Genomic DNA, 57,190 nt, shown 5'->3' with positions numbered 1-57,190 from the left:
ATCGACGACATCGTCGCCGCCTTCGACGGCATCATGGTCGCCCGCGGCGACCTGGGCGTGGAGATGCCGCTGGAACAGGTCCCCATCGTCCAGAAACGCGCCGTCAAGCTCGCCAAGCGCAACGCCAAGCCGGTGATCGTGGCGACGCAGATGCTCGACTCGATGATCGACAACTCACGCCCGACGCGCGCGGAGGCATCGGACGTCGCGAACGCCGTCATCGACGGCACGGACGCCGTGATGCTGTCCGGCGAGACGAGCGTCGGCAAGTACCCGATCGAGACGGTCCGGACGATGGCGAAGATCGTCGAGGCCGCCGAGGAGGACATCCTCGCGAAGGGCCTCCCGCCCCTGACGGAACGCAACAAGCCCCGCACCCAGGCCGGCGCGGTGGCCCGTGCGGCCGCCGAGATCGGCGACTTCCTGGGCGCCAAGTTCCTGGTCGCCTTCACCCAGTCCGGCGACACCGCCCGCCGCCTGTCCCGCTACCGCTCGCCGATCCCGCTGCTGGCGTTCACGCCGGAACCGGCGACGCGTTCGCAGCTGAATCTGACGTGGGGAGTGGAGACGTTTCTGGGCCCGCACGTGGAGTCGACGGATGCGATGGTCGACCAGGTGGATGAGCTGTTGCTGAAGTACGGCCGCTGCAAGAAGGGTGACACGGTGGTCATCACGGCGGGATCGCCTCCTGGGGTGTCGGGCTCGACGAACATGGTGCGGGTGCATCACATCGGGGAGGACGACAGTCCGAAGTAGCAGGCGAGGGCCCCTCTTGAGGAGGGGCCCTTTGCTGTGTGGGTCAGTGCTTGGGGCCTACGTGGGTGTCCATGAGGGCTACGGAGGCTTTGCGGGCGACGGAGATGTTGTACGGGTTGCCGTTCCGGGTGCAGTGCTTCCATTCGATGCCGAGCTTGTCGAGGGTGTCGGTGTAGAGGCGGCGGATGTCGTCGGACACGTTGGTGAAGAAGTAGCGCGGGTATTCGTAGCGCTTGCGCTCACCGCCGACCATGCGAGTCGTCCAGTTGGTGATGCGGCAGCCGTCGGAGTGGATGAGGCCGCGGATGAATTCCCAGGGGTGGGCATCGACGATGGCTTGCTGCCAGGGTTCGAGGACGATCGATCGTTCGTGCTTCTTGCCGGGGCCATGCTGGGGGAACAGGCAGTGGAGGTGCTTCGAGTACACCTTCACGTTGCGGCAGCCGATCTTGCGGACGCGGCAGACGGAGTTCTCGGGGAAAACCGCCCGCATGGCCTGCTCGCAGTCGTCCATAAGGCCGGGCCATGATTCGGTGCAGGTGATCATTAGGTTGGGTACGCGGTGCGCGGAGTAGTGACTGATGTGGCCGTCCCCGAGATAGAGCCCGAGCAGGTAGCTGTACGCCGCTTCGTCGAGGTCCCGGCCATCGCACCGTGGGCACTTCGGGTCGTGTTTCCCTGGACACTCGCCGCGTTTCGCCCGGTCCGTGTGCTTCCAGTAACCGATCGTGCCGAGCGGGATATTGAACTGGCGAGCCACGTCAGCGTTCCGTGCTCCGTCGCGCAAGAGTGTGAGCACCCTCTGTCGAACCTCAGTACCGTGAAAATTCATACGGATACTCTGAGTGAGTGATCGCGACGATGCGTAGCAAAAAGCGGATGTTCACGAGAACGTGGACATCCGCTTCCTGATCAAGCAGTGCCGGGTGCGGGACTCGAACCCGCAAGCCCTCTCGGGCAGATGTGTTTGAGACATCCGTGTATGCCATTCCACCAACCCGGCAGGACTGGCTGATCGGAAGCATACCGGGTCACCGTAGTTCCCCGCCTCTGGGTAGGCTGCATAGGCAGCAGCACCTGCCCGGCCCGCAACAAGGAGCCCCCGTGACCGCCCCCGAGTCGCCCCAGCCCGTAGACGCGCCCGACGACGACAAGTCGCACGTGCCTCCGCTGACGACCCGTGTCGTCATTGCCGAGGACGAGGCGTTGATCCGGCTCGATCTCAAAGAGATGCTCGAAGAAGAGGGGTACACCGTCGTCGGTGAGGCCGGTGATGGTGAGCAGGCCGTTGAGCTGGCCCGTGAGCACCGGCCCGACCTTGTCATCCTCGACGTCAAGATGCCGAAGTTGGACGGTATTTCGGCGGCTGAGAAGATCGCCGAGGAGAGCATCGCCCCGGTGCTGATGTTGACGGCGTTCTCGCAGCGCGACCTCGTGGAGCGGGCCCGGGACGCCGGTGCGATGGCGTACCTGGTGAAGCCGTTCAGCAAGAGTGACGTCGTGCCGGCGATCGAGATGGCCGTGTCGCGGTTCACGGAGCTGAAGGAGTTGGAGAAGGAGGTCGCGGACCTCACTCTGCGTCTGGAGACGCGGAAGCTGGTGGACCGGGCGAAGTCCGTCCTGCAGACCGAGTACGGGCTGACCGAGCCTGCCGCGTTCCGTTGGATCCAGAAGACGTCCATGGATCGTCGGATGTCCATGCAGCAGGTTGCCGAGGCCGTCATTCAGGATGCCGAGGAGAAGAAGTCCGCCAAGGGCTGACTCCGGGCCCGTGAAGGGCTGACGTCGAGCGTATGAGCGAGGCCCGCGCCCCCAGTCGGGGACGCGGGCCTCGTCGTATGCACCGTAGGGGCGGTCAGTCCTCGCCCAGGTACGCCTTCCGCACGGACTCGTCGTGCAGGAGGTCCTGTCCGCTGCCGGAGAGGACGATCTTGCCGACCTCCATGACGTGGCCGTGGTCGGCCAGGGAGAGCGCGGCCTGGGCGTTCTGCTCGATGAGCAGGATGGTGGTGCCCTGGGACTTGAGCTCCTGGATGGTGGACATGATCTTCTGCATCATGATCGGGGAGAGGCCCATGCTGGGCTCGTCGAGCATGAGCAGTTTCGGCCGGGACATCAGCGCCCTGCCCATGGCGAGCATCTGCTGCTCACCGCCGGAGAGGGTGCCCGCGGCTTGCTTGCGGCGTTCTCCGAGGATGGGGAAGAGGTCGTAGGCGCGCTGGATGTCCTTCTCGATGCCTTCCTTGTCGTTGCGGAGGAAGGCGCCGAGGCGGAGGTTGTCCTCGATCGTCATGCGGGGGAAGATGTGCCGCCCCTCGGGGGAGTGGGCGAGTCCCAGTGAGACGACCTTGTGGGCGGGGATCTTCTTCAGCGATTTGCCGTCGAACCGGATGTCGCCGGACAGTGGCTGGAGGAGGCCCGACAGGGTGCGCAGGGTCGTGGTCTTGCCGGCGCCGTTGGTGCCGATGAGGGTGACGACTTCGCCCGCGTTCACCTTGAACGAGATGCCCTTGACGGCTTCGATCTTGCCGTAGGCGACCCTGAGGTCCTCGACCTCGAGCAGTGCGGTCACTTGTCGTCTCCTTCCGTGCTGCTCTGCGCGTCGGCCTCCGCAGCCTCGACTTCGGCGGCTTCGGCCTCGCCCGGGGCGCCCTCGAAGGGCGTGCCCAGGTAGGCGGCGATGACGCGTTCGTCGGCCTGGACGACCTCGGCGGGGCCCTCGACGATCTTCTCGCCCTGGACCAGCACGGCGACCCGGTCGCAGAGGTTCATGATGAACCGGATGTCGTGTTCGATGACGAGGACGGCGATGCCCTTGTCCCGGATGGCGAAGATGAGTTCCTCGGCCGCCCGGGTCTCCTGCGGGTTCATGCCTGCGGTGGGCTCGTCGAGGAGGAGCAGACCGGGCTCGCTCGCGAGCGCCCGGGCGATTTCCAGCTTGCGCTGTTCGCCGTAGGGCAGGTTGCGGGCGAGGTGGTCGGCCTTGGCGGCGAGGCCGGTGAACTCGAGGAGTTCCATGGCTCGGGCGCGGGACTCCTCTTCGGCCTTCTTGAAGCCGGGGAGGCGCAGGAGGGCGGACCAGAGGCCTTCCTTGGTGCGGGTGTGCCGTCCGACCAGTACGTTTTCCAGAACGGTCATGTTGGCGAAGAGCCGGATGTTCTGGAATGTACGGGCGATGCCGGCCTGGGTGACCAGGTGGGGCTTGGGCGGCAGGACGGTGCCCTTGTAGGCGACCTTGCCCTCGGTCGGCACGTACAGGCCGGTGAGGCAGTTGAAGAAGGTCGTCTTGCCGGCGCCGTTGGGGCCGATGAGGCCGACGATCTCGCCGGTGTTCACGGTGAGGTCGACGTCGCGGACGGCGGTCAGGCCGCCGAAGCGCATCGTGACACCGCTCGCGTCGAGCACCGTCGTGGCGGTGGGTGCGGTCGTGGTGGTGGTCATGGCGGTCACGCCCCTGCCTTCGCGACGCCGGTCGCGCCTTCGGGCAATGGCTTGTCCTCCGGTACGTCGAGCTGTCCGGTCTCGTGGAATTCGAGCTGCTTCCTGCGGTCGGCGACCAGGCCTTCGGGGCGGAAGCGCATCAGCAGCATCAGCGCGATGCCGAAGAGCAGCAGCTGGTACTCCGCCATGAACTGGAGCTTGGCCGGGATCAGGTAGAGCAGTGCGGCGCCGATCAGCGGGCCGCTGATGGTGCCCATGCCGCCGAGGATGACGGCGGCGAGCAGGAAGGCCGAGTTCGGCGGCACGGAGCCGGCGAACTGGTACTGCTCGGGGGTGACGCTGTAGGAGACGTGTGCCTGGACGGTGCCCGCGAGACCGGCGAGGGCGGCGCCGAGGGCGAATGCGAGGAGCTTGAGGCGGAAGCCGTTGATGCCCATCGCGGTGGCGGCGGTCTCGTCCTCGCGGATGGCGACCCAGGCGCGGCCGATGCGGGACTCCGCCGAGCGGCGGAAGACCAGGACGACGATGGCCGTGCACAGCAGCATCAGCAGGTAGTAGTTGCCGGAGCGGGTGAGCTCGGTGCCCAGGACGTCGTGCGGCAGCCCGAGGTTGAACCCGAAGATCTCCAGGTCCGGGATGTTGGGGATGCCGTTGGAGCCGTTGGTGACGTCCGGTCCGCTGTTGCCGTTGAGGTTGTTCATGGTGATGCGGAAGATCTCACCGAAGCCGAGCGTCACGATGGCGAGGTAGTCGCCGCGCAGTCGCAGGGTCGGGGCTCCGATCACCACGCCGAAGATCAGCGAGGCGGCGGCGCCGGTGAGGACGGCCGCCCAGAACGGGAATTCGACGCCGATGCTCGACTGCGGGGAGCCGGAGACCAGGGCGGCGGCGTAGGCGCCGACGCCGAGGAAGGCGACGTATCCGAGGTCGAGGAGGCCGGCGAGGCCGACGACGACGTTGAGGCCCAGGGCGACCGTGGCGAAGATGAGGATGTTCGCGCCGATGAGGGCGAACTGGTCGTTGGTCTGGGTGAACGGGAAGCAGATCGCCGCGACGAACGCGGCTGCCATGGTCACGTTGCGGTGCTTGGCGGTGAGTGCCGAGAGCCGCTTGAGGAGGCCTGCGCGGGTGATGGCGGTGAAGCCGAAGGCCGTGATGATGAGGAATCCGATGAACAGCTCGGAGTACTCGGTGCCGATGCCGTACGCGAAGACGTACAGGCCGAGGCCGAAGCCAGCGGCGATGATCAGGATCTCCGCCCAGGAGGGCAGGTCCTTGGCGCGGCTGGGCTCGGGTGCGGTGAGTGAGTGGCGTACTCGGCCCCAGAGGTTCGGGGTCGGGTCTCCCGCGTCGTAGGGCTGGTCGACCGGGAGGCCGAGGGCGCCGATCACGGCGACGAGCGCGCCGATGCCGGAGACCCAGGCGCCGGGCTCCAGGTTGACGAGGCCGCCGAGCTCCTGGCTGATCGCGCCCATGGCGTAGCCCGTGGTGCCGAACACGCCGAGGGCGGCGAGCAGGACGGGGCTGTTCTTGCCGCCGGGGGTGAGCCAGCCGAGGCCGCGGATGCCGTAGCCGGAGAGGGCGAACAGCAGGGTCAGCACGGAGCCGACGAGGGTGAGGACCTGGAGGCCGCCGGGGTAGCCGGTGACGGTGAGGTTGCCTGGGAACTCATCGGTCCAGGTCCAGGCGAGGAAGGTGCCTATGAGGGCGATGGCGGAGCCGGCGACGGTCAGCGCGCGTGCCGCGGCGTGCGGCAGCGGGATGATCGGGGTGGCCGGGGCCGTGGACACCTTGGTGGTGTCGGTGCTCTTGTCCATGGGGGTCTCGGAGGTCATGGGTATCACGCCCGATCCGCGACGCGTTCGCCGAGCAGGCCCTGTGGCCTGAACAGGAGGACGAGGATGAGCAGTGCGAACGCCCATACGTCCTTCCAGGCGCCGCCGCCGAAGAGTTCCATGCCGGGGATGTCGCCGATGTAGCCGGTGGCCAGGGACTCGGCCACGCCGAGGACGACGCCGCCGAGCATGGCGCCGTAGATGTTGCCGATGCCGCCGAGGACGGCTGCGGTGAAGGCCTTGAGGCCCATCAGGAAGCCCATGCGGAAGCCGACCTGGCCGTTCTTGAGGCCGTAGGCGACGGCGGCGATGGCGGCGAACGCGGCACCGATGGCGAACGCCATGACGATGATGCGGTCGGTGTTGATGCCCATCAGCTTGGCGGTGTCGGGGTCCTGGGCGGTGGCCTGCATGCCGCGGCCGGAGCGCGTCTTGGTGACGAAGAGGCCGAGGGCGAGCATGCACAGCGGGGCGGCGATCAGGACGAAGAGGTCACCGCGCTGGATGTTGGCGCCGAGGACGTCGATGGGGCCGCCTTCGAACTGCGGGAAGGGCTGGTCCTTCTTCGCGTCGGGGTACCACATCCACACGGCCTGCTGGAGGACGATGGACAGGCCGATGGCGGTGATGAGGGGGGCCAGCCGTGGCGCTGTGCGCAGTGGCCGGTAGGCGAAGCGTTCCGCCGCGGTGGCGACGGCGACCGAGACGAGGATGCCGCCGATGATCATGAGCGGGACGGCGGCTGCGAGGCCGAAGCCTTCGGGGAGAACCAACCAGACGGTCAGGGCGCCGAAGCCCCCGACCATGAATATCTCGCCGTGGGCGAAGTTGATGAGCTGGACGATGCCGTAGACCATCGTGTAGCCGATCGCGATGAGTCCGTACATCGCGCCGAGGATGAGTCCATTGGCCAGCTGTTGCGGCAGTTCGTTCACCGCAGGGCCTCCGTGGAGTGGTTCGGATATGGCGCCGCGCGGGAGCGCTGGTGGGCGTTCCCGCGCGGCCTGGATCAATGTGTGATGGGGGAGGGTTCTTTACTCGTCCTCTGCTCAGCCAAGCTTGGGTTCGCCGCTGAACTCCGGCGCCCAGGCGTTGCTCTTGACCTTGTACGCGGTCATGGTGTGGTTGGTGGTGTCACCGAACTCGTCGAAGGAGATGGCGCCGGTGACGCCGTCGAACTTGACCTTCGCCATGGCGTCCAGGACCGCCTTGCGGCCGTCGGACGGGACCTTGCCGTCGTTGCCCTCGACCGCCAGCTTGACGGCCTCGATGATGGCCCAGGTGGCGTCGTAGGTGAGGCCGCCGTAGGCCTCGTAGGCGTCCTCGTAGCCCGCGGCCTCGTAGTTCTTGATGAACGTCTTGGCGGAGTCGAGCTTCTCGACGGGCTCGCCCACGGAGGTGGCGAGGTCGCCCTCGGCCTTCTTGTTCAGCTTCGGGAACTCGCCGGAGTAGATGCCGTCGCCGCCCATGAGCGGGATGTTCTGGCCGCTGTCCTTGAGCTGCTGGCTCAGCGGGGCCGCGGCCGGGTACTCGCCGCCGTAGTACAGCGCCTCGGCGCCGGTCTTCTTGATCTTGGCGACCACGGCGTTGAAGTCACGGTCGTCGGGGTTGATGTGGTCGCTGCCGACGATCTGGCCGCCGAACTTGGTGAAGTTCGTCTTGAAGGAGGCGGCGAGGCCTGCACCGTAGGTCTTCTGGTCGTCGATCAGGTAGACCTTCTTGATCTTCGCCTGGTTGTACAGGTAGTCGGCGGCGAAGGCACCCTGGATCTCGTCCGTGGTGGCGGTGCGGAAGAACGTCTTGAACTGGCGGACCGAGTCGCCGGTCTTCCAGCCGTCGCCCTGGGTGAGCTCGGTGCCGGTGTTGGCCGGGGAGATCTGGGTCAGGCCGGCGTCGTTGAACGGCTTCTGCATCTGCTGCGAGACGCTGGAGTTCAGCGGGCCGACGACGCCGAGGACGTCCTTGTTGCTGATGAACTTCTGGGCGTTCTGCTGGCCGACGGAGGGCTGAGCCTGGTCGTCGAGAGACTCGATCTTGAACTCGACGCCCTTGACGAACTCTTCCTTGTTGGCCGTCTTGGCGGCGAGGTCGGCGGAGTTCTTCATGCCGAGGCCGAGTGCGGACAGGTCGCCGGTCAGCGGGGCGTCGAGGCCGATCACCACAGTGGTCTTGTCGCCGTTGCTGCTGTTGCCGCCCTCGTCACGCGACCCACAAGCCGTGAGTGTCAGCGATCCCGCCGCGAGCACGGCGGTTATTGCGATGATCGAACGTTGACGCACGAATCAGGTCCTTTCCCTGGCACGGCGGCTCCCCGTGGAACGCGCCGAGTCGAGCGCTGGGCCGAAGTGGCTTCGAATCCGGTGGCTCGGTGACTGGCGGTGACTCTAAGCGCGTGTGGGGAACATGGAGGAGGCTCTGACCAAGGCTGTGACGCTCTTGTTATGACACGGGGTAACACAGAGCGGTACTCCGTGGGGGGAAGAGTGGATTTCCAGCCGATTCGCCCTGTCCGCATAGTGAGAACTCGCAGCGTTCGCGCGTAGCGTCTTCACGAGTGTTCACATGTTTTGGTGATTACCGGGGTCGTTGCTGAAGGCTACCTGACGGGCTCCGTGGGCTTGTGGGAAGGTGGCTCCCTACGGGAGATCCATGGGCCTGTATTGCAGCCGTATTACGCAGAGTTACAGCTGGGAAAGTTTTCAGGTGTTCTCCGGCGCTTTTCGTGTATGGGGCACGAAAAACGGAATCGGTATTGCCTCGCTCAGCCCCATGGTCCTCCGGTCGGCTCGCCGTTTCGGTACCGCTCCTCGCACAGCTCGCGCGCCCGGCGGTCGATCAGCCGGTCGGCCGCGGTCGCGTCCGCGTGCCCGCGCTCGGCCCGGGCGGCGTCCACGACCTGGCGGAGGATCTCGTACTGGCCGTCGGACAGGCCCATCGACTGGTAGTCGCCGTACGTGTCACCGGTCATCGCCCGGCGCGACCAGTATCCGATGAGCCGCGTGCACAGCTGCGCGGGCGAAGTCGCCGACGGGGAGGGCGAGTTGGCGCTCGCCCGGGTCTCGCTCGCATCGTCCCCAGCGCCCGACTGGCCGCCGCATCCGGCCGTCAGGGCGGCGGTCAGCAGCGCCGGTCCGAGCAGTGCCCCCTTCAGGCGCGCTCCTCCCGTGGTCATGGCACGACGGTATGCCGCCGGGTGCTCGGGTTCAACGGCAGGGAAATGTATGGGGGTTGACCGCGCGGTGCCGGATGCCCGGGAGCAACGGCGCTATGGGCATCCGGCGGAGGGTCGACCGGCGTGGAGCTGTCGACTGCCGTGGAGCTACGGCAGTTTCGCGAAGGGCGACAGGAAGGCGCGGGCGCTCGGGGTGTCCAGGCGGTACACGACGTTCGTCGCGTAGCAGGGGCCGTCGCCGGTGATGGTGGTGGCCGCGAGGACGTTCCTGCCGCCGATCACCGCGAAGTTGGGGCCACCGGAGTCGCCGTAGCAGGCGCCGCCGTTGCCCTGCGGTGCGGTCATCCCCAGGCGGACCCAGGTCCCGTTGAGGGCGTTGTAGGTGACGGGCGCCTTCATGCGGACGCCGCCGCCGGGGTGGGTGTGACCGCCGGGGCCGCGCTGCGCCTCCTGGGTGCCGTATCCGGCGACGGTCCAGTCGGTCGAGTTCAGCGCCTGCGGGCCGAGCGCGCCGAGCTGGTTCGCGGTGGGCAGGGTGGCCGGGGTGAAGGTCCAGCGGGCCTTGACCGACGCGCCCGGCAGTTCGATCACCGAGATGTCGTGGGTGTCGGACGCGGGGCCCGGGTAGTCGGGGTGACTGTGTGCGACGCCCTGGACGGCGACGGCGTTCGCCTGGGCGGCCGGGTCGCCGGGGTACTTCTTCGCGGCGGCGTCGAGGCCGGCCTGCACGTCCTGGTCGAGGGACACGTAGAACTTCACGTTGTCGGGCCAGTCGGTGGTGCAGTGCGCGGCGGTCAGGAAGGTGTCCGCGTCGATCATGGTGCCGGAGCAGACCCAGTCGACCCGGTCGGGGGTCGCGGGGTCTGCGTCGTTGTCCCAGGTGGCGACCAGTGCGCCTACTTCGGTGCGCTCGGGGGCGGGCGTCGCGTTGTACGAGTTGATCGCCGAGGACGGCAGTGCGGTGGCGAGCACGGCCGCACAGGACGCCGCGGTGACGGCGGTGGCGCGTATGGCTGACAAAAGAACGGCCCTTCTGCAGGTGAGCGTGGGTGTTCTCCTGTGGGGGGGGGGTGGGGCAAGTGAAGCGCCCGGAGGGCGGCGGCGACAAGGGCGCGACCGCCTCCCCAGGGTTTTCCCTATGTGCGGGCTGTGGACGGCTGTACGGGTGGTGTACGACGCCTGTGACCTGGCGCGTTCAGCTCGCCCCGCGGACGTGCTCCCCGTCGCCCGGGCGCACGTCCCGCAGCAGGCAGGTCAGCCGGGCGGTGCACACCCGCCGGTCCTGCTCGTCACTGATCACGATCTCGTACGTCGCCGTGGAGCGCCCCCGGTGCACCGGCGTGGCCACGCCGGTCACCAGCCCGGAGCGCACGCCCCGGTGATGCGTGCAGTTCAGGTCCACGCCCACGGCGATCTTGGAGCTGCCACCGTGCATCATGGAGCCGACCGAGCCGAGCGTCTCGGCGAGCACCGCGGACGCGCCGCCGTGCAGCAGCCCGTACGGCTGGGTGTTCCCCTCCACCGGCATGGTCCCGACGACGCGCTCGGCAGAGGCTTCCAGTATCTGGACACCCATGCGCGTGCCGAGGTGTCCGGCGGAGAACAGGGCCGGCAGGTCGACGCCGAGCGCGGCGTACTCGTCGATGACCTCCTGCGGGAACTTCACGTGCTGCTGCTCGCCCATGGGTCCGGCTCCGTTCGTCGTGCTCAGTCGGCAAAGGTCGACTGAGCAAACGCTCAGTCGGTGGCCGATTGTTCCAGACGGACGACGACGGACTTGCTGGCCGGGGTGTTGCTGGTGTCCGCGGTGGCGTCCAACGGCACGAGGACGTTGGTCTCGGGGTAGTACGCCGCCGCGCAGCCCCGGGCCGTCGGATAGTGCACGACCCGGAAGCCGGGCGCCCGCCGCTCGATCCCGTCCTTCCACTCGCCGACCAGGTCGACGTACGAGCCGTCCGCGATGTTCAGCCGCTGTGCGTCCTCGGGGTTGATCATGACGACCCGGCGGCCGTTCCTGATGCCCCGGTAGCGGTCGTCCAGGCCGTAGATCGTGGTGTTGTACTGGTCGTGCGAGCGCAGGGTCTGCAGCAGCAGCCGCCCCTCGGGAACCTCCGGGTACTCGACGGGGGCCGCCGTGAAGTTGGCCTTGCCCGTCGCCGTCGGGAAGCGCCGCTCGTCGCGCGGGGCGTGGGGGAGGGTGAAGCCGCCGGGGCGGGCCACGCGCGCGTTGAAGTCCTCGAAGCCGGGGACCACCCGGGCGATACGGTCCCGGATCGTCGCGTAGTCCTTCTCGAACTCCTCCCAGGGCGTGCGGCTGCCCTCGCCCAGCACGCGGCGTGCCAGCCGGCAGACGATCGCCGGCTCCGACAGCAGATGCGTGCTCGCGGGCTCCAGGCGGCCCCGGGAGGCGTGCACCATGCCCATGGAGTCCTCGACCGTCACGAACTGCTCGCCGCTGCCCTGGAGGTCGCGCTCGGTGCGGCCCAGCGTCGGCAGGATCAGCGCGCGGGCGCCGGTGACGGCGTGGCTGCGGTTGAGCTTCGTCGACACGTGCACGGTCAGCCGCGCACGCCGCATCGCCGCCTCGGTGACGTCGGTGTCCGGCGTCGCGGACACGAAGTTGCCGCCCATCGCGAAGAAGACCTTCGCCTCGCCGTCACGCAGGGCGCGGATGGCCCGTACGACGTCGTAGCCGTGCTCGCGCGGGGGCGCGAAGCCGAACTCCTTCTCCAGGGCGTCCAGGAACGCCGGGGCGGGCCGTTCGAAGATGCCCATCGTGCGGTCGCCCTGCACGTTCGAGTGACCGCGCACCGGGCACACCCCCGCGCCCGGGCGGCCGATGTTGCCGCGCAGCAGAAGGAAGTTGACGACCTCGCGGATGGTCGGCACGGAGTGCTTGTGCTGGGTGAGACCCATCGCCCAGCACACGATGGTGCGCCGTGAGGCGAGGATCATCGCCATGGCCTGCTCGATGTCCGCGCGCGTGAGGCCGGTCGCCGTCAGCGTCTCGTCCCAGTCGGCGGCGCGGGCGGCCGCGGCGAACTCCTCGTAGCCGTGGGTGTGTTCGCCGACGAACTCCTCGTCGACGGCACCCTCGGTCTCGAGGATCAGCTTGTTGAGGAGACGGAACAGGGCCTGGTCGCCGCCGATGCGGATCTGCAGGAACAGATCGGTGAGCGCGGCGCCCTTGAGCATGCCCTGCGGGGTCTGCGGGTTCTTGAACTTCTCCAGGCCGGCCTCGGGCAGCGGGTTGACGCTGATGATCTTCGCGCCGTTGGCCTTGGCCTTCTCCAGGGCGGAGAGCATGCGCGGGTGGTTCGTGCCGGGGTTCTGGCCGGCGACGATGATCAGGTCGGCCTTGTAGAGGTCCTCCAGCAGGACGCTGCCCTTGCCGATGCCGATGGTCTCGCTCAGCGCCGACCCGGACGACTCGTGGCACATGTTCGAGCAGTCCGGCAGGTTGTTGGTGCCGAGTTCGCGCGCGAAGAGCTGGTAGAGGAACGCGGCCTCGTTGCTGGTGCGCCCGGAGGTGTAGAAGACGGCCTCGTCGGGGGAGCCGAGGGCGGTGATCTCCTCGCCGATGATGTCGAAGGCACGCTCCCAGGTGACGGGCTCGTAGTGCGTGCCCCCTTCGGCGAGGAACATGGGGTGGGTGAGCCGCCCCTGCTGCCCCAGCCAGTAACCGCTCCTGGTCGCGAGGTCGGCGACGGAGTGCGCGGCGAAGAACTCCGGGGTGACCCGGCGCAGGGTCGCCTCCTCGGCCACCGCCTTCGCGCCGTTCTCGCAGAACTCCGCCTTGTGCCTGTGCTCCGGCTCCGGCCAGGCGCAGCCCGGGCAGTCGAAGCCGTTCTTCTGGTTGACGCTCAGCAGCGTCAGCATGGTCCGCTTCACGCCCATCTGCTGCTGCGCGATACGCAGGGTGTGGCCGATGGCAGGCAGCCCCGCCGCCGCGTGCTGCGGCTCGGCGACCTGCGGCGCGTCCTGAACCGGATCACCCTTGGGCGGCTTGGTGGCCATCGCGCATTCCCCTTCGTGTACACGTGTGAGGTACATCTCCGATCCTCGCACGCGGGACCGACAACGGGGGTGGGGGCCCGGCACCCGCCCGCCCCTCTGCGCCCCGTCGCGAACCCCCTTCCCGGAGCCGTACCCCCGATGGGGACCGAGTGTCAGTGGGGCGTGGCAGGATCGGGGGCGTGGCAGAGACAGCATCGAAGCAGACCGAAAACCACCCCGGCGGCAGCCGGCCCCGCCTGATGCTCATGGACGGGCACTCGCTGGCCTACCGTGCGTTCTTCGCGCTGCCCGCGGAGAACTTCACGACCGCGACGGGCCAGCCGACGAACGCCATCTACGGCTTCGCGTCGATGCTGGCCAACACCCTGCGAGACGAGGCGCCCACCCACTTCGCGGTGGCCTTCGACGTGTCCCGCAAGACCTGGCGCTCCGCGGAGTTCACCGAGTACAAGGCGAACCGCTCCAAGACCCCGGACGAGTTCAAGGGCCAGGTCGAGCTGATCGGCGAGCTGCTCGACGCGATGCACGTCTCGCGGTTCGCGGTCGACGGCTTCGAGGCCGACGACGTGATCGCCACGCTCGCCACCCAGGCCGAGGCCGAAGGCTTCGACGTGCTGATCGTCACCGGCGACCGCGACTCCTTCCAGCTGGTCAGCGAGCACACGACGGTCCTGTACCCGACCAAGGGCGTCTCCGAGCTGACCCGCTTCACCCCGGAGAAGGTCTTCGAGAAGTACGGACTGACGCCCGCCCAGTACCCCGACTTCGCGGCCCTGCGCGGCGACCCGTCCGACAACCTGCCGGGCATCCCGGGCGTCGGCGAGAAGACCGCCGCGAAGTGGATCAACCAGTTCGGCTCGTTCGCGGAGCTGGTCGAGCGCGTCGAGGAGGTCAAGGGCAAGGCCGGCCAGAACCTCCGCGAGCACCTGGAGTCGGTCAAGCTCAACCGCCGGCTGACCGAGCTGGAGCGGCGCGTCGAGCTGCCCAGGACCGTCCCCGACCTCGCGCGCGTGCCGTACGACCGCAAGGCCGTCGCGATGGTCCTGGACACGCTGGAGATCCGTAACCCGTCCCTGCGTGAGCGGCTCTTCGGCGTCGACCCCGGAGCCGAGGAGGCCGAGGCCACCCCGGTCGTCACCGAGGGCGTGGAGCTGGACGGCTCGGTGCTCGGCACGGGCGAGCTGGCCCCCTGGCTGACCGAGCACGGCGGCGAGCTCCTCGGCGTGGCCACCGTCGACACCTGGGCGCTGGGCACCGGCTCGGTCGCCGAGGTCGCCCTGGCCGCGGCCGACGGCGCGGCCGGCTGGTTCGACCCGTCGCAGCTGGACGAAACCGACGAGAAGGCGTTCGCGGCCTGGCTGGCCGACGCCGCCAAGCCGAAGGTGTTCCACAACGCCAAGGGCGCGATGCGGGTCTTCGCCGAGCACGGCTGGAGCATCGAGGGCGTCCGCATGGACACCGCGCTCGCGGCCTACCTGGTCAAGCCGGGCCGCCGCTCCTTCGACCTGGACGCGCTGTCCCTGGAGTACCTGCACCGCGAGCTGGCCCCCGCCGCCGCGGCCGACGGCCAGCTGGCCTTCGGTGCGGACGACGGCGCCGAGGCCGAGGCCCTGATGATCCAGGCCCGCGCGGTCCTCGACCTGGGCGAGGCCTTCGAAAGCCGCCTCGAAGAGGTCGGCGCCGCGGACCTGCTCCGTGACATGGAGCTGCCGACCTCCGCCCTGCTGGCCCGTATGGAGCGGCACGGCATCGCGGCCGACCGGGCCCATCTGGAGGCCATGGAGCAGATGTTCGCGGGCGCCGTCCAGCAGGCGGTGAAGGAGGCGCACGCGGCGGCCGGCCGCGAGTTCAACCTGGGCTCGCCCAAGCAGCTCCAGGAGGTCCTCTTCGGCGAACTGGCCCTGCCCAAGACGAAGAAGACGAAGACCGGCTACACCACGGACGCCGACGCCCTGGCCTGGCTCGCCACCCAGACCGACAACGAACTGCCGGTCATCATGCTCCGCCACCGCGAGCAGGCGAAGCTGCGCGTCACCGTCGAGGGCTTGATCAAGACGATCGCGACGGACGGCCGGATCCACACGACGTTCAACCAGACGGTCGCCGCGACGGGCCGCCTGTCCTCCACGGACCCGAACCTGCAGAACATCCCGGTCCGCACCGACGAGGGCCGGGCGATCCGCCGGGGCTTCGTGGTCGGCGAGGGCTTCGAGTCCCTGATGACCGCGGACTACAGCCAGATCGAACTGCGCGTGATGGCCCACCTCTCCGAGGACGAGGGCCTGATCGAGGCGTTCACCTCGGGCGAGGACCTGCACACAACGGCCGCCTCCCAGGTGTTCGCGGTGGAACCCGACGCGGTGGACGCGGAGATGCGCCGCAAGATCAAGGCGATGTCGTACGGCCTGGCGTACGGCCTCTCGGCCTTCGGCCTCTCACAGCAGCTGAACATCGACGCGGGGGAGGCCCGCGCCCTGATGGACGCCTACTTCGAGCGCTTCGGCGGCGTACGGGACTACCTGCGCCGCGCCGTCGACGAGGCACGGGCGACGGGCTACACGGCGACCCTCTTCGGCCGCCGCCGCTACCTCCCCGACCTCAACAGCGACAACCGCCAGCGCCGCGAGGCGGCCGAGCGCATGGCCCTCAACGCCCCCATCCAGGGCACGGCGGCGGACATCGTCAAGATCGCCATGCTCAACGTCGACCGGGCCCTGCGCGAGGCGAACCTCACCTCCCGCATGCTCCTGCAGGTCCACGACGAAATCGTCCTGGAAATCGCCCCCGGCGAACGCGCGGCCACGGAAGAACTGGTCCGCCGGGAAATGTCCGACGCGGTCCACCTCAGCGTCCCCCTGGGCGTCTCGGTGGGCGCAGGGCCGGACTGGGAGTCGGCAGCCCACTAGCCGCCGGCGCCGGAGCCACATGGCGATGCCGGGCCGGTTCCCCAACCGGTCCGGCATTTCCGTGCGCTTCTGGGGGAGCGGGACTGCAGCGCCCCCAGGGGCGCGGGGCTGTATCGGTATGCGGCTCCGCCGCGTGGGCGCGACCGGCCACAACGAACCCGCAGCCCCGAATTTCACCGCACCCGGCAAACGCAGGGGCCCCGGCCGAACCCCCGGAGGGCCCGTCACTCTCGTGGCCCCCGCAAAAGCGCCCCCCACCACCGCCGCCCGTAAGGATGCGGTCATGGGTATACGCACGCTCAACCGCCGGACGGCCCCGGCACCGGCGAACGCGAACACCGCAGGCGACGCCCCCACCACGGCCCACCCGTCGGCCCCACCCTTCGCCGCCGGCGCAAGCACCGCCCGCATCCCGGCCGACCTGATGAGCACCTTGCGGCACAAGGCGGCAACCTTCCGGCATCGCCTCCCTCATCGGGCGCAGGATTGGGCCGAGCTCGCCCACAGCTACCTGGCGCTGGCCCGCACCCTGCTCCCGCGGTCCCGTCCCGTCCGCACGGTCACCGTGTTCATCGCGACCGCCGCCACCCTCAGCGAGCCCCAGGACGGCTCGGCTCCCGACCGGCCCCATCCGAACCCGAATCCGCATCCGTACCCGCGTCACCAGGGCCCCGGACCGGACGCCACACCCTGACGCCCACGGCGTACAGCAGCAGCCCCAGCACGAGCCCCGCGCCCGCCCCGAAGCACAGCGTCGGAATCAGCTCCCAGTACTCGGCGGTCGACCCCCAGTACTCCCACCAGCGCACCGCCCGCTGCACCGCCGCCACCACGGCCGGCCCGCCGATCACCGCACCGGCCAGCCACCGGTCCCGTACGGAAAGGACCGGCACTCCGAGCGGCGCGGCCGCGGGAGTCCGCCGTAGCGCCACGACCACGAACGCGGCGATGACGGCCGCGGCGACCGCCGAACCGCCGTACTGCAGATACCAGTACAGCGGCGACCCCGCGATCTCCTCGCCCAGGACGGGAAACACCCGCATCCCCCAGCGGTCGAGATGCGTGAACGCGTCCCACACGACATGCGTCAGCGAACCGAGCGCGGCCGAGACGTACCACCGCACCGCGAGCGACGGACGTACACGCGCGCGTGGCGCCCCGCAGCGCAGCAGCGTCGCCACCCGAGCCTGACGCCGCACCGGCAGCAGCGCCACCAGCGGCTCACGCAGCAGCAGCCACAGGCCCACCAGCGCCCAGGCGATCACCACGTCGACCGTGAACACGCCCGCGAACGAGTGCGTGACATCGCCGAACTCCATCGCCTCGGGCAGGACACTCGCCGCGTAATAGGTCATGTCGGGAGAGAAGGAACCCGCCACCAGTACGGCAGGTACCAGTGCGCCTCGGCCGGTTCCGTCGGTGCGTACGGCGGGCAGTACGGCCGCCGCATGGCTGAGCGTGAACGGCAACGGGGCTCCTCGCGCGGGGTGTTGACGGGGCCGGTCTGCCCCGCTCGTCGGCGAAGCCAGTATGCGGGACGGTCGCCCTCGGCCCGGACCCATGGCTCACACATGGCCAACCGGTAAAAATCGGGCACGAACGGGTGCCCCCGCAAAGGAAGTTGTCGTAGGGTCGCCTGGGTCGCCGTGCCGAGGGAACGCGGCCGAACAGATGAACAGCGAAGGAATGAGTGCCGCGAGGGCAACTGTCGCGGCGAGTCGATCGTCACTACAGGGGCGAGCACGACACGGCGAGCCCGGCAGACAGAGGCGGGCGCTCGGGCGTCCACGGGAGGGGTCCATTTCATGGCGGCGCAATTCGGCAGGCTCCGCAAGGGCGCGGTGAACACCACGGTGGCCGCGGTCGTGGTCGCGGCACTGGCCGCGTCCCAGGCTCCGGGCGTGACGACCGACGACGCCGGCAGAAAGATCACCACCGGAACCCAGCCCTCCGCGGACACGCCCGCCGAGGACAGCGCGACCGGCAACTCGCCCTACTACACCGACCTGCCGCCGCTCAACAGCCCCAACCCCTCGCCGACCACCAGCACCCCCGTCACCCCGGGCGCCAGCGAGGCGGGCATCCCCGCGACCGTCCTCGACGCGTACAAGAAGGCCGAGGCCTCGCTCAAGGAGTCCAAGCCCGGCTGCAACCTGGAGTGGCAACTCCTCGCCGCCATCGGCAAGGTCGAGTCCGGCCAGGCCCGCGGCGGCCGCGTCGACGCAAACGGCAACACGCTCTCCCCGATCCTCGGCCCGCAGCTCAACGGCAACGGCTTCGCGAACATCAGCGACACCGACAACGGCGCCTACGACGGGGACAGCTCCTACGACCGCGCCGTCGGGCCCATGCAGTTCATCCCCTCCACCTGGGCATGGGCCGGCCGCGACGGCAACGGCGACGGCGAGAAGAACCCCAACAACATCTACGACGCCGCGCTCGCCGCCGGCCACTACCTGTGCCGCTTCGGCTGGGACCTGTCCACCCAGGGCGACCTCGACCGCGCGATCCTCAGCTACAACAACTCGCGGGACTACCTCAACCTCGTCCTGTCGTGGCTGGAGTACTACCGCAAGGGCACCCACGAGATCCCGGACGGCACCGGCACCCTCCCGTCCGACCGCAGCGACGACACGGCGGGCGCGAGCCCGACGCCGACGTCGCCCGGCACTCCGACGACCCCTTCGACCCCGTCGGCGCCGAGCAGCCCCAAGCCCGGCGACAACGGCGGCTCCACCGACCCCAAGCCGCCGACCACGACCCCGCCGAGCACCACCCCGCCTCCCACCCCCACCGACTTGGTGGACCACCTGGAGGACGCGGGCACCGCCAGGCTCACCGCGATGGCGGGCGACACCTTCACCGAGAAGGTCAGCACCCGCGCCGAGACCGAAGCCGGCAAGGGCATCGCGAAGGTCCGGGTCCGCTTCACCATCATCGGCGCCACCGACGCCACCTTCAGCACCGGCGAGAAGTACGCCACGACCCTCACCGGCAGCACCGGCGAGGCGGTGGCGCCGGCGCTGAAGGCGGGCGAGAACACGGGCGAGTTCGTCGTCCGCGCCACCGTCGTCGGCCGCATGATCGCCGGCCTCGACTACACGGCCACGGTCACCGAGCGTGCCGCCGACACCCTGACCCGCACCAGCGACACCGCGCTGACCTGCACCCCGGGCGGCGAATTCGCCGACCAGGTCGAGCTGAAGGCGACCTACAAGGGTGCCGTCGCGGACAAGGTCGCGGCCACCGCCACCCTCATCAAGTCGGCGGACGACCCGACCGAGAACGACAAGGGCCCCTACTTCAAGGACGCCGACGGCAAGGTCGTACGCACCCTCACCGACCTGAAGACGGACGCTGACGGCCTGCTCAAGCTGCCCAAGCTCTACGCCGACGACACCACCGGCACGTTCCTGCTCCGCATCAACACCGCGGGCGGCGCGACGCTGACCGTCGAGCTGAAGGTGGCGGCGGCCGAGACGTCGCCCAGCCCGACCCCGTCGGAGTCGGCGTCCGGCTCGGAGTCGGCGAGCCCGAGCGCGTAGCCACCGGGGAATAGGACCGAGGGCGCCCTTCCGCTACGGCGGACAGGGCGCCCTTTGTTCATGTGCGCAACCTGTTCTCATCTCGCCCGCCCGTTGCTACGGTGCCGAACCTGACGATGTATCAGATTCCTGGGATGTGTTCGCTCCGGGATTCCGGGAGGCCCGTATGCGCGCCCTGATCGCTGCCGCGACCGGTCTCGCCCTCGCGCTCGCGCTGGTCCTCGCGATCACGGCCATGGGTGCACCGACCGGCAAGACGTCGCCCAAACCGCTGCTCACGACGGTGCCCGCACACCCGTAACCGCCCGTCCGGGAGGGAGGCCGAGATGCGCCGCAAGGCCAGCCTGATCCTGCTCGCCCTCGCCGTGTTCTTCGCGGCACTGTCCCCGCTGCTGCGCTGGTACGCCTTCCCGCGGCTGGCCAAGATCCCGCCCGGCCAGTACCAGGACATGGTCCTGGAGGCGAAGGACGCGACCCTCCTCGACTACGGCACGATGCAGGCCCGCAAGGTCCCCAAGGTCACCATCGTGCAGACACTGAAAGGCAACGTCGAAGAGTCGGAGAAGATCGAGAGGACGGCGGGGAAGGACGTCGTCGTCTGGGACGGCCTCTCCTACGTGGTCGGCCCCGACGGCAAGATGGTCTCCAAGATCCCCGAGCGCTACATCTTCGACGCCCACACCCAGGAACCCGTCCACGCCACCGGCGAGACGGTCGACGGCGACCCGGTGAAGCGGCAGGGCATCGAGTTCAAGTGGCCCTTCCTCACCGAGAAACGCGACTACGAGTACTTCGACGCCCAGACCCGCACCAGCGCCCCCATCCACTACAAGGGCACCCAGGACTTCCGCGGCGTCGAGGTCTACTACTTCGAACAGACCATCCCCTGGACCAAGGTGAGGTTCCCCAAGGCGATGCCGGTCGAGGGCATAACCCCGGAGTCGGTGGCCAAGACCGGCACGACCCGCTGGTACACCACCGTCCGCAAGTTCTGGGTCGAACCCCTCACCGGCGCGCCCGTATACGGCGAGGAGATCCACAAGGAGGAACTGCGCGGCGGCACCCTGCTCGGCGACCGCGACAAGGTGACGGCGTTCGCCGGCCACGTGAAGATGCGCGAGGACTACATCGCCTACACCGTGGACCTGGTCAAGTCCAACCGCACCCTGGTGCTGCTGATGACGTCGTACCTGCCGTGGGGCTTCCTGGTCATGGGCGTAATTCTGCTGTCCCTCTCCCTCTACCTGGAGGCACGCGGCCGCCGCCCCGGCGACCCGAAGCCCGCGCAGGACACCGAACCGGAACCGGTCACCGCCTGAGCCGTGCGCTGGTGTGCCGGGTCGGCTCGGCGGTCGCGGGGTCCTCGGGCCACGGGTGCTTGGGATAGCGGCCACGCAGCTCCGCCCGTACGCCCTTGTAGCCGTCCCGCCAGAAGGAGGCGAGGTCGGCGGTGACGGCGGCGGGGCGCCCGGCGGGGGAGAGCAGATGGACGAGCAGCGGCACCCCGGCGACGCGGGGCGACTCGTGCAGCCCGAACATCTCCTGCAACTTCACGGCGAGGACGGGCTGCTCGGGATCGCCGTAGTCGATCCGGATCCGGGACCCACTCGGTACGGCGATCCGCTCCGGGGCGAGCTCGTCCAGCCGCCCGGCGTCCCCCGAGGCCCACGGGAGCAGCCGGGCCAGCGCCTGCCCGGCATCGATCCGCGCCAGGTCGGCCCGCCGCCGGGCCCGGCTCAGCTCGGGCTCCAGCCACTCGTCCGCGCGCGCGTGGAGCGCGTCGTCGGACACGTCGGGCCAGGGCTCGCCCAGGTGCAGTCGCAAGAACGCCAGCCGCTGCCGCAGGACGCCGGCGTCCGGGGACCAGCGCAACAGGCCCAGCCCTTCCTGCCGTAGCCCTTCGAGGAGCGCATCGCGTACGAGTACGGGGTCGGCGTCCCGCAACGGCCGCACCGCGAGCTCGATCGCCCCGAGCCGCTCGACGCGCCGGGCGACGACGTCCCCCTCGGCCCAGTGCACCTCCTGGCCCTCGGAGTACAGCGAGGCCGCAGCCGACCGGGCCATGTCCTCGTCCACCACGGCGGCGAGCTGCACGCGCGCGTGCCCCTTGCCGACGGGCCGGTCCGCGACGGCCACGGCGAGCCACGGGGCGCCGCGCAGGGGGCTGCCGTCACCGAGTTCGGCGCGCGTGCCGGACGCCATGAGGTAGGAACCGCCGTCGGCTCTGGCGACACGCTCGGGGAAGGCGAGGGCGGCGACGAGGCCCGCGGTGCGTTCGTCCACGCCGGACGCGGACGCCTGCTCGCCACTGGCCCGCAACCGCCGCACCTCCGCACGCCAACGCCCCGCATAGGCGTCACCGCCACGCCGAGCCGCCCGTAGAGCGGCGGCCAGATCGTCCCCGTACTCCCTCGGGGCCTCCTCGCTGAGCAGCGCGACCACCTCGGCACCCGCGCCGGACGTGTCCAGCAGCGCCCGCCCCAACCGGGGATGCAACCCCAGCCGGGCCAGCGCGGTGCCCCGCTCCGTGGCCCGCCCGCCGGAGTCCACCGCCCCGATGGCCGTCAGCACGCTCCTGGCCGCCGCCATCGCCCCGCCCGGCGGCGGATCCAGCAACGCCAGCCCAGTGGCCTCCGGGTCGCCCCAGCAGGCCGCCTGCAGTGCGAACGCCGTCAGGTCGGCCACCTTGATCTCCGGCGACGGGAACCGTGGCAGCCGCGTGTCCTCGGCCTCCGCCCAGCAGCGGTACACCGCCCCCGGCGCCTCACGCCCGGCCCGTCCCGCCCGCTGCCGCCCGGCCGCCTGCGAGGCCCGTACCGTCGTCAGGGCGCTCAACCCGCGCGCGTGATCGACACGAGGCTCCCGCGCCAGCCCCGAGTCCACGACGACCCGCACACCGGGAACCGTCAGCGACGACTCGGCCACGGACGTCGCCAGCACCACCCGGCGCCGCTCCCCGCCCGCCAGCACCGCGTCCTGCACGGCCGCCGGCGCCCGCCCGTGCACCTGGAGCACCTCGACGTCGCCCAGGCCCCCCAGCTGCCCGGCGACCCGCCCGATCTCGCCCACACCCGGCAGGAAACACAGCACGTCCCCCGCCCGCTCGGCCAGCGCCCGCCGCACCGTCGACGCCACATGCGTCAGCAGCGCCGGATCGACCCGCATGCCGTGCGGCGGCCGTACGGGGCGCGTCGGCGGCGCCCACACCACGTCCACGGGGTGGGACGCGCCCTCCGCCTCGACCACCGGGGCGTCCCCCAGCAGCCGCGCCCACCCCTGCGCGTCCGTCGTCGCCGACGCGGCCACGAGCCGCAGCTCCGGCCGCAGCGTCTGCCGTACGTCCCACAGGAACGCCGCCACCGTGTCGGCGTCCAGATGCCGCTCGTGGCACTCGTCGAGCACCACCGCGTCCACGCCGGCCAGCTCCTGGTCGCGCTGCAGCCGCTGGAGCAGCACACCGGTCGTGACGACCTCCATGCGCGCGTGGCGCCCGACGACCCGCTCCCCGCGCACGGTGTAGCCGACGCTCTCGCCGACCTTCTCGCCCAGCAGCCACGCCATCCGCCGCGCGGCGGCCCGGGCCGCGATCCGCCGGGGCTCGGCGACGACGACCCGCCGGGCCGGCCCCTCGCCGACCAGCCCCGCCAGTACCAGCGGCACGAGGGTGGTCTTGCCGGTGCCGGGCGGCGCGACCAGCACCGCGGTGCCGTGCGTGTCCAGGGCGTCGTTCAGACCGGGCAGGGCGCCGCGTACGGGCAGCGCGTCCAGGGCGTCGTAACGGATCACGCTCTCAGTCTCGTACGCACACGAAGATCGCCGACCCCGGGATCAGATTCCCGCGCAGCGGCGACCAGCCGCCCCACTCCGAGGTGTTCCAGGCCGGCCACTCCGGCTCCACCAGGTCCACCAGCCGGAAGTCCGCCGCCACGATGTCCCGGACGCGGTCGCCGAGCGTCCGGTGATGCTCGACGTAGACCGCGCTTCCCTCCTCGTCCTGCTCCACGTACGGCGTGCGGTCGAAGTACGAGGCCGAGACGGACAGGCCCTCCGGGCCCGGCTCGTCCGGGAACGCCCAGCGGATCGGGTGGGTCACGGAGAAGACGAAGCGTCCGCCCGGCCGCAGCACCCGCCGCACCTCCCGCAGCACCAGCACCGGATCGGCGACGAACGGCAGCGCGCCGTACGCCGAGCACGCCAGGTCGAAGGAGGCGTCGGCGAAGGGGAGGGCGCCGGCGTCGGCGCAGACCAGGGGAAACGCGCCGCCGATGCGCAGGGCGTGCTGGAGCTGGCGGTGGGAGATGTCCAGGGCGACCGGGCTCGCCCCCTGCGCGGCCAGCCAGCGCGAGCACTGGGCGGCGCCGGCGCCGATCTCCAGCACCTGCTTGCCCTTGAGGTCCTCCGGCGCGCCGAGCAGCTCGGCCTCCACCTCGTCCAGGCCCTCGGGGCCCCATACGAAGCGGTCGTCGCCGAGGAACGTGCCGTGTTCGATCTGGTACTCGTCCGCATTGCGGTCCCACCAGCCCCGGTTGGCGCGGGAACTCTCCGCGACTCCGGACTCACGGCGGGTGGCCTCCGGCTCGAAACCGGACTCGGACGATGCGGGCTCTTGGATGATCGGCTCCCTCGTCGTACTCTTCCGTCACCTCCATGGCATCACCCACATGGCGGTGTCACGAAAGGGACGCCTTACGGCCAGCGTGGCCTCAGGAGACAGGTTTTGTGCCGGGTATGGGGCGATCCGCCCCGGGTGTGCGCCTTCGCGCATTGACCCTGTCCGGCTGCCCCCGTATGCTACAAGTTGCGCTGCGGGCCTGCGCACCTCAGACGTAGCAGGCTGCGCTCGCATCTGTTGTATGTCCCCTCGGTTTTCGAGGCGCCACCGGTTTGATGGTGTGGTGCTTCCTTGGCTGTCCGGCTTCTTCAGAGCGATACGGGCTCCCGGCGTAGCAGTACCTACGACTTCAATGTCCGTACCGGAGCCCTTTCCCACATGACGAGCAGCACCGAGACCACCGCCACCACCCCGCAGGTAGCGGTCAACGACATCGGTAACGAGGAAGCCTTCCTCGCCGCGATCGACGAGACGATCAAGTACTTCAACGACGGCGACATCGTCGACGGCGTCATCGTGAAGGTCGACCGGGACGAGGTCCTGCTCGACATCGGTTACAAGACCGAAGGCGTTATCCCGAGCCGCGAACTCTCCATCAAGCACGACGTCGACCCGAACGAGGTCGTCGCCGTGGGCGATGAGATCGAGGCCCTGGTCCTCCAGAAGGAGGACAAGGAAGGCCGCCTCATCCTGTCCAAGAAGCGCGCTCAGTACGAGCGTGCCTGGGGCACGATCGAGAAGATCAAGGAAGAGGACGGGATCGTCACCGGTACCGTCATCGAGGTCGTCAAGGGTGGTCTCATCCTTGACATCGGCCTCCGCGGCTTCCTCCCGGCCTCCCTGGTCGAGATGCGCCGTGTTCGCGACCTCCAGCCCTACGTGGGCAAGGAGCTCGAGGCGAAGATCATCGAGCTGGACAAGAACCGCAACAACGTGGTCCTGTCCCGCCGTGCCTGGCTGGAGCAGACCCAGTCCGAGGTCCGCCAGACGTTCCTCACCACCCTCCAGAAGGGTCAGGTCCGTTCCGGCGTCGTCTCCTCGATCGTCAACTTCGGTGCCTTCGTGGACCTGGGTGGCGTCGACGGTCTGGTCCACGTCTCCGAGCTGTCCTGGAAGCACATCGACCACCCGTCCGAGGTTGTCGAGGTCGGCCAGGAAGTCACCGTCGAGGTCCTCGACGTCGACATGGACCGCGAGCGTGTCTCCCTGTCGCTGAAGGCGACCCAGGAAGACCCGTGGCAGCAGTTCGCCCGGACCCACCAGATCGGTCAGGTCGTCCCGGGTAAGGTCACCAAGCTGGTTCCGTTCGGTGCGTTCGTCCGCGTGGACGAGGGCATCGAGGGTCTGGTCCACATCTCCGAGCTGGCCGAGCGCCACGTGGAGATCCCGGAGCAGGTCGTCCAGGTCAACGACGAGATCTTCGTCAAGGTCATCGACATCGACCTCGAGCGCCGTCGCATCAGCCTCTCGCTGAAGCAGGCCAACGAGGCCTTCGGTGCCGACCCGGCCACGGTCGAGTTCGACCCGACCCTGTACGGCATGGCTGCCTCGTACGACGACCAGGGCAACTACATCTACCCCGAGGGCTTCGACCCCGAGACCAACGACTGGCTCGAGGGCTACGAGACCCAGCGCGAGGCGTGGGAGCACCAGTACGCCGAGGCGCAGCAGCGCTTCGAGCAGCACCAGCAGCAGGTCATCAAGAGCCGCGAGGCCGACGCTGCCGCTGCCGCCGAGGGTGGCGACGCCGCGGGTGCGGCTCCGGCCGCTTCCGGTGGCTCGTACTCCTCCGAGGGCCCGGACAACTCCGGCGCGCTGGCCTCGGACGAGGCGCTTGCCGCTCTCCGCGAGAAGCTCGCGGGTGGCCAGAGCTGAACGCTGGCTCGCTGAGGCTTAGCCGGTAACTGAGGGGCCGTACCTTTCGAGGTGCGGCCCCTCGGTGTTGCCCTGGGCCGGGTTGCGTTTCGGCGCGCGGCCGGCGGGGGCTTGTCGCGCCCACGCGGCGGAGCCGCATATTCATACAGCCCCGCGCCCCCAAAAAAAGGGCGTCGCCCAACCCGGCAAGATCAATGAGCTCCTTCCTCGGGAATGCCCCCGCCTGTAAGGGCGTTGTGACGTACGGACACGAGGAGGAGCGGTCACAGTGCTTGATCCGCAGGGTTTGTACGCATGGGAGCCGAAGGGGCTGGCTGTCGTCGACATGGCGCTTGCCCAGGAGTCGGCCGGGTTGGTCATGCTCTACCACTTCGACGGATACATCGACGCGGGCGAGACCGGCGACCAGATCGTCGACCGGCTCCTCGACTCGCTGCCCCACCAGGTCGTCGCCCGCTTCGACCACGACCGGCTGGTGGACTACCGGGCCCGCCGACCGCTGCTGACGTTCAAGCGCGACCGCTGGAGCGACTACGAGGACCCCGCCATCGAGGTGCGGCTCGTGCAGGACGCCACCGGCGCGCCCTTCCTGCTGCTCTCCGGGCCCGAGCCGGACGTGGAGTGGGAGCGCTTCGCCGCGGCGGTCAAGGAGATCGTCGAGCGGCTCGGGGTGCGTCTGTCGGTGAACTTCCACGGCATCCCCATGGGCGTCCCGCACACCCGCCCGGTCGGCCTCACCCCGCACGGCAACCGCACCGACCTCGTCCCGGGCCACCGCAGCCCCTTCGAAGAGGCGCAGGTGCCCGGCAGCGCCGAGTCCCTGATCGAGTACCGGCTGATGGAGGCCGGGCACGACGTCCTGGGCATCGCCGCGCACGTCCCGCACTACATCGCCCGCTCCTCGTACCCGGACGCGGCGCTGACCATCCTGGAGGCCCTCACCGCGGCCACCGGACTCGTCCTGCCCGGCATCGCGCACTCCCTGCGCACGGAGGCCCACCGCACGCAGAACGAGATCGACCGGCAGATCCGTGAGGGCGACGACGAGCTCACCAACCTCGTCGAGGGCCTGGAGCACCAGTACGACGCCGTCGCCGGCGCCGAGACCCGCGGCAACATGCTCGCCGAGCCGGTGGACATCCCGTCGGCGGACGAGATCGGCCAGGAGTTCGAGCGGTTCCTGGCAGAGCGCGAGGGCGACAACTGAGGGCCGACGGGGCCTGCCGGGTGTTGATGTCGGCGGCAGGCCCTAAGCTGCCGGTCATGTTGAAGGTGGGCCTGACCGGCGGCATCGGTGCCGGTAAGAGCGAGGTGTCGCGGCTGCTCGTCGAGTGCGGGGCCGTGCTGATCGACGCGGACCGTATCGCGCGCGAGGTGGTCGCGCCCGGTACCCCCGGTCTCGCCGCCGTCGTCGAGGCCTTCGGCGAGGAGGTGCTCGCCGGGGACGGCGGCCTGGACCGGCCCAAGCTGGGCTCGATCGTCTTCGCCGACCCGGACAGGCTCGCCGTACTGAACTCGATCGTGCACCCCCTCGTCGGCGCCCGCTCGCGCGAACTCGAAGAGGGCGCGGCCGAGGACTCCGTCGTCGTCCACGACGTGCCGCTCCTCGCGGAGAACGGCCTCGCGCCGCTGTACGACGTCGTGGTCGTCGTCGACGCCAGCCCCGAGACCCAGCTCGACCGGCTGGTCCGGCTGCGCGGCATGACCGAGGAGGACGCACGCGCGCGTATGGCCGCGCAGGCGACACGTGAGAAGCGGCTGGAGATCGCGGACGTCGTCATCGACAACGACGTACCGCTGGAGGTGCTTCAGCGGCGTGTGAAGGACGTGTGGGACGAGCTCGTGCGCCGGGCCCACGGGGACCTGCGAGGGTCCCAGGAGTCACAGGGGAGTCCGCAGCCCCGGTCGCCGCAGGAATAGCGGTGCGCGCGTCGGGCGTTGAACCCCTCCAGCGAGGGAAGGACTCTGCCGTGCCCGAGACCAGCGGTTCGACCGGACGTACTCCGGAGACGCATGTCATCGACTTCCGCGCCGCCGAGCAACTGCTCGCCGCGCGGGACCCGCGGGGCGCGGTGAAGCTGCTCGACGAGGTCATCGCCGTGCACCCGGAGAACACCGCCGCCCGGTTGCTGCGTGCGCGCGCCTTCTTCGCCGCAGCCCAACTCCGGCCCGCCGAGCTGGAGTTCACGATCGTCCTGGAGCGCGAGCCGGACAACGCGTTCGCGCACTTCGCGCTCGCCCGCACCTACGAGCGCCAGGGCAGAGCCGACCAGGCCAAGCGGCACTTCCGGCTGGCCGCCGCGCTCGATCCGAACCCGGAGTACCTCAAGGCGGCACGGTTCGACGGGTGAGCGGCAACGCGACCGAGCGGGGGTGACGGCTCTCCGGTGCGGCTATGGACAGCGGTTCGGCGGTGGCCGGTGCGGGCGGTCCTCTCGCGGGCGGTACGGGCGGTCCTCGGGTGGGCGATACGGCGGTACGTCGCGGCCCGGCTGGTAGTGCGGGCCCTGGCGGATGTGTCTGAGGACCATGGCCATGTCGATGGTGATCACCAGCCACAGCGCCCCGCAGGCCACCGCCCAGCCGGGTCGGCCCGCGAGCGAGAACGCGACGGTGCCGAAGACCGCCCAGACCACGCCCCACACGCACAGCCAGAAGCGGGCCCGCAGTGCACTGCGCGCTGTCGTCGGCTCACTGCCCGTACGCATCGGGATCACCACTCCTCCTTGAAACGTACTCCTCGTTCTCCTCACAGGGGGCTCCGTGCTGCCGGACACCGACGAACTGGCCGAGGTGCTGCTCGACCTCCAGGTACCCCACGAGGACATCAACGACCTCGTGCGGATGGCCCGACGGGTGACGGACGACCCGGAGCTGCTGCAGTTCCTGGCACGGTCCGTCGACGAGCTCGTCCGGACCGTGGGGGAGGTCGGCTGCCCGGTCGACCTGCCCGACCTGGACTGGCCCTCGGGCCCTCTGCAGCGCTGCTTCCCCGTGTACGTGTTCGTCGCCGCGCTGCCCTCCACGCGCGCGTACCACCGCGAGCGCGGCATCCCGGCCGACGTCTCCCGGCGCACCCTCGCCGATCTCGGGCGGAACATGGCCGTGCACCGTCGGCGGTACGGGCGGGTTGGAGTGCAGGCTCCCTGGTGGCTCGTCCACCACTTCCGCGGCGAGCTGTACCAGTTGGGGCGGCTGCAGTTCGAGCGGGCGCGGCTCGGGGCGCGGACGGGGGCCGGGCTTGCGGCGGCCGGGGTCGGCGTGGGTCCGGACTCGCCCTGTCTCAACCTGCACATCCCCGACTTCCACGGGCCGCTGACGCCGGCCGCCGTCGACCGGTCCCTGGCGCTCGCCCGGGAGTTCTTCCCGGTGCACTTTCCCGAGGCGCGCTACCGGGTGGTGACCTGCCACTCCTGGCTGCTGGACGCGCAGCTCAGGAAGTACCTGCCCGAGGACTCCAACATCGTCCGGTTCCAGGAGCGCTTCCGCATCGCCCGCGCGGAGCCGGAGCCGTCCGACACCGAGCCGGTCCAGTTCGTCTTCGGCGACCCGGAGTTGCCGGTAGAGGGCCTGCCGCGCCGCACGGCGGTGGAGCGGGCGGTCGGGGACCATCTGCGGGCGGGTGGTCACTGGTATGTCGGGCACGGATGGCTGCCGTTCGACGGGAGCGCCTGAAAATCCCTCGTAAGGTCGTTGGTACGGCGATGAGTTCCGCCGCGAACCCCGGTCTACCTCTGTGACAGCACCACGGACCACCGCTTCACACAGGAGAACCCATGTCCGAGACCGCCGCTTCCGCATCCTCCGTCCCCACCGCCGCCTCGGCCACCTCCGGCACGGTCATCGCCGAGTCCGCGACGCCGCGCGGCCGCCGGGCCCGCATCGCCCTGCGCGGCCTGCAGATACTGCTCGCCCTCTTCTTCGCGATCGCGAGCGCGCTGCCCAAGCTGATCGCGCACCCCTCGGCCGCCGAGGTCTTCGACGAGCTCGGCTGGGGAAGCGCGGGGATGTACACCATCGGCGCACTCGAACTGGCCGGTGCCGTCGCGCTGTTGATCCCGGTGCTGCAGTCGGTGGCGGCGATGGCGCTCAGCGCGCTGATGGTGGGCGCGTTCGTCGTGACGATCACCGCGTTCGACGGCGAGAACGCGGCGACACCGCTCATCCTGATCGTGCCGCTGGCCCTGATCGCCTGGGCCCGACGGAACTCCAACGCGGATCTGCTGCGGCTGGTGCGACGACGCGCGTGACCCGACGGTGTCGGTGGCGTCCGGCCCGGGCCTTCTCGGCCTGCCGGACGCCACCGCCGTATGTCACTGTCCGCGCGGCTGTCCCGCTGCTCCGCCCATGAGCCCGCGCAGCCGTTCCAGCTCGCGGCGGTCCCGCTTGGTCGGTCGGCCCGTGCCGCGGTCGCGGATGCCGGCCGGGGCGACGGCCTCGCGCGGCGGGGGAGGGGGCGAGTTGTCGACGAAGCACTGTGCTGCCACCGGTGCGCCGACCCGCTTGCGGATGAGCCGCTTGACCACGACGACCCGTTCCCGGTTCTCCTGGCGCAGGCGCACCTCGTCGCCGACGCGCACGGAGTGGGAGGGCTTCACGTTCTGGCCGTTCACACGCACGTGCCCGCCCTTGCAGGCGGTGGCGCCCATGGAACGGGTCTTGACCAGGCGTACGGCCCAGATCCAGCTGTCGATCCGCACGCTCTCGCCGTTCTGCGGACCGGCGGCCTCGGCGGCGGCCACAGCGGCGGCGATCTTCGGGTCGCCGGCCTGCTCGGCCTTCCCCCCGTCCGACCGCTGATCCACGTCCGGCCGCTGTCCGTCGTCCGGCCGCTGTCCCTCGACCGTGTCGCCGGTCTTCGCCTCGTCATCCTCGGAAGCCATGCCTCGACCTTAGTCCCCGCACGGACGTTCCTGTACGGGGCCGAGGCGGCCGTACGGTGGAGTCGTGGACGCCCTCGCTGATCTCGACCGTCGGATCGCGGGCTGCCGGGCCTGCCCGCGACTGGTCGACTGGCGTGCGGAGGTGGCCCGCACCAAGCGTGCCGCCTTCGCCGACCAGACGTACTGGGGCCGGCCGGTACCGGGCTTCGGGCCGCCCGACGCCCGGCTGCTGATCGTGGGGCTCGCCCCGGCCGCGCACGGGGGTAACCGCACCGGCCGGATGTTCACCGGGGACCGCTCCGGGGACGTGCTGTACCAGGCGCTGTACGACGTGGGCCTCGCCTCGCAGCCCACGTCGGTGGCCGTCGACGACGGGCTGGAGCTGTACGGCGTCCGCGTCACCGCCCCCGTGCACTGCGCCCCGCCCGCCAACAAGCCCACACCAGGTGAGCGGGAGACCTGTCGGCCCTGGCTGGTGCAGGAGCTGCGGCTGCTGCGGCCGACACTGCGGGCGGTCGTCGTCCTGGGCGCCTTCGGCTGGCAGGCGACGCTGCCCGCCCTGGTGGAGGCGGGGTGGGAGGTGCGCCGGCCGCGGCCCGCGTTCGGACACGGGGCGCGGTTCGCGGTGGACGGGCACGGCGACGTCGGCGGGCTCGAACTCTTCGGGTGCTTCCATGTCAGCCAGCGCAACACCTTCACCGGCAGGCTCACGCCCGCGATGCTGCGGGAGGTGCTGGGCGCGGCGGCGGAGGTGGCCGGGCTCGGCGGCGGCGGTCGGCCGTAAATGAGGCGACCGGGCGGTCGTACGACGTTACGGTGCCCGGATGGGCCTCTATCCGGAGATCGAACCGTACGACCACGGCATGCTCGACGTCGGCGACGGCAACCGCGTGTACTGGGAGACCTGCGGAAACCCTCACGGCAAGCCCGCGCTGGTGCTGCACGGCGGGCCGGGCAGCGGCAGCAACCCCTGGTTCCGGCGGCTGTTCGACCCCGAGGCGTACCGTGTCGTGCTGCTCGACCAGCGCGGATGCGCACGTTCGACGCCGCACGCGAGCGTGTACGAGACGGACATGAGCGTCAACACCACGGCGCATATGATGGCCGACCTGGAGCTGCTGCGGCGACACCTCGGGATCGAGCGGTGGCTGGTGTGGGGCGTCTCGTGGGGGTCCGTGCTGGGGCTGAGGTACGCCCAGACCCATCCGAGGGCCGTGTCCGAACTCGTCCTCACGGGGGTGGCCACGGGCTCCGACGCCGAAGTCGCCCTGCTGACCAGGGGGCTCGGTCAGTACTTCCCCGAGGCGTTCGAGCGGTTCCTCGCCGAGGTGCCCGAGGACGAGCGCGCGGGGAACCTCGCGGCCGCGTACAACCGGCTGATCGAGTCACCCGATCCTGAGACACGGGCGCGGGCGGCGCGGGCGTGGACCGACTGGGAGACCGCCATCGCCGCCGCCCCGCCGCGTTCCGTCCCGCGCTACGAGGACCCGGTGTTCCGCATGGGCTTCGCCCGTACCGTGACGCACTACTGGGGCAACGACCACTTCCTCGGGGACGGCGACGAAGAGGGCGTCGTCCTGCGGGACGCGCCCCTGCTCGAGGGCATCCCGGGCACACTCGTCCAGGGCAGCCTCGACCCCGGCAACCTCCTCGGTGTCGTCTGGCGCCTCCACCACGCCTGGCCCGGCAGCGAGTTGGTCGTCATCGACGACGTGGGGCACAACGCCGGGGCGCCGGGCATGGCGGAGGCGCTGGTGGCGGCGACGGACAAGTACGCGCGCGTTCAGGAAGACGTTTAGGGAGACCCTCGGATGGCTGTCATTCACCGCACCACCCTCAAGCCGACCAAGCTGGAACTGCTCGCCTCCTGGCTGCCCACCCGCCCTTGGTACGAAGGCGGCCCGGGCGAACCGGAGTTGACCAAGGCGGGCGGCTTCCGGCTGGACGACCCGGAGGGCGAGGTGGGGATCGAGTTCATGGTGGCCACCGATGCCTCCGGCGCCGTCCCCACCGCCTACCTGGTGCCGCTCAGCTATCGCGGGGCACCGCTCGACGGGGCGGAGCACGCCCTCGTCGGCACCATGGAACATGGAGTGCTGGGCAAGCGCTGGGCCTACGACGGCTGCCACGACCCGGTACTGACCGCCCAGTTGCTGGCCCTGGTGGCGGGGCGGGTTCAGGCCCAGGCCCAGAGCATCAGCGACACACCCGACCGGGAGGTCGCCAGGTCCTACACCGGTGGCGGTCTCCCCGTCGCCTTCGTCCCCACGGCCACCGACGATCAGGACGGCACCGAGCTCCCCCTCCCGGACGGCACCACCCTCCGCCTCCACCGGGTCCTGCGTCCCGCGACTCCGGACGCCCCGCCCGTCCCTCCCGAGGGCGCGACCGGTCACGTCGCGGGTGCCTGGGACGTGCCGGACGGCAGCCGGGCCCGGGCGCTGTTCGTCACCCTGCACCCCGGGCCGCGGTCCTGACAGCCGTCCTCTCGGTCGCCGACGTCCCCGTACGGCGTCGTCGGTAGTAACCGCGGGCGCGCCCGGAGAGGTGTCGGCGGCGTGCCCCAGGCGTACGGCGGCTCTCCCTCGGCCGACCTCTACGGCCCTTCCTCGGCCGCGGCCTCCCCGAAGAGCTGCCGTACCGTCGACCGGTAGTTGGTCTGCACGTGCGCGAGGGCGTGCGCGCGGGCCCGGGCCGGGTCGCCGGAGGCGATCGCCTCGTACAACTCACGGTGTTCCACCAGGAGTTGGGGCCACTCCTCGTTGCGTCGTGTCATCCAGCGCAGGCGGCCCGCGACCGGCTCCAGCGCCTCCAGCAGCAGGCTGTTGCCCGCCATGGCCACGATGCGGTCGTGCAGCCGGCTGTTGACGTCCGTGATCGCTTCCGCGTCCCCGGCCTCGGTGGCGGTGGCCGCCTGGTCGAGGAGCCGCTCGACCTCGGCCAGGTCCTCCGGCGTGGCCCGTGCCGCGGCGAGCCCGGCCGCGTACACCTCCAAGGCCTCGCGCAGCTCGAAGAGCTCCTTGACGTCGGCCGGGGTCAGCCTGCGCACGACCGTACGGCGTGCCGACTCGAAGTGGACGAAGCCCTCGACGACCAGCGCCCGGATCGCCTCGCGGACCGGCACGCGCGAGACCCCGAGGCGCTCGGCCAGCTCCCGCTCGACGAGCCGGTCACCCGGCCGGAGGCGGCCCGCGATGATGTCCTGCCGCAGGGTCGCCAGGACGCGTTCCCGTACCGCGCCCAGGGGTTCGATCTTCGTCGTCGAGCTCATGGGGCCATCTTCGCCGACTCCGGGTGTGATTTACGGAGCGTTAACAAGAGCGACATCGGTCAGAACTGTTGACGGGAGGACTATGTGCGCAGTTTGGTATACCAAACGCCCTCCACAAGCAGTCCCCGTCCCCCGGCTCCTGGAGGCCCCGTGTCCCTCGCCGACCGTGCCGAAGTCACCGGCACACCAGCGTTCGTCCCCGATCCCCGGCTTACCAACGAAGACCTCGCGCCCGCGGGCAAGCGCAACTGGAAGGTCTTCGACCTCTTCGCCATGTGGATGTCCGACGTCCACAACCTCGGCAACTACACGTTCGCGGCCGGTCTGCTGGTCCTCGGCATGAACGTGTGGCAGGTCTTCACGTCCCTGCTCGTCGGCTTCGTGATCATCTACATCGGCATGAACTGGATGGGGAAGATCGGCCAGCGCCACGGCGTCCCGTTCCCCGTGGTCAGCCGCATCAGCTTCGGCGTCTGGGGCGCCAACATCCCGGCGCTGATCAGGGCCGTCATCGCCATCATGTGGTACGGCATCCAGACCTATCTGGCCTCCGTCGCCGTCAACATCATGCTGCTGGCCGCCTGGCCGGGCCTGGAGTCCTGGACGCACAACTCCTTCCTGGGCCTGCACCAGCTCGGCTGGTGCACCTTCATCGCCCTGTGGCTGATCCAGGCGGCGATCATCAGCCAGGGCATGGAGTCGGTGCGCAAGTTCCAGGACTTCTGCGGCCCGGCGATCTGGATCGTGATGATCGCCCTCGCGGTCTGGATCCTCGCCAAGGCCGGCTGGACGATCTCGCTCACCTCGACCCCGAACCCGGTCTCGGTCGGCGAGCAGTGGCGGCAGTGGTTCGGCGCGATCGGGCTGATCCTGGCCACGTACGGCACGCTGATGCTCAACTTCTGCGACTTCTCCCGCTTTTCGCCCGACTACAAGACCGTCAAGCGCGGCAACTTCTGGGGCCTGCCCATCAACTCGACGGCGTTCGTGGTCGTCTCGGTCATCGTCACGGCGGGCTCGATCGAGGTGTTCGGCAAGGCCATCACCGAACCGGCCTACCTGGTCGCCGAGATCGGCAACACCTGGGTGCTGGTGGTCGGTGCGCTGACCTTCGCCATCGCCACCATGGGCGTCAACATCGTCGCCAACTTCGTCTCACCGGCGTACGACCTGGCCAATGTCTGGCCGCAGAAGATCACCTTCAAGGTCGGCGGCATGATCAGCACCGTGGCCGCGCTGGTCGTGACCCCGTGGAACCTCTTCTCGAACCCGACGGTCGTGAACTACTTCCTGGGCGGTCTGGGCGCCTTCCTGGGCCCGCTGTTCGGTGTGATCATGGTCGACTACTACCTGATCAAGCGCGGCCGCGTGGACGTGAACGAACTGTTCGACGCCACCCCCGGTTCCCGCTACTACTACCGCAAGGGCGTCAACCCCAAGGCGCTGTGGGCGTTCCTGCCGGCCGCCGGGGTCTCGGCGGTGCTGGCACTGGTCGGCACGTTCAGCGACGTGGCGCCGTACTCGTGGTTCATCGGCACGGCGATGGGCGCGGGCCTGTACCTCGTGCTGTGCCGCGGTGAGCGCGCCGAGTCCGCCGCCGGGTCCGGTACCGCGTCCACCGAGTCCATGACACAGGAGGCCTGAAGGACGTGCGGATCGTCGTCACCAACTGCAACACCACGCAGGAGATGACCGAGGAGATCGTACGAGGTGCCCGGGCCGCGGCAGGTCCGGGCACCACCGTGCTCGGGCTCACCCCCGCGTGGGGACCCGAGTCGGCGGAGGGCTGGCTCGACAGCTACCTCTCGGCCGCGGCGGTGATCGACACGCTGCGCACGTACGACGGTGCCCGCTACGACGCCGTCGTCATGGCCGGCTTCGGGGAGCACGGGCGCGAGGGCGTCCGCGAGCTGGTGGACGTGCCGGTCGTCGACATCACGGAGGCGGCCGCGCATCTGGCCTGCCTGCTCGGGCGGCGGTACGGGGTCGTGACCACGCTGGAGCGGTCGTGCGGGCAGATCGAGGACAGTCTGGAGCTGGCGGGGGTGGGGCGGAACTGTGCCGCCGTGGTCGGTACGGGGCTCGGGGTGCTGGAGTTGGAGGACGGCGAGCGCACGGAATCCGCCTTCCTGGCCGCCGCGGAACGGGCGCGGGACGCCGGCGCCGAGGTCCTGGTGCTGGGGTGTGCCGGGATGACCGGGCTGCAGCGGGTGGTGGGGGAGAAGCTGGGGGTTCCGGTCGTCGACGGGGTGGCGGCGGCCGTCAAACTCGCCGAGTCGCTGGTCGCGTTGGGGCTGACGACGAGTCGGGCCGGTGGGTACGCGAAGCCGTTGCCGAAGCGGCGGGCCTGGGGGGCGGCTTAGGGGGCGGCCGGCCCGGGACTCGCTCAGGCCTGTTCAGGACGACCCGGACTCCACACGTACCGCACGTCCGGCTCCCGCTCCTCGTTCCCGCCGCCGTCCGTGTGCTCGACGGCGACGAAGCCGTGCCGTTCGTAGAAGCGGTGGGCGGGCTTGTTGACCTGGAAGGTCCACAGGGCCAGACCGCCCGGTCTGCGTCGCTTGGCGAGGTCGACGAATCGGTCGCCGATGCCGTGGCCGCGCCAGTCGGGGTCGAGGTAGAGCTGGGAGAGCTGGTCGTCGTCGAGCACCATGAGGCCGACGACGCGGTCGGCGGCCTCGGCCACCCAGGTCTCCTTCAGGGGCACCACCACCTCCCGGAAATACGTCCGCACCTCGTCGTCCGAGCGCGGCCGGACGACCGTCGGCAGCGCGGCGGCGAACGACCGCAACCAGAGGTCGGCGGCGGCACCTGCGTCGGTCGCCGTGGCGCGGCGGAGTGCGACTGGGATCATGGCCGCGCTGCCTCCGTCTGCCCCTCGGGAACGACGGCCGTGGCCGTGATCTCCACCAACTGTCCCGTGTATCCGAGGCAGGCCACCCCGAGAAGCGTCGACGAGTGAGGACCGACGCTCAGCCCGGACGCCTCGACGACCTCCCAGACGGCGGACAGCGCCGCCGTCTCACCGCTCACGACGTACACATCGGTCGACACCACGTGCGCCAAGTCGCTGCCGACCGCCCGCAGTTGCTCCTCCAGGTTGGCGATCACCTGCTCGGCCTGCCGTACGGGATCCCCTTCCCCCACGAGGTTCCCGTCGGCGTCGAGGGGCACGGACCCGGCGAGGAAGGCGAGCTTCGTACCGGCCTCGACGACGGAGGCGTGGGAGTAGGTGGGCGGCGGGAAGAGGGCGGGGGAGATGACGCGAGGGATCATGCGGGCTCCTGAGCGATAGGGCGGTACGTCGGTACGGCGGTACTCGACATGGCGGTGCGCCGGATTTACGCGGCCATCGCCAAGGCGGTCCGCCGGTACGCCGGTACGCCGGTGGTCGATACAGCGGCGGCGAGGTCGACGGTCAACCCGCCGATCATGCGCGGCCGCACCGCCGCGCGCATCCGAATTTCCCCGGCGGTCCGGTGTCTCCCGCCCCTGCCCGGTCAGGTCATCCAGGCGGCGGCCCGTCCCCCGTTCACCCTTCTCGCAGCCGGCGTTCGCACTCCCGGGCAAGGTCCGGGTACGCCTTGGCGATGGCCGCGTGGATGCGGCGGCGCAGCAGTTCCTCGGCTGCGGCGCGGCCCGTGCGTCCGTACAGCTCGTCGAGGACCTCGTCGCAGCGGGTCAGTCGATGCCGCAGGTAGTCCACCTTCCAGCGGTCGAGCGCGCCGGGCTCGGCCCGCTCGACCGTGGCGGGCACCGCGACATGTCCCCGGCGCCACAGCGCCCGCTCCTCGTCCCGGCGGTTGCGGTGTTCGACCGCCAGGGCAGCCAGCCGGTCCGGGGGCAGCCGCGGCACGTCGATGGGCTCCGCCGCGATCCGCGCCAGCACCTCGCGCCGCCTGCGCAGAGCCGCGGCCCGCGCGGCGGCGGACCGCCGCGCGGCAACGGCCGAGGCGGCCCGGAACTCCTCGCTTCGCTCGGCGGCTTCGACGCGCTCGACGCCGTAGAGGCGGGTCTGCGGGGCGGAGCGGAAGTGGGGATGGGAGCGCAACAGGTCGGGATCGCCGAGCAGTTGGCGAATCATCGCGGGAGTCCACCCTCGGGCCCGCAGTCCGGCTGCGGAGAGGTGGGTGCGGAGGGTGGGCTGCTGCGGGTCATGCGGGTCATGCGGGTCATGCGGGTCGTGCGGGTCATGCGGGGCCTGGGTCTGGTCCTCTGGACCCTTCTCGTACGTCGTCATCACTACTTCCCCCGTTTTCGTAACACTGAGTGACGACTTCATTGATAACGCGTGCCACTGACAACGGCCCGAAAGGCCGAGGCCGACGGGCGTAATTACCTGGAGGCGCGGCACAGGGCTACGTACGCTGCGCCTATGCCCACCCCCGACGACGCCGCCTTCCTCGCCACCGTCACCGACCGCCTGGCCTCCCTCCCCACCGTCCGCGCCGTCGCCCTCGGCGGCTCACGGGCCCAGGGCACGCACCGGGCCGACAGCGACTGGGATCTGGCGATCTACTACCGGGGCGCCTTCGACCCCGCCGAACTCCGCGCGGTCGGCTGGGAAGGCGAGGTCTCCGAGGTCGGCGGCTGGGGTGGCGGTGTCTTCAACGGGGGTGCGTGGCTGACGATCGACGGGCGGCGCGTCGACGTCCACTACCGCGATCTCGACGTGGTGGAACGGGAGTTGGCGGAGGCGGAGGAGGGGCGGTTCCGGGTGGAGCCGCTGCTGTTCCATCTCGCCGGGATTCCCAGCTACTTGGTCGTCGCGGAGCTGGCCGTCAACCACGTACTGCGGGGTGAACTCCCGCGTCCGGCGGCGTATCCGGAGAAGCTGCGCCGCACGGCGCCCGAGCGCTGGTACGGCACCGCCCGAGCCACTCTCTCGTACGCCAAGGCCAATCACGCTCCGGCGGGGCGCCTCACCGAACTCGCGGGCGCGCTCGCCACGGCAGCCGCGCAGACCGGACACGCGGTGCTGGCGGCGCGGGGGGAGTGGGTGACGAATGAGAAGAGGCTGCTGGAGCGGGCGGGGCTGCGGGATGTCGACGCGGTCATCGGCTCCCTGGGTGCCCGACGCGACCGGATGGGCCGGGCAGTCGCCGAAGCGGAGACGCTCTTCGAGCAGGTGATGGAGAGGGCGGCGGCGTCGCGCGCGTGACTGCTTCCGTGCGCGGAGGAGTGCGGCCGCCGCCCGTTGGGGGCGCGTCGAGAGCCGCGAGGCGCCCGTGACCGCCAGCTACCGCCCAGCCCGTCCGCGCCCGTGACCGCCCGCTTCGCCCCCCCCGCAGGCTCCCTGAGCTGTCCTCCCCGCCGGGATGTGGCCGCTCGGACGGGAGCGCAGGACAATTGTGGATGAACAGGAGATTTGCCGGTTGGGTGATACGTCTGCGGGGCGCCGGTGGCGTGATGGCCGGTGCTGTGCGGATGGGGGCATGCGATGGCTGCGGGACTGATCGGGGCGCAGATCGCGGGCTACCAGGTGGAGTGCGAGCTGGGCCGCGGCGGCATGGCCGTGGTATACCGGGCACGGGATCTGCGGCTGGAGCGCACGGTGGCGCTGAAGCTGCTGACCCCGGACATGGTCCGCAACGACACCTTCCGCCGCCGTTTCGCGCACGAGCAACGGGTCGCCGCGGCGCTCGACCATCCGCACGTGGTGCCGATCTTCGAGGCCGGCGAGTCTGACGGCGTCCTGTACATCGCCATGCGTTATGTCCCGGGGCTGGATCTGCGCGCACTCCTTGACCGGGAGGGCCCCCTGCAGGTCGACACCGCGCTGCGCATCGCCGCACAGGTGGCGTCCGCCCTGGACGCGGCCCATGAGCACGATCTGGTGCACCGGGACGTCAAGCCCGGCAATGTGCTGTTGGCCCGGGGCACGGACAGTGACCACCCCGAGCACGTCTACCTCACGGATTTCGGGCTGACGAAGAAATCGCTGTCGCTGACGGGGTTCACGTCCGTGGGCGAGTTCGTCGGCACGCTCGACTATGTGGCCCCGGAGCAGATCGCGGGCCGCCCTGTGGACGGCAGATGCGATCTGTACAGCCTTGCCTGCGTCGTCTACGAAACCCTCGCGGGCGGGCCGCCTTTCCAGCGGGACGACAGCATGGAACTGCTGTGGGCCCACCAGTACGACCAGCCGCCCGCCCTGAGCGAGCGGCGACCGGGCACGTCGCCGGAGATGGACGAGGTGGTGGCCCGGGCTCTGGCCAAGGTTCCCGAGGATCGATACGACACCTGCCTGGAATTCGTGGCGGCATTGCGCGCCGGGGTGCAGGGCGCCCAGCCAGCTGCGCATCCGCCGACCCAGGTGGACAAGACTGTGGGGCCGCCTCCTGACCCACCTCCGTGGGCCCGACCGGTCTTCGTCAGCGGGCTCGGTCACTGAGCGGGGGCGTGTGGTGCCCGCCAGGCGGTCGGCGCCGGCTCGGTCAAATCTCAGCGGGCATGGGGCAGGTCACTCCGATGCGCCACGTGCACTCATGCCCGTGACGGGGCTGCCTGGGCGGAGTGGCCCGGTTGCTGGGATCCCTTTCCCGGGGCGTGCGCGGTCTGACGCTGCCCGCACGATCGGGGCGGGCGCCGACGGGTGAACCTGCCTTTGGTGCAGGGCAGTTCAGCGCTGACCGCGACCGGGTCAACCGCCCGTCCTCTGCCTCTCCGCTTGCTCCGCACGGGCCACCTGATCCGCGCGGCAAAGGCAACCTCGCCCATTGCCTCCGTGGGCTACCCGACGGCTTCGGGTCTGTCAAGTCCCGAGCCCTCGGAACATGACCTGACCGGACGATTCCCGCCTACTGGAAGCACAAGGCCTCGCCGGAACGAACCGGACGAACGAGGCACCGGGGCACAGGTCAGTGCCTATCACTTCAGGAGGAACCGTGATCTCTACGACCCGCACTCGCGAGGGCGCCCGCTCCAAGCGTCGACTGGGCCTGGCTACGGCAGCAGCGTCCGCCGTGGTCGTCGCCGGAGGTGTCATCCTGCCGGCCACCGCCGCAACGGCGGCCCCGATGTCCCAGACGTCGGCGGCGGCCGTGACGTCCCACCACAAGGACAAGGACAAGGACAAGGGCAAGGACAAGGACAAGGACAAGAACCAGTGCTGGGGCAAGGAGCACAAGAAGCACAAGAAGCACAAGGGGAAGAAGCATGGCGAGGAGTACTTCTGCTGGGCGTTCGGCAAGAAGTGGTACTGGGAAGAGAGCTACGAGATCTACTACGTGGTGATAAAGCACCACAAGCAGTACTTCTGGGACAGCTGCAAGGACTTCTGGTTCTTCGAGAAGCACCGTCATGACGACTTCTGGGAGAACAAGTACAAGGACGATGACTTCTGGGAGAACGACGACCACTGGAAGGACGAGGGCTGGGTCGAGGACCACCACGAGGAGGTCGAGGAGAAGCCGGAACCCCCGGCTGAGGAGCCTGCCGAGGAGCCGGCTGAGGAAGCCCCGGCTGAGGAGCCTGCCGAGGAGCCGGCTGAGGAAGCCCCGGCTGAGGAGCCTGCTGAGGAGCCGGCTGAGGAAGCCCCGGCTGAGGAGCCTGCTGAGGAGCCGGCTGAGGAAGCCCCGGCTGAGGAGCCTGCTGAGGAAGCCCCGGCCGAGGAGCCGGCCGAGGAAGCCCCGGTCGAGGAGCCCCCGGTCGAGGAGGCCCCGGCTGAGGAAGCCCCGGTCGAGGAGGCCCCGGTCGAAGAGCCGGCCCTCTAGGGCGCGGGTGGAGAGAGCGGGAGGCGGTGGGGACGCCGTCACCCGCTCTCACCGAAGGAACCGAACGGCGGGCCACGACGCCCACTGCGACGGGGTGAAAGCCACAGCGGCCTTCACCCCGTCTCCTTCTAGGCCCTCCCCTGCATGTGAACCTCCCCCCCCGAAAGGTCCGGCGCTCATGTCCACACAGCTCTGGCAGCGATGCCTCGCCCAGACAGCACACCCGCGCACGATCGCCCCCAGGGCGTCCCGCACAGCTACGCCGCCCCACGCGGCACCCGCGGTCCGCCGATCGCCGCACGGCCTGAACCCTCGCCTTCCGGACAGGTTGGGTGGTTCGTCCGCCCGGTCGGGATGCCGGGCGTTCCGGCCCGGGGAGCGGCGCCGACGAGGAGCCGCGGTGTTGTCACCAGTCGTCCAGCCGCCACGCGAGCGGGCGCCGCCCTCCTGGTCGAGCTCTTGGTCGACGACATCGATATGCCGCGGGTGCGCTGCGCCCGCGGCATTCCGCTGTCGCCGCTGGCCGCGCGGCAGGGCACGCACCGGCGGGTGGCTGCCGCACAAGGGCGCCCTCTTCATCCGCAGGCGGGGCCGTACGGGGATGCACGGGGGCGTATGCCACGCCCCCGGCGTCCAGGCTCGGAGCGCCTCTCAGCCCGGGGTGAGGAATTGCTCGGCCCAGACGGACTTGCCGATGGCCTCGGCCCGGGTGCCCCAGCGCTGGGTGAGCTGGGCGACCAGCAGCAGGCCTCGTCCGCCCTCGTCGAAGACCCGGGCGCGGCGCAGGTGCGGGGCGGTGCTGCTGGAGTCGAAGACCTCGCAGATGAGGGTGCGGCCCTCATGGATCAGCCGCAGCCGTACGGGCTCGCGGCCGTACCGCAGGGCGTTGGTGACCAGCTCGCTGACGACGAGTTCGGTGACGAACCCGGCCTCCTCCAGGTTCCATGTGGCCAGCTGGTCGGCGGCCAGCCGGCGTGCCTGGGCGACGACCGTGGGATCGAAGGCCAGCTCCCAGGTGGCGACCCGGTCGGCGCCGAGGCAGCGGGTGCGGGCGACGAGCAGGGCGACGTCGTCGTCGGGCGGGTGGGTCAGCATGGCGGTGAGGAGCCGGTCGCAGACGGCGTCCGGCGTCGATGCGGGGCGGGCGAGGGTGGCGAACATCTTGTCCAGGGCCTCGTCGATGTCATGGTCGCGCGCCTCGAGCAGACCGTCGGTGTACAGGGCGATCAGGCTGCCCTCGGCCAGTTCGGTCTCGACGGTCTCGAACGGCAGGCCGCCCAGGCCCAGGGGCGGGCCGGGCGGGACGTCGAGGAAGCGGACCGTGCCGTCGGGGCCGACGACGGCGGGCGGGGGGTGGCCGGCCCGGGCCAGCGTCAGGTGGCGGGAGATGGGGTCGTAGACCGCGTACAGACAGGTGGTGCCGATGCCCGCGGCACCCTGTACGGCCTCCTGGGGCCCGGCCTCTTCGGCGGACAGGTGCACCACGAGATCGTCGAGATGGGTCAGCAGTTCATCGGGCGGCATGTCGACGTCGGCCAGCGTGCGCACGGCGGTGCGCACCCGGCCCATGGTCGCCGACGCGCGTATGCCGTGGCCGACCACATCGCCCACCACCAGGGCCACCCGGGAGCCCGACAGCGGGATCACGTCGAACCAGTCTCCGCCCACCCCCGCCCGGCCACCGGCCGGCAGGTAACGGGTGGCGACGTCCAGGGCCTGCTGAGCGGACAACGTCTGCGGCAGCATGCTGCGCTGCAGGGTCACGGTGGTGGTGTGCTCCCGACCGCGTCGCCGGGCCCCGTGCATGCCCTCGGCCGCCGTGCCCACCAGTTGCTCGCTCAGCCACATGTCGTCCGCGTCGAAGGGCTCCCGGCGCCGGTGACGGCCCAGCAGCACCGCCCCGAGGATGCCGCTCCGGGCGCGCAGCGGCACCACCATCACCGACCGCACCTCCGCCCGGCCGATCCAGGCGGCCTGCGGATCCTCGTCCGCCCACCGGGCGATGGCCGGCTCAGCCGCTGCGTACACGGCCGCCTTCCCCTCGGCCACGCACCGGGTCACCGGCGAGGCGGCCGGGTAGCGCACCGAGTCGCCCGCGGTGGCGAGAACGCCGGTGTCGCCGAGGACGGAGCGCACCGCGACACGGCTCAACCGCACCCGCCCCGCCGGCCCGGCCCCGGCAGCGTCCGTCCCGCCGCCGTGCCAGAAGTCCTCCAAGACCTCGACGGCGACGAAGTCCGCCACCGCGGGCACCATGACCTCGGCCAGTTCCTGCGCCGTGCGCTCGGCGTCCTCGGTGGTGCCGATACGGGCCTGGCCCTGCAGCAGCATCCGCTGCCGGGCCGGGTACGCCCCCGCCGTGGGGTGCGCCACCAGGCACACCGCACGCGCCGGGGCGTCAGCCTTCTCCAGCGGCGCGAGCGGCGCCAGCGACGCCGGCCAGGCGCCCTCCGTACCCACACCACCAGGCCCGATCAGATCCGCGACATGCTGCACACCGCCCCCCTCCAGCACCAGCCGCATCGCCGCCTCGGCCCGGTCGCTCGACGGATGCGGCGCGAGTTCCGCCAGCCGCCACCCGCGCATCTCCTCCTCGCTCAGCGACAGCGCGCCTTCCAGTACGGCATTCGCTCCCACCAGCCGCAGATCCGGGTCGAAAACGCCGACGATGCAGGGCAACTGGCGCAGCACCCACTCCCCGAACACGCCACCCCTCGGCAGCACCTCCCCGGGCACTGCCGTCGGCCCGTCGGCCGCTCTCGCCACCACCAGCCACTCGGCCGCCGCGTCCCCGGCAGCCCGTCGGTGCGCCAGCAGCCGTTGTTGCAGGCGCCGGCCGTCCCGATGCCGCAACAGCACCGTGCCGCTCCACCCCCGACGTCCGGCCGCGACCCGTCGCGCCCGCTCCCCGACGTCACCGGCCAGCAGTCGCGCCGCCGGGTGTCCCACCACCTCGGCCGGTCCATATCCCAGCAGCCGGCCGGCCCCCTCGCTCCACCCCGTCACAATGCCCCGCTCGTCCACCGTGGCCGTGCACGCCCCCTGCGGATCAGCACCCGCCCGAGCCCACTCGCCGGGAGGGGAGGAAGGTCGCGCCATCACCGCTCCTCTGGCCGTTCACGTACCTGCGGCACCCCTAACCAGCGTGATGCTGAAGCGCGCCGACCACCAACCGGAAACCCCCGCACCCACGTGCATTCCCGCCCGGACCAGGCCCGACAGTTGGCGGACTCTTGGGCGGGACTTTGCCTGTGACACGCCTGTGACAACGGGCGGACGTGGCGATGACGTTCTCCAGACATCGTCTTTACAAGAGACAAAAAGCAGTAATCGGGCATTCTCTTCAGCTTTCAAGGGTGCGAGCGGAGACGACCGAGCCGACCGCCGGAGAACACCCCCATGAATCTCACTGCCACCCCCACCGAAACCGTCACCGAGGCCGCCACCGTCACCGAGGCCGCCACCGTCACCGAGGCCGCCACCGTCACCGAGGCCGCCACGCTCGCCCCGCGCGAACGGGAGACCCTGCGCCACATCGCCTCAGGCCACACCTACCTCCAGACGGCTCGCCACATGGGGCTCTCGCAGCACACCGTCGACGCCTACCTGCGCCGTATCCGGGCCAAGTTCCAGGTCAACACCACCGCGGAACTCACCCGCCTCGCCATCGCCCTCGGCATGTGAGCGATTGCGTTCATAAAGAACGTGGCTCTGCCACGCATTGTCACATCCTCGAAATACGGGCGTCCCATCTCGTCCAGGACCGCGATCTACCGTGGGCACCGCAACCCACCGCCCGGCCACCGTCGCCCGAAGGCGCCCGCCCCGCCCTCGTCCTGACAGGAGCCCTGTGACCCGCCCCGCGGCCCCGACGTTCACCCTCCCGCCCTGGCTTGCCCACGCCCTGCGCGCCCAGCGCGGCCCGGTCCCCTGGAGCGCCGTCACACGAGGGGCGCTCGCCGCCGGGCCCCTCCTTCTCGCCGCGGTCCTCCTCGACCGCGTCTCCCTCGGCGTCGTCGCCGCCATCGCCGCCATGCTCGCCGGCATCAACGACCGCCCCGGCAGCCGCCGTGCCTCCGTCAAGAGGCTGGGGGTGCCCGCGCTGGCAGGGGCGGCCGGGATGTTCGTCGGGACGTACGCCGGGGATCACGTCGGAGCCGTTCCGCTCACCCTCCTCCTGACCGGCCTCGGGCTCTTCGCCGGTGGCATCAGCGCCGTCGGACCGGTGGCCTCCGGTGCCGGCACGCAGCTTCTCGTCGCGGCCGCCATCGGGGCCGGGATGCCGTTGCCCGAGAGCGGGTGGCAGCGGGTGCTCGCCTATCTCGCCGGTGCCGCCTGGCTGCTCGCGCTGCGGTTGGCGCTTCCCACACCCGGCTCCCTCGCCGGGGACTTCCGGTTCGACGGGGAGCGGAACGCGGTGGCGGGGGTGTACGACGCCGTCGCCGAACTGCTCGACGCCGTGGGGACCGACCGCGCCACCGCCCGCCGCGTCGCACTCACCGCCGCCCTCGACCACGCGCAGGACGCCCTCACCGGACCCCGGCTGCGGCGCTACGCCTCCTCGTCCGCCGAGCGGCGGTTGCACGCGCAGTACGCCGCCGCGCTGCCGCTCGCCGAGGCCGCCACCGCGCTCGCCTGGGCCGGGGAGGCCGCGCCGGCCCGCGCTTCCGAGGGCCCACGCCGCCTCGCCGCCGCCGTACGCGACAACACGCACACCGGACCCCTGCCCGCCCCGTCCCGTTCCGCGCCCGCGCTGCGCGCCCTCGACGACGCCCTGCTGCACGCCGCCGAGGCCTTCGACCGAGGGAAGGGCAACCGCGACCTGCACACCCGGCGCCGTACGGCAAAGGATCTTCTCCGGTCGGTGTTCGGGGCCGGCGGACGGGAGTACGGGCTGCGCGTCGCCCTCTGCTTCGGGGCCAGCGCCGGCATCGCCCAGGCCTTGCACCACACCCGGTGGTACGGGGAGCACGAGCACTGGTACTGGCTCCCCGCCACCGCCGTCTTCCTCGTCAAGCCCGACCTCGGGCCCCTCGCGTCGAGGGTGCTGTGCCGGGCCGCGGGCACCGTGCTGGGCGCCCTGCTGTTCGCCGGGTTCGCGGCCGTACTGCCCCGGCCGGAAGGGCTCATCGCGCTCGTGGCGCTCAGCGGCGCCCTCATTCCCGTGGCCACCCGCCACTTCGCCGCCCAGACCGCGGTGGTGACCGTCCTCGTGCTCGCCCTGGTGATGGTCGGCGGCGAGCCGCAGGCCTCCGTGAGCCGGATCGGGGAGACGCTGCTGGCCTGCGCGATCGTCCTCGTCGTGGGGCATCTGCCGATGCCGGGGCAGCGCGGCGGGGGCGTACGGGCGCGGCTCGCCGCGGCGGGCGGTGCCGCCTACGCCTACCTCGCCCACGTTCTGCGGGAGGCCGACCGCCCCGCGCCGCGCGACTCCGGCGCCCGCGCCCTTCGCGACTCCGGCGCCCACGACGTCGCGAACGGCCACGACGCCCGTGCCCTCCGCTGGACCCTGCGCCGCGAGGCCTACCGCGCGCTCGCCGAGGCCCGTACCGCCATCGCGCTCGGCGCCGCGGAACTCCCCGCGCTCGCCCGGCACACGGAGGGCGCGGAGGAGGTCGTCGCCACCCTTGAACGGCTCGTCGACGCGACGACCGCGTGCGCCGTCCATCTCGACGACTCGGGTCGGCTCACGCCCTGGCACACCGACCGGCTCACCGAGCTGCTGGACGAGCTCGCGCAGGAGCGGGACCGGGTCGGGCTACGGATCCCCGAGGCCCCCGAGGTTCCCCTCGCCGGCTGACGTCGGCGCGGTGGCCCGCACGCAGACCAGGCTGCTCCCGCCCGCGGTCGCTCCCGTCCGCACCTCCGTCACGAATCCGTGCGAGACCAGGACGGGCTCCACCTTCCCGGCGATCTCCTCGGCCCGCCGTCCCGCAGGCGGCTCCCAGCACAGGCACAAGGTGCCGCCCGGCGCGAGCCACCGCCGCAGCGCGGCCGGCTCCCTGTCCAGGGACTCAGGGGGCCCGGGGGACCGCACCCAGAAGAGGTTCACATCGACCGCGAGGATTCTGTCGAAGGACGCGTCCGGGAAATCTGCCTCCTCCAGGGCGGCGACCCGGATCACGGCCCGGCCCGCCGCCACACTCTCCGCGTTACGGCGCCGGGCCGCCTCCACCGCCGTGTCCGAACGGTCGATCGCCGTCACCGTGCCCGAGGTCAGCCGTTCGCAGAGCAGGGCGACCGCGACTCCCCGGCCGCAACCGATCTCCAGCACCCGGTCACCGGGCGCGGGGTCGAGGTTGCGCACCGCCCACGTCAGACGCTCCGGAACCGAGTTCACGACACCCCGTCCTCTCAGCCCTCTCAGCCCCTTAAGCCCCTTCAGCCCCCGATCCGTACCCAGACCGGCGCGTGATCCGACCCCGCCGCGCCCCGCCGCTCCTGCGGATCCGCCCCCACCGACGGCAGCTCCGGCGAACCGGCCCCCGGCACTCCCGTCCCCGCCGCCGTCACCCGGTGGACCAGGCGGTGGCTGCACAGGACATGGTCGATCAGCTCACGCCGCCCGGAGTTCACCCGCGAGAACCGCCGCTCGACGGGGATCAGCGGCGCCACGTTCCACAGCCGGCCCAAGTCGCCCTTGTCGTCCGTCCGGAAACCGGGCGTGCCGATCTCGGAGCCCGGCGGGCCCAGCAGGATCTGGGTGGTCGCCGCCTGGACCTCGTCGTTCAGGTCGCCGACGACGGCCACGGCACGCTCACGGCCGTCACCGGCCAGCAGCACATCGGCCAGCGCCCGCAGCGCCGTCGCCTCGGCCGCCCGCCGGTAGAGGGCGTACGCGCCGTAGCGGGCCCGTTCGCCCTCGTCGCGGGGGAAGAAGCGGTCGTTCGGATACGTCAGCAGCTTCGACTTCAGATGGGCCACCGCCACCCGCAGCGGCCCGGCCCCCGTCTCCGTCTCCACCGCCAGGAACCCCCGGCCCGTCCCCGACGCCGTGCCACCCCCGTCGTCCGCCTGCACCGGGACCAGCTTCGCCGGGAACTCCTGCGTGTCGTACAGCACCCGCAGCTCCGTACGGCTGAGGACGCCGACCCGGATGCCCCGGCCGTCCGGATGCTCGGAGAGCGCGACGTGCCACTCGCCGCCCAGCATCCCGACCAGGTCCCGCAGCGCCTCCGGCTCCCCGACCTCCTGCACGCCGAGCAGCGCCGGGTCGAGCTCGGTCACGACGGCGGCCAGCGCCGCGAGCTTCGTCTCGTACGCGGCCTTGTCCCTGGGGCCGAACTCGCCGCCGGGCCGGTAGAGGTTCTCCAGGTTCCAGGTGCCGAGGAGCATGCCGGGCCCCTTTCGCGAGCCGTGGTGGTGAGGCCAGCGTGCTCGGCCCGCCCGCCTCGCGACAGAGCGGTGACGGGATGCGCGGTTCGGCTCACGCGGGACGATGACACCGTCGTACGTTGGCGTAATGAGTGACTCTCCCGCCGATCTCATCATCACCGGATGCGCCGTCCTCGTGCACGACGATCAAGAGCGCATCGGGTTCGAGGAGAACGCGACGATTGTCGTACGAGACGGAGTCATCGAGTCCGTCACCACCGGACCGGCGGAAGCCGCGGCCCGACAACGCGTCGACGCCCGTGGGCAGGTGGCCCTCCCGGGGCTCGTCAACTGCCACACCCACGCCCCCATGGTCGCCCTGCGCGGCGTCGCCGAGGACCTGCCCACCGAGGAGTGGTTCAACGACGTCGTCTGGCCGATCGAGTCCAACCTCACCGAGAAGGACGTCGAGTTGGGCGCCCGGCTCGCCTGCGCCGAGATGATCCGCGGCGGCGTCACCTGCTTCGCCGACCACTACTTCGCCATGGACGCCGTCGCCGCCGTCGTGGCGGAATGCGGGATCCGGGCACACCTCGGAGAGGCCTACTTCTCCTCCCAGGGCCCGCAAGGCCGGGAGAGGTCACTGGAGTTCGCGCTACGCCATCGCGGCGCCGCCGACGGCCGTGTCACCACCACGCTCGCCCCGCACGCCCCCTACACCGTCGACGACGCCGACCTCGCCGCCACCGCCGAACTCGCCCGCGAGCACGGCCTCCCCGTCCACATCCACGCCGCCGAGAACCGCGACCAGGCCGACACCAGTCTCGCCCGGCACGGCGTGACCCCCATCGAGGTCCTGCGGCGCACCGGGATCCTCGACACCGACGTCCTCATCGCGCACGGCACGGGCATCCTCGACCGTGACCTGCCCGTGCTCCGCGATGCCACCGGCCGCGTCGCCGTCGCCACCGCCCCCCGCGGCTACCTCAAGTTCGCCTGGCCCACCACCACACCCGTACGCGCCCTGCACGACCTCGGCATCCCCGTCGGCCTCGCCACGGACGGCGCCGCCTCCAACAACTCCCTCGACGTATGGGAGTCGATGGCCCTCACCGCCCTCATCCAGAAGTCCACCACCGGCGACCCCCGTTGGCTGACGTCCCGTCAGGCCCTGCACCACGCCACGCTCCAGAGCGCCCGCGCGGTCGGACTGGGGGAGACGGTCGGCAGCATCGCCCCCGGCCGCCGCGCCGACATCATCCTGGTCGACCTCACCGGCCCGCACACCCAGCCCGTCCACGACCTCGCCGCCACCCTCGTGCACAGCGCCCGCTCCTCCGACGTCCGCACGACGATCGTCGACGGGCGGATCCTGATGCGCGACCGCGAGCTGCTGACGATCGATGTGCCCTCCGTGGTAAGGGAGTTGGGGGAGCGGATGCCCGCGCTCCTGGACCGCGGCCACGGCAGGCGCATCCAGGAGTACGACACATAGTCTGAGGTCCATGGATCTCGCCGACGGCCTCATCGACCACCCGTACGACGTCTACCGACGCCTCCGCGAGGCCGCCCCCGTGCACCGGATCGCCGGCCCCGACGGCAGCCCCGCCTGGCTCGTCACCCGGTACGACGACGTACGCGAGGCCCTCGCGGACCCGCGGCTGTCCCTGGACAAACGGCATGCGGCGCCCGGCGGCTACCGCGGCCTCGCCCTCCCTCCGGCCCTCGACGCCAACCTCCTCAACATGGACCCGCCCGACCACACCCGCATCCGCCGCCTGGTCGGCCGGGCCTTCACCCCGACCCGTGTCGCCCAACTCCGTACGCCCGTACGACGCACCGCCGACCGGCTCCTCGACGCCCTCGGCCCGCACGGCACCACCGACCTGATCGCCTCCTACGCCGCGCCCCTGCCCATCGCCGTCATCTGCGACCTCCTGGGCGTCCCGGACGAGCACCGGCGGGACTTCCGAGACTGGACCGACGCCCTCGTCGCCCCCGACCCCACCCGACCGCAGGCCGCCAAGGAGGCGGTGGTGGCCATGCTCGGGTTCTTCACCCGGCTCCTCGCGGACAAGCGCCGGGAACCCGCCGACGACCTGCTCTCCGACCTCATCGCCGTCCGCGACACCGACGGCGACCGGCTCGGCGAGGACGAGCTGATGTCCCTCGCCTTCCTCATCCTCTTCGCCGGATACGAGAACACCGTGCAGCTCATCGGCAACGCCGTCCTCGGGCTCCTCAGCCATCCGGAGCAGCTCACGGCCCTACGCGAGGACCGGTCCCGAATCCCGCGAGCCGTCGAGGAGTTCGCCCGCCACGACGGCCCCGCCCTGCTCGCCATCCGCCGCTTCCCGACCGAGAACATGACCATCGGCGGCGTCACCGTCCCGGCAGGCGACACCGTCCTGCTCTCCCTCTCCGCCGCCAACCGCGACCCGGCCCGCTTCCCCGACCCCGACCGCCTCGACCTCGCCCGCGACGCCTCCGGACACCTCGCCCTGGGCCACGGCATCCACTACTGCCTCGGCGCACCGCTGGCCCGCGCCGAGACGGAGATCGCCCTCGACGCGCTGCTGGAACGGTTCCCCGAACTCGCCCCGGCCGAGGGCGACCTGCGGTGGCGTCGCTCGCTACGCGCGCGTGGCCTGCTCGCGCTCCCGGTGAGGTACTCCGAGAAAGCCTCCTGAGGTCTCCGGAGAGAACCTCCTGCAGTTCTCCGGCAAAAAATCTCTGAAGTTCTCCGGTGCGGCGATGAGTTCCGCCCCTCCCGCCGGTCACCACCCGGAACGGACCGTTGCACAGGAGGGGCGCCCATGTCGCTTCCGGAGATCGTCTCGCGCGAGCAGTGGCGTGCGGCGCGCGAGGAACTGCTGGTCAAGGAGAAGGCGGCCACGCGCGCGCGTGACGCGCTCAACGCCGAGCGGCGCGGGCTGCCGATGGTCGAGGTCGAGGAGGAGTACGTCTTCGAGGGCGGCGACGGCAAGGCCACGCTGCCCGACCTCTTCGAGGGACGGCACCAACTCGTCGTCCACCACTTCATGTTCGCCCCCGAATGGGACGCAGGCTGCCGCAGCTGCTCCGGGTTCCTGGACCAGATCGGGCATCTGGCGCATCTCAGGGCACGCGGCACGACGCTCGTCGCCGTCTCCCGGGCGCCGTATCCGAAGATCCTGCCGTTCAAGGCGCGCATGGGCTGGACGGTGCCCTGGTACTCGTCCTACGGCAGCGACTTCAACCACGACTTCGAGGTGACCCTGGAGCACGAGGGCGAGCTGGTGGAGCGGCCCGGCGTCAGCTGTTTCCTGCGGGACGGGGACCGTGTCTTCCACACCTACTCGACGTACGAGCGCGGCCTCGACGGGCTGGGCTCGACCACGGGCTTCCTGGACCTCACCGCGCTGGGCCGGCAGGAGGAGTGGGAGGAGCCCAAGGGGCGCGCGTCGGCTCTTGGGGCGCCTGCGGGCAGTGAGCGCATCCGGTACCACGACGAGTACGAGGACTGAAACGGAGCGTGGTGACGGATGACCGGAGTGTGAGGGTGCACTCCGGAAGGTGAGCGTGCGCTCACACATCGCGGTGAACGAGTGTCAACTACGTCTCAGTCCCGTCACCGGGCGAGGCGTTTCACCTCCGGCAGGCGTTAACTCCTACAAGTACGACGCTTATCGGAGGTCAGGATGGTGAACGGGCGAACAGTGCTCGAACGCTTTCCCGCGGGCGGGCCGCGAGGATCATGGCCGGCGGAGGAGTTCGCGCACGCGCGGCGCATGGAGGGTCTGCCCGCTGAGGTCGTCATGGACCTCGCGACGGACGCGTTCCTGGTGATCGTCCGCGGCGAGGCGGTGGCCGACGCCGCCGCGTGAGCCGCGCCCCGCTGTCGCGGGCCGGTACGGCTTCCCACCGAGCCCCGGGCTGATCAGCCCGCCTTGGGAGCGGGCACCGGCGCCGTGAACTGCTCCGCCTGGAGCGAGTACAGCTCCGCGTAGACGCCGCCGGTGGCCAGCAGCTCGTCCGGTGTCCCGGACTCCACGAGCCTGCCCTGGTCGAGCACGTGCACCAGATCGGCGTGGCGTACGGACGCCAGCCGGTGGGTGATGAGGACGACCGTCTGACCGGCGGAGGCCAGGGCCCGGATCTTCTCGAAGACCTCCAGCTCGGCCCGTGCGTCCAGGGCCGCCGTCGGCTCGTCCACGATCAGGATGCGGCCGCGCCGGTACGCGGCCCGCGCGATCCCGAGCCGCTGCCACTGCCCGCCGGACAGCTCGTGCCCACCGCTGAAGTGGCGGGCCAGCAGCGTGTCCAGCCCACGCGGCAGATCGGCCACCACGTCCCCGGCCCCGGCCTCGGCGAGCGAGGCGGCCAGGCGCTCTTCGGTGAGCGGCGCGGAGGAACGCCCGACGGCGACATTCACCCTGGCCGTGAACGGCCAGCGCTTGAAGTCCTGGGCCACCATCGCGATGCGCTCGGCGAGCAGGCGCCGGTCGGCGGTCGCCGCGTCGACGCCGTCCCAGAGGATGCGGCCCCGGTCCGGGGTGTACAGGCCCGCCAGCAGCTTGACCAGGGTGGTCTTGCCGGAGCCGTTCTCGCCGACCAGCGCGATGATCCGGCCGAGGGGGAGGGTGAGCGTGACGTCGTCGAGGGCGGGCCGGGCGGATTCACCGGGGTAGCTGAAGCTGACGTTCTCGAACCGGATCTCCTGCGGATCCTCGGGCAGGGGCGCTCCACCGACCGGGATCGCCCGCTCGGCCGCCTCGACGTACAGCCGCTGCAGATCGCCCACGAAGAGGGCCTCCTCGTGGAGCGCGTTGACCTCCAGGACGAGGCTGTCGAGGCTCGACGAGCCGGTGCGGATCGCGATGACGGCCGTACCCGCCACGGAGAGCGCCATCGCCCCGGCGAGCAGCAGCCCTCCCAGCGTGGCGTACGTCGCGACGGTCGCCAGCCCCGTCCACGCCGCGGCGATGAGCCCCGTACGCGCCGCCAGCCGCGCCAGCCGGGCCTGCTCCGCCTCCGCCGTCTCGGACATCGCCCGGTAGTGGCGCAGCAGGAAGGGCCCGACACCGTGGACCCGGATCTCGGGCGCCGCGGCGGGCTCGGTCAGCAGGCCGCTGATCAGATGGCCGGCACGGGAGTGCTGCACCCAGGTGTGGAACGACTCGTAGCGGCGCCGGGCGTTGGTCAGGGCGCTCCAGGCGCTGGGCAGGGTCATGGTGGCGAGGAGGGGCAGCAGGGCGGGGTGCAGCACGGCGAGTACACCCGCCGCGGCGATCAGCGAGATACCCGCGTTCACGACACGCGTGCTGTACGAGATCATGCGCCGGGCGGACGACGCCCCGTACTGCGCGGTGTCCAGCAGCTTGTGGAAGGCGTGGTCCTCGATCGCGGCCAGCTCCACGGCGGCGGCCCGCTCCAGATACAGCTCGGTCGCCACGCGCTCCACCTTGGGTTCGAGGCGGCCCGTGGCGTACGTCGACGCGGCCCGCAGCAGCGTCGAGACGACCATGACGAAGGCCATGGCGACAAACGCCGGAACGGCACCCCGTAACCGCTCCTCCAGCGCCCCGCCCCCGATGAGCCGCCCGAGCACACTGTTGACCGCGAGCAGCCCGACCGCCTGCGCCAGCCCTCGCCCCACCTCGGCCACCAGCACGGTCCGCGCCGCCCGCCGATCGGCCTGCCACGCGAGCCGGAAGCTGGACCCCAACAGCGACGGCAACCGCGTCACCATGGCCCGGAAGGTCAGCTCCATGAAGGCGTCCCGATGCTGATTCCACCCCATGTCGTACCGCAGAGGCCCCCCGAACAACAGCCGCTCCGACTCGGAGACCTCGCCCTCACCACCGACGTTCTTCTTCCCCACGGCCCAGCCTCCCCCGACCGTCGCTTGTGACGGAGGGCCACTATGGCGGGGTGGGCGGGTTCGGGGGAGGGCGCGAGTGGCGGTGGGGGGTGCGCGCGGGCGTACGCCCGGGAATATCAGCCTGTCCGGCGTTCGAGGACGTGGCCGCAACCTTCAACGCCGGCGCAGGCAATGTCAGCCCGTCCGGCGTTTGAGGACGAGGCCCCTTAAGGGCCGAAGCGGGGGTCTGGGGGCGGCAGCCCCCAGAAGGCCCCGGGGTCGAAGGGGCGGAGCCCCTGGAGGACGGGACGGGTAGGGGCGGCGGGGGCGAGAAAACGAAGCCTCACGCACTCAACTGCCGAGACCAGGTAGGCGTAGTCCCCGTCACCCGGCACAACGCCAGATACAGCGGAATCGGCGGCGTATACGGCACTTTCCCGTGCGGCCGATGGATCAGCCGAGGCGCGTCCAGCACAACCGCCCCCGTCATGTACCGCACAGCCGCCGGCCACTCCAACGCATAGTCCGAGTCCGACGGCACGATCCACCACCAGTGCGTCTCATCGGCGTACACACACCCCACCCGCGGCAACCGAGGCAGCACGAGAGGCCCGAAGCGTGCGGGCACCGCGACCGCGTCGCAACCCAGAGGAGCCGTCATCCCGTCCGGAACCGGCAGCCGCCGAGGGCCGTCGGCGGCGGGCAGGCCACGACGGAGCCGCACCAGCGTGTCCAGGCTCACGACCTGACCCCCGCCGGACGCACCCCTCACAGCCATCCGGACCCCGTCCCCCAGCGGTACCGGGCCTGCGACTCGTCCTCGTCACCGGACCCGTCGGACGGCCCGGGCTTGGGGCGGGACCCCCAGCCGAGGTCGCCACGGGGTTCCGCGTCACCGCGTGGGGTGTCCCCGCGCGGCAGCTCCACCCAGACCACCAGCCCGCCCCCCTGCTCATGGGCTCCCCACGCGTGGCAGAGGGCGTCGACGAGGAGCAGTCCCCTCCCGTGCTCCTCCTCGGGTCGTGCCGCCAGCGGATGCGGCTCACCCGGCGCGCAGCCCTCGTCGCGCACGGCTATTCGAACCAGCTCGGCACCGTCGTTCAGCTCGCAGACGATGTGCTCGCCGGCGGTGTGCACGATCGCGTTGGTGACCAGCTCGGACACGACCAGAGCCGCCGTGTCACAGGTGTCCTCGCACACCGACCAGCCGTTCAGCCGCGCCCTGGTCAGGCGTCTGGCCTGCGCGGGAGAACCCGGATGCGCGGCCAGTTCGAAGCGGAACCGGCGCTCGGCGGCGGCGCCCCGCTGGGGCCCGACTGCCGGGGCGGTACCGAGGTCGTGGGGGACCGCGGCGGCGTCTGTTCCTAAGGGCGGGGACGGAATCACGCTTGCCACTATCGCCCCGCCGTGAACACTTGGCAAGTGTCACTCTGAAAAATGCAGAGTGCTGTGTGACTCTCTGGAAGGCCGTGGCACACTGCTCGCAACAGCATGTCGAACGGCGCCAGTTGGGATCGTCGAAGATCCACCGCGATCTTCGAAAAGGTCTTCGAATGGCGCCGTCCGCCTGTCAGGATCGAGCCGATCTGCCGGTACTGGGCAGGAACAAGTAGTAGCGAGCGGGAACAACAGGAACCGCAGGAACAGGCAGAACCAAGCCGGTCGGGTCGGGATTCATCGTGGAGGTGGAGCGTGAGCGAGCCGCGATCCGCGCCGACGGTCGGTCAGGTCGTCCTCGGTCGGCGCCTGCTGGATCTGAGGGAACGCGCCGGGCTCAAGCGCGAGGAGGCCGCCCGCGTCCTCCGTGTCGCCCCCGCCACTGTCCGCCGTATGGAGATGGCCGAGGTCACGCTCAAGATCCCGTACCTCCAACTGCTCCTGAAGGCCTACGGCATCGCCGACGACGAGGCCGACGCCTTCGTGCAACTGGCCGAGGAGGCCAACAAGCCCGGCTGGTGGCAGCGGTTCCACGACATCCTGCCCGGCTGGTTCTCGATGTACGTCAG

Annotated in this window: 52 protein-coding genes and 1 tRNA gene (2 of these 53 only partly in view); 27 read left to right on the top strand and 26 right to left on the bottom strand. The window is 70.8% G+C overall.

Features of this window, described 5'->3' with window-relative positions; genetic code table 11:
- On the top strand, positions 1–756 hold the 3' portion of the coding sequence (gene pyk / locus ABD932_RS08305) for a pyruvate kinase (RefSeq protein ID WP_345010165.1). 681 nt of this gene lie to the left of the window's left edge; the window shows 756 of its 1,437 coding nt (coding positions 682–1,437); its start codon lies beyond the left edge, outside the window; its stop codon occupies positions 754–756.
- Positions 757–799: 43 nt separating this feature from the next.
- Here the strand turns inward: pyk and ABD932_RS08300 are convergent, their stop codons facing one another.
- Both ABD932_RS08300 and ABD932_RS08295 read right to left on the bottom strand, forming a co-directional pair.
- Entirely contained in the window at positions 800–1,588 is a 789-nt protein-coding gene (locus ABD932_RS08300; protein WP_345010163.1) for a helix-turn-helix domain-containing protein, read from the bottom strand.
- 88 nt (positions 1,589–1,676) lie between these two features.
- Positions 1,677–1,759 (bottom strand) — tRNA-Leu (locus tag ABD932_RS08295).
- Between the two features lie 101 nt (positions 1,760–1,860).
- On the opposite strand from ABD932_RS08295, the gene ABD932_RS08290 reads away from it, so the two are divergent.
- Entirely contained in the window at positions 1,861–2,517 is a 657-nt protein-coding gene (locus ABD932_RS08290) for an ANTAR domain-containing response regulator (RefSeq protein ID WP_345010161.1), read from the top strand.
- Between the two features lie 94 nt (positions 2,518–2,611).
- On the opposite strand, the gene ABD932_RS08285 is transcribed toward ABD932_RS08290, so the two are convergent.
- The 9 genes from ABD932_RS08285 to ABD932_RS08245 form a co-directional block, all read right to left on the bottom strand.
- Entirely contained in the window at positions 2,612–3,328 is a 717-nt protein-coding gene (locus ABD932_RS08285; RefSeq protein WP_345010159.1) for an ABC transporter ATP-binding protein, read from the bottom strand.
- Complete coding sequence (locus ABD932_RS08280) at positions 3,325–4,197, bottom strand: ABC transporter ATP-binding protein (RefSeq protein ID WP_345010157.1); 873 nt, start codon at positions 4,195–4,197, stop codon at positions 3,325–3,327. The genes ABD932_RS08285 and ABD932_RS08280 overlap by 4 nt, the downstream gene beginning before the upstream one ends.
- A gap of 5 nt (positions 4,198–4,202) precedes the next feature.
- Positions 4,203–6,014, bottom strand: coding sequence for a branched-chain amino acid ABC transporter permease (locus tag ABD932_RS08275; RefSeq protein WP_345010492.1), 1,812 nt, complete (start codon positions 6,012–6,014; stop codon positions 4,203–4,205).
- Positions 6,015–6,037: 23 nt separating this feature from the next.
- Positions 6,038–6,967: a branched-chain amino acid ABC transporter permease gene (locus ABD932_RS08270; RefSeq protein ID WP_345010155.1), complete on the bottom strand. Its 930-nt coding sequence runs from the start codon at positions 6,965–6,967 to the stop codon at positions 6,038–6,040.
- 114 nt (positions 6,968–7,081) lie between these two features.
- Positions 7,082–8,311: a branched-chain amino acid ABC transporter substrate-binding protein gene (locus ABD932_RS08265; RefSeq protein WP_425587421.1), complete on the bottom strand. Its 1,230-nt coding sequence runs from the start codon at positions 8,309–8,311 to the stop codon at positions 7,082–7,084.
- 482 nt (positions 8,312–8,793) lie between these two features.
- Positions 8,794–9,204 (bottom strand): hypothetical protein, encoded by a 411-nt coding sequence (locus ABD932_RS08260; RefSeq protein ID WP_345010153.1) that lies wholly within the window; start codon positions 9,202–9,204, stop codon positions 8,794–8,796.
- Between the two features lie 147 nt (positions 9,205–9,351).
- On the bottom strand, positions 9,352–10,224 hold the full coding sequence (locus ABD932_RS08255; protein WP_345010151.1) for a trypsin-like serine protease: 873 nt from the start codon (positions 10,222–10,224) through the stop codon (positions 9,352–9,354).
- A 175-nt stretch (positions 10,225–10,399) separates the two neighbouring features.
- Complete coding sequence (locus tag ABD932_RS08250; protein WP_126391308.1) at positions 10,400–10,888, bottom strand: hotdog fold thioesterase; 489 nt, start codon at positions 10,886–10,888, stop codon at positions 10,400–10,402.
- 53 nt (positions 10,889–10,941) lie between these two features.
- Positions 10,942–13,221 carry an FdhF/YdeP family oxidoreductase gene (locus ABD932_RS08245; protein ID WP_345010146.1) on the bottom strand — a complete coding sequence of 760 codons (2,280 nt, stop codon included), beginning with the start codon at positions 13,219–13,221 and terminating at the stop codon, positions 10,942–10,944.
- A 179-nt stretch (positions 13,222–13,400) separates the two neighbouring features.
- Between ABD932_RS08245 and polA the strand changes: the two genes are divergently transcribed.
- Positions 13,401–16,127 carry a DNA polymerase I gene (polA, locus tag ABD932_RS08240; RefSeq protein WP_345010142.1) on the top strand — a complete coding sequence of 909 codons (2,727 nt, stop codon included), beginning with the start codon at positions 13,401–13,403 and terminating at the stop codon, positions 16,125–16,127.
- A 590-nt stretch (positions 16,128–16,717) separates the two neighbouring features.
- On the opposite strand, the gene ABD932_RS08235 is transcribed toward polA, so the two are convergent.
- Positions 16,718–17,596, bottom strand: a complete 879-nt coding sequence (locus tag ABD932_RS08235; protein ID WP_345010140.1) for a DUF4184 family protein — start codon at positions 17,594–17,596, stop codon at positions 16,718–16,720.
- 336 nt (positions 17,597–17,932) lie between these two features.
- Between ABD932_RS08235 and ABD932_RS08230 the strand changes: the two genes are divergently transcribed.
- The 3 genes from ABD932_RS08230 (at position 17,933) to pgfA (ending at position 20,991) form a co-directional block, all read left to right on the top strand.
- On the top strand, positions 17,933–19,672 hold the full coding sequence (locus tag ABD932_RS08230; RefSeq protein ID WP_345010138.1) for a lytic transglycosylase domain-containing protein: 1,740 nt from the start codon (positions 17,933–17,935) through the stop codon (positions 19,670–19,672).
- Between the two features lie 166 nt (positions 19,673–19,838).
- Positions 19,839–19,973, top strand: a complete 135-nt coding sequence (locus tag ABD932_RS08225) for an SPW_0924 family protein (RefSeq protein WP_345010136.1) — start codon at positions 19,839–19,841, stop codon at positions 19,971–19,973.
- A gap of 25 nt (positions 19,974–19,998) precedes the next feature.
- Positions 19,999–20,991 carry a cell envelope lipid trafficking protein PgfA gene (pgfA, locus tag ABD932_RS08220; protein WP_345010134.1) on the top strand — a complete coding sequence of 331 codons (993 nt, stop codon included), beginning with the start codon at positions 19,999–20,001 and terminating at the stop codon, positions 20,989–20,991.
- Here the strand turns inward: pgfA and hrpB are convergent.
- Together hrpB and ABD932_RS08210 are read right to left on the bottom strand one after the other, a co-directional pair.
- Positions 20,981–23,458: an ATP-dependent helicase HrpB gene (gene hrpB / locus ABD932_RS08215; protein WP_345010132.1), complete on the bottom strand. Its 2,478-nt coding sequence runs from the start codon at positions 23,456–23,458 to the stop codon at positions 20,981–20,983. The two genes, pgfA and hrpB, sit on opposite strands and share 11 nt — an antisense overlap.
- A 4-nt stretch (positions 23,459–23,462) precedes the next feature.
- Positions 23,463–24,284, bottom strand: coding sequence for a class I SAM-dependent methyltransferase (locus ABD932_RS08210; RefSeq protein ID WP_345010488.1), 822 nt, complete (start codon positions 24,282–24,284; stop codon positions 23,463–23,465).
- A 378-nt stretch (positions 24,285–24,662) separates the two neighbouring features.
- On the opposite strand from ABD932_RS08210, the gene rpsA reads away from it, so the two are divergent.
- The 4 genes from rpsA to ABD932_RS08190 all read left to right on the top strand — a co-directional run bounded on the left by rpsA (position 24,663) and on the right by ABD932_RS08190 (position 28,510).
- A complete protein-coding gene (gene rpsA / locus ABD932_RS08205) occupies positions 24,663–26,159 on the top strand; it encodes a 30S ribosomal protein S1 (protein WP_126391287.1) in 1,497 nt (498 codons plus the stop codon).
- 268 nt (positions 26,160–26,427) lie between these two features.
- Positions 26,428–27,366: a PAC2 family protein gene (locus tag ABD932_RS08200; protein WP_345010128.1), complete on the top strand. Its 939-nt coding sequence runs from the start codon at positions 26,428–26,430 to the stop codon at positions 27,364–27,366.
- 56 nt (positions 27,367–27,422) lie between these two features.
- Complete coding sequence (gene coaE, locus ABD932_RS08195; protein WP_345010126.1) at positions 27,423–28,079, top strand: dephospho-CoA kinase; 657 nt, start codon at positions 27,423–27,425, stop codon at positions 28,077–28,079.
- Positions 28,080–28,129: 50 nt separating this feature from the next.
- Positions 28,130–28,510 carry a tetratricopeptide repeat protein gene (locus ABD932_RS08190; protein WP_250082769.1) on the top strand — a complete coding sequence of 127 codons (381 nt, stop codon included), beginning with the start codon at positions 28,130–28,132 and terminating at the stop codon, positions 28,508–28,510.
- Positions 28,511–28,552: 42 nt separating this feature from the next.
- Here ABD932_RS08190 and ABD932_RS08185 read toward each other — a convergent pair whose 3' ends face one another.
- Entirely contained in the window at positions 28,553–28,879 is a 327-nt protein-coding gene (locus tag ABD932_RS08185) for a DUF6343 family protein (RefSeq protein WP_345010123.1), read from the bottom strand.
- A gap of 43 nt (positions 28,880–28,922) precedes the next feature.
- On the opposite strand from ABD932_RS08185, the gene ABD932_RS08180 reads away from it, so the two are divergent.
- On the top strand, positions 28,923–29,834 hold the full coding sequence (locus ABD932_RS08180; RefSeq protein ID WP_345010121.1) for an acyltransferase domain-containing protein: 912 nt from the start codon (positions 28,923–28,925) through the stop codon (positions 29,832–29,834).
- A 101-nt stretch (positions 29,835–29,935) separates the two neighbouring features.
- Positions 29,936–30,409: a DoxX family protein gene (locus tag ABD932_RS08175; RefSeq protein WP_345010119.1), complete on the top strand. Its 474-nt coding sequence runs from the start codon at positions 29,936–29,938 to the stop codon at positions 30,407–30,409.
- A 63-nt stretch (positions 30,410–30,472) separates the two neighbouring features.
- On the opposite strand, the gene ABD932_RS08170 is transcribed toward ABD932_RS08175, so the two are convergent.
- Positions 30,473–31,042, bottom strand: coding sequence for an RNA-binding S4 domain-containing protein (locus ABD932_RS08170; protein ID WP_345010117.1), 570 nt, complete (start codon positions 31,040–31,042; stop codon positions 30,473–30,475).
- A gap of 64 nt (positions 31,043–31,106) precedes the next feature.
- Here ABD932_RS08170 and ABD932_RS08165 point away from each other — a divergent pair, with 64 nt between their 5' ends.
- The 3 genes from ABD932_RS08165 to ABD932_RS08155 are packed head-to-tail and all read left to right on the top strand — an operon-like array spanning position 31,107 to position 33,519.
- Entirely contained in the window at positions 31,107–31,826 is a 720-nt protein-coding gene (locus tag ABD932_RS08165) for a uracil-DNA glycosylase (protein ID WP_345010115.1), read from the top strand.
- Positions 31,827–31,866: 40 nt separating this feature from the next.
- Positions 31,867–32,841 carry a prolyl aminopeptidase gene (gene pip, locus ABD932_RS08160; RefSeq protein ID WP_345010113.1) on the top strand — a complete coding sequence of 325 codons (975 nt, stop codon included), beginning with the start codon at positions 31,867–31,869 and terminating at the stop codon, positions 32,839–32,841.
- 12 nt (positions 32,842–32,853) lie between these two features.
- The gene (locus tag ABD932_RS08155) at positions 32,854–33,519 is read left to right on the top strand and encodes a maltokinase N-terminal cap-like domain-containing protein (RefSeq protein ID WP_345010111.1); all 666 of its coding nucleotides are present in this window, start codon (positions 32,854–32,856) and stop codon (positions 33,517–33,519) included.
- A gap of 119 nt (positions 33,520–33,638) precedes the next feature.
- Here ABD932_RS08155 and ABD932_RS08150 read toward each other — a convergent pair whose 3' ends face one another.
- Complete coding sequence (locus tag ABD932_RS08150) at positions 33,639–34,313, bottom strand: GntR family transcriptional regulator (protein WP_345010109.1); 675 nt, start codon at positions 34,311–34,313, stop codon at positions 33,639–33,641.
- Positions 34,314–34,463: 150 nt separating this feature from the next.
- Between ABD932_RS08150 and ABD932_RS08145 the strand changes: the two genes are divergently transcribed.
- Together ABD932_RS08145 and ABD932_RS08140 are read left to right on the top strand one after the other, a co-directional pair.
- Positions 34,464–35,957 carry an NCS1 family nucleobase:cation symporter-1 gene (locus ABD932_RS08145; RefSeq protein WP_345010107.1) on the top strand — a complete coding sequence of 498 codons (1,494 nt, stop codon included), beginning with the start codon at positions 34,464–34,466 and terminating at the stop codon, positions 35,955–35,957.
- 5 nt (positions 35,958–35,962) lie between these two features.
- Positions 35,963–36,676 (top strand): aspartate/glutamate racemase family protein, encoded by a 714-nt coding sequence (locus ABD932_RS08140; RefSeq protein ID WP_345010105.1) that lies wholly within the window; start codon positions 35,963–35,965, stop codon positions 36,674–36,676.
- A 23-nt stretch (positions 36,677–36,699) separates the two neighbouring features.
- Here ABD932_RS08140 and ABD932_RS08135 read toward each other — a convergent pair whose 3' ends face one another.
- The 3 genes from ABD932_RS08135 to ABD932_RS08125 all read right to left on the bottom strand — a co-directional run bounded on the left by ABD932_RS08135 (position 36,700) and on the right by ABD932_RS08125 (position 38,553).
- Positions 36,700–37,167, bottom strand: coding sequence for a GNAT family N-acetyltransferase (locus tag ABD932_RS08135; protein WP_345010103.1), 468 nt, complete (start codon positions 37,165–37,167; stop codon positions 36,700–36,702).
- Complete coding sequence (locus ABD932_RS08130; RefSeq protein WP_345010101.1) at positions 37,164–37,589, bottom strand: RidA family protein; 426 nt, start codon at positions 37,587–37,589, stop codon at positions 37,164–37,166. The genes ABD932_RS08135 and ABD932_RS08130 overlap by 4 nt, the downstream gene beginning before the upstream one ends.
- Before the next feature lie 256 nt (positions 37,590–37,845).
- Complete coding sequence (locus ABD932_RS08125) at positions 37,846–38,553, bottom strand: hypothetical protein (RefSeq protein ID WP_345010099.1); 708 nt, start codon at positions 38,551–38,553, stop codon at positions 37,846–37,848.
- Positions 38,554–38,688: 135 nt separating this feature from the next.
- Here ABD932_RS08125 and ABD932_RS08120 point away from each other — a divergent pair, with 135 nt between their 5' ends.
- From ABD932_RS08120 to ABD932_RS08110, 3 genes are all read left to right on the top strand, one after another.
- A complete protein-coding gene (locus ABD932_RS08120; protein WP_345010097.1) occupies positions 38,689–39,474 on the top strand; it encodes a nucleotidyltransferase domain-containing protein in 786 nt (261 codons plus the stop codon).
- Between the two features lie 279 nt (positions 39,475–39,753).
- Positions 39,754–40,707 carry a serine/threonine-protein kinase gene (locus ABD932_RS08115; protein WP_345010095.1) on the top strand — a complete coding sequence of 318 codons (954 nt, stop codon included), beginning with the start codon at positions 39,754–39,756 and terminating at the stop codon, positions 40,705–40,707.
- Positions 40,708–41,278: 571 nt separating this feature from the next.
- Entirely contained in the window at positions 41,279–42,028 is a 750-nt protein-coding gene (locus tag ABD932_RS08110) for a hypothetical protein (RefSeq protein WP_345010093.1), read from the top strand.
- Between the two features lie 651 nt (positions 42,029–42,679).
- Here the strand turns inward: ABD932_RS08110 and ABD932_RS08105 are convergent.
- Complete coding sequence (locus tag ABD932_RS08105) at positions 42,680–45,127, bottom strand: SpoIIE family protein phosphatase (protein WP_345010091.1); 2,448 nt, start codon at positions 45,125–45,127, stop codon at positions 42,680–42,682.
- Between the two features lie 300 nt (positions 45,128–45,427).
- Here ABD932_RS08105 and ABD932_RS08100 point away from each other — a divergent pair, with 300 nt between their 5' ends.
- Both ABD932_RS08100 and ABD932_RS08095 read left to right on the top strand, forming a co-directional pair.
- The gene (locus ABD932_RS08100) at positions 45,428–45,712 is read left to right on the top strand and encodes a response regulator transcription factor (RefSeq protein ID WP_345010089.1); all 285 of its coding nucleotides are present in this window, start codon (positions 45,428–45,430) and stop codon (positions 45,710–45,712) included.
- 166 nt (positions 45,713–45,878) lie between these two features.
- Positions 45,879–47,828, top strand: a complete 1,950-nt coding sequence (locus ABD932_RS08095; protein WP_345010087.1) for an FUSC family protein — start codon at positions 45,879–45,881, stop codon at positions 47,826–47,828.
- Here ABD932_RS08095 and ABD932_RS08090 read toward each other — a convergent pair.
- Positions 47,787–48,368, bottom strand: coding sequence for an SAM-dependent methyltransferase (locus ABD932_RS08090; protein WP_345010085.1), 582 nt, complete (start codon positions 48,366–48,368; stop codon positions 47,787–47,789). The genes ABD932_RS08095 and ABD932_RS08090 overlap by 42 nt on opposite strands.
- A 41-nt stretch (positions 48,369–48,409) precedes the next feature.
- Positions 48,410–49,363, bottom strand: a complete 954-nt coding sequence (locus tag ABD932_RS08085; RefSeq protein WP_345010083.1) for an endonuclease/exonuclease/phosphatase family protein — start codon at positions 49,361–49,363, stop codon at positions 48,410–48,412.
- Between the two features lie 127 nt (positions 49,364–49,490).
- On the opposite strand from ABD932_RS08085, the gene ABD932_RS08080 reads away from it, so the two are divergent.
- The 4 genes from ABD932_RS08080 (at position 49,491) to ABD932_RS08065 (ending at position 53,208) form a co-directional block, all read left to right on the top strand.
- Positions 49,491–50,837 (top strand): amidohydrolase, encoded by a 1,347-nt coding sequence (locus ABD932_RS08080; RefSeq protein ID WP_345010081.1) that lies wholly within the window; start codon positions 49,491–49,493, stop codon positions 50,835–50,837.
- Between the two features lie 10 nt (positions 50,838–50,847).
- Positions 50,848–52,032, top strand: a complete 1,185-nt coding sequence (locus tag ABD932_RS08075; RefSeq protein ID WP_345010079.1) for a cytochrome P450 family protein — start codon at positions 50,848–50,850, stop codon at positions 52,030–52,032.
- A gap of 126 nt (positions 52,033–52,158) precedes the next feature.
- A complete protein-coding gene (locus tag ABD932_RS08070) occupies positions 52,159–52,848 on the top strand; it encodes a DUF899 domain-containing protein (protein ID WP_345010077.1) in 690 nt (229 codons plus the stop codon).
- Between the two features lie 174 nt (positions 52,849–53,022).
- Complete coding sequence (locus ABD932_RS08065) at positions 53,023–53,208, top strand: hypothetical protein (RefSeq protein WP_345010075.1); 186 nt, start codon at positions 53,023–53,025, stop codon at positions 53,206–53,208.
- A 53-nt stretch (positions 53,209–53,261) separates the two neighbouring features.
- Here ABD932_RS08065 and ABD932_RS08060 read toward each other — a convergent pair whose 3' ends face one another.
- The 3 genes from ABD932_RS08060 to ABD932_RS08050 all read right to left on the bottom strand — a co-directional run bounded on the left by ABD932_RS08060 (position 53,262) and on the right by ABD932_RS08050 (position 56,579).
- Positions 53,262–55,124, bottom strand: a complete 1,863-nt coding sequence (locus ABD932_RS08060; RefSeq protein ID WP_425587425.1) for an ABC transporter ATP-binding protein — start codon at positions 55,122–55,124, stop codon at positions 53,262–53,264.
- A gap of 403 nt (positions 55,125–55,527) precedes the next feature.
- Positions 55,528–55,962: a hypothetical protein gene (locus ABD932_RS08055; protein WP_345010071.1), complete on the bottom strand. Its 435-nt coding sequence runs from the start codon at positions 55,960–55,962 to the stop codon at positions 55,528–55,530.
- Entirely contained in the window at positions 55,953–56,579 is a 627-nt protein-coding gene (locus ABD932_RS08050) for an ATP-binding protein (RefSeq protein ID WP_345010069.1), read from the bottom strand. Before ABD932_RS08050 ends, ABD932_RS08055 begins: the two co-directional genes overlap by 10 nt.
- Positions 56,580–56,876: 297 nt before the next feature.
- Between ABD932_RS08050 and ABD932_RS08045 the strand changes: the two genes are divergently transcribed.
- Positions 56,877–57,190, top strand: partial view of a helix-turn-helix domain-containing protein gene (locus ABD932_RS08045; protein ID WP_345010067.1) — the beginning only. Its footprint extends 547 nt past the window's final position; the window shows 314 of its 861 coding nt (coding positions 1–314); its start codon is at positions 56,877–56,879; its stop codon lies off the right edge, out of view.

It is taken from the genome of Streptomyces shaanxiensis, from assembly GCF_039537145.1.
GTDB lineage: Bacteria > Actinomycetota > Actinomycetes > Streptomycetales > Streptomycetaceae > Streptomyces > Streptomyces shaanxiensis.
This window is presented reverse-complemented; position numbering and strand designations above follow the sequence as displayed.

Bases quoted from the DNA above. Each gene is read 5' to 3' on its own strand.
- ABD932_RS08300 (WP_345010163.1), bottom strand. From the start codon at position 1,588: ATGAATTTTCACGGTACTGAGGTTCGACAGAGGGTGCTCACACTCTTG.
- ABD932_RS08280 (WP_345010157.1), bottom strand. From the start codon at position 4,197: ATGACCACCACCACGACCGCACCCACCGCCACGACGGTGCTCGACGCG.
- ABD932_RS08275 (WP_345010492.1), bottom strand. From the start codon at position 6,014: ATGGACAAGAGCACCGACACCACCAAGGTGTCCACGGCCCCGGCCACC.
- ABD932_RS08260 (WP_345010153.1), bottom strand. From the start codon at position 9,204: ATGACCACGGGAGGAGCGCGCCTGAAGGGGGCACTGCTCGGACCGGCG.
- ABD932_RS08250 (WP_126391308.1), bottom strand. From the start codon at position 10,888: ATGGGCGAGCAGCAGCACGTGAAGTTCCCGCAGGAGGTCATCGACGAG.
- ABD932_RS08245 (WP_345010146.1), bottom strand. From the start codon at position 13,221: ATGGCCACCAAGCCGCCCAAGGGTGATCCGGTTCAGGACGCGCCGCAG.
- ABD932_RS08230 (WP_345010138.1), top strand. From the start codon at position 17,933: ATGGCGGCGCAATTCGGCAGGCTCCGCAAGGGCGCGGTGAACACCACG.
- ABD932_RS08225 (WP_345010136.1), top strand. From the start codon at position 19,839: ATGCGCGCCCTGATCGCTGCCGCGACCGGTCTCGCCCTCGCGCTCGCG.
- pgfA (WP_345010134.1), top strand. From the start codon at position 19,999: ATGCGCCGCAAGGCCAGCCTGATCCTGCTCGCCCTCGCCGTGTTCTTC.
- rpsA (WP_126391287.1), top strand. From the start codon at position 24,663: ATGACGAGCAGCACCGAGACCACCGCCACCACCCCGCAGGTAGCGGTC.
- coaE (WP_345010126.1), top strand. From the start codon at position 27,423: ATGTTGAAGGTGGGCCTGACCGGCGGCATCGGTGCCGGTAAGAGCGAG.
- ABD932_RS08175 (WP_345010119.1), top strand. From the start codon at position 29,936: ATGTCCGAGACCGCCGCTTCCGCATCCTCCGTCCCCACCGCCGCCTCG.
- ABD932_RS08170 (WP_345010117.1), bottom strand. From the start codon at position 31,042: ATGGCTTCCGAGGATGACGAGGCGAAGACCGGCGACACGGTCGAGGGA.
- pip (WP_345010113.1), top strand. From the start codon at position 31,867: ATGGGCCTCTATCCGGAGATCGAACCGTACGACCACGGCATGCTCGAC.
- ABD932_RS08155 (WP_345010111.1), top strand. From the start codon at position 32,854: ATGGCTGTCATTCACCGCACCACCCTCAAGCCGACCAAGCTGGAACTG.
- ABD932_RS08150 (WP_345010109.1), bottom strand. From the start codon at position 34,313: ATGAGCTCGACGACGAAGATCGAACCCCTGGGCGCGGTACGGGAACGC.
- ABD932_RS08135 (WP_345010103.1), bottom strand. From the start codon at position 37,167: ATGATCCCAGTCGCACTCCGCCGCGCCACGGCGACCGACGCAGGTGCC.
- ABD932_RS08130 (WP_345010101.1), bottom strand. From the start codon at position 37,589: ATGATCCCTCGCGTCATCTCCCCCGCCCTCTTCCCGCCGCCCACCTAC.
- ABD932_RS08125 (WP_345010099.1), bottom strand. From the start codon at position 38,553: ATGACGACGTACGAGAAGGGTCCAGAGGACCAGACCCAGGCCCCGCAT.
- ABD932_RS08120 (WP_345010097.1), top strand. From the start codon at position 38,689: ATGCCCACCCCCGACGACGCCGCCTTCCTCGCCACCGTCACCGACCGC.
- ABD932_RS08115 (WP_345010095.1), top strand. From the start codon at position 39,754: ATGGCTGCGGGACTGATCGGGGCGCAGATCGCGGGCTACCAGGTGGAG.
- ABD932_RS08105 (WP_345010091.1), bottom strand. From the start codon at position 45,127: ATGGCGCGACCTTCCTCCCCTCCCGGCGAGTGGGCTCGGGCGGGTGCT.
- ABD932_RS08100 (WP_345010089.1), top strand. From the start codon at position 45,428: ATGAATCTCACTGCCACCCCCACCGAAACCGTCACCGAGGCCGCCACC.
- ABD932_RS08085 (WP_345010083.1), bottom strand. From the start codon at position 49,363: ATGCTCCTCGGCACCTGGAACCTGGAGAACCTCTACCGGCCCGGCGGC.
- ABD932_RS08080 (WP_345010081.1), top strand. From the start codon at position 49,491: ATGAGTGACTCTCCCGCCGATCTCATCATCACCGGATGCGCCGTCCTC.
- ABD932_RS08075 (WP_345010079.1), top strand. From the start codon at position 50,848: ATGGATCTCGCCGACGGCCTCATCGACCACCCGTACGACGTCTACCGA.
- ABD932_RS08070 (WP_345010077.1), top strand. From the start codon at position 52,159: ATGTCGCTTCCGGAGATCGTCTCGCGCGAGCAGTGGCGTGCGGCGCGC.
- ABD932_RS08065 (WP_345010075.1), top strand. From the start codon at position 53,023: ATGGTGAACGGGCGAACAGTGCTCGAACGCTTTCCCGCGGGCGGGCCG.
- ABD932_RS08060 (WP_425587425.1), bottom strand. From the start codon at position 55,124: ATGGGGTGGAATCAGCATCGGGACGCCTTCATGGAGCTGACCTTCCGG.
- ABD932_RS08055 (WP_345010071.1), bottom strand. From the start codon at position 55,962: ATGGCTGTGAGGGGTGCGTCCGGCGGGGGTCAGGTCGTGAGCCTGGAC.